Genomic DNA, 47,881 nt, shown 5'->3' on the forward strand with positions numbered 1-47,881 from the left:
CGACCGCCCCACAGGCCCTGCTGCCGCCCCCGCCACCGAGCGCCCGCATCCCGCTGCCCGGCGGTGGCGCCCTGACGAAGATCCCCGGCGAGGGCGATCTGCTCGCGCTGACCGTCGACGACGGCGTCAACAGCGAGGTGGTGCGGGCCTATACGCAGTTCGCCAAGGACACCGACATCCGGCTGACCTATTTCGTCAACGGGGTCTATGACTCGTGGACCGAGAATCTGGAGATGCTTCGGCCGTTGGTGGACAGCGGGCAGATTCAGCTCGGCAACCACACCTGGTCACACCCGGACTTGACCACCCTGACGAAAGAGCAAGTCGCCGAACAGCTCTCACGCAACGATGCGTTTCTGAAGAACACGTACGGGATCGGCGCCAAGCCGTATTGGCGGCCGCCGTACGCCAAGCGCAACGCGGCCGTCGACGCGGTGGCCGCCGACCTCGGTTACAAGGTCCCGACCTTGTGGTCGGGATCGCTGTCGGACTCGACGTTGATCACCGAGGAGTACATCGTGCAGATGGCCGATCAGTACTTCACGCCGCAGTCCATCGTGATCGGACACCTCAATCATCTGCCGGTGACGCATGTCTATCCGCAACTCGTGGACATCATCCGCGACCGGAACCTCCGCACCGTCACGCTCAACGACGTGTTCCTCAAGACGCCGTAACGGGCCGCTAGTCAACTGATTTCGGCGGCACACCGGCCTCACTGGCCAGCAACGCCGTCAGAGTCTCGCGTAACTCCCCCAGCCGTCGCTCGCCCAGCACTTCGGCCCATCGCTGCTCCAAAGCCAGTGCGTTAGAGCGCATTACCTGCAGCGCCCGGCGGCCGCGCGCGGTCAGCTCGATGATGCGGGCACGCGCGTCCACCGGGTCGGGCCCTCGGGTGACGTAGCCATGCCGCTCCAGGGCCGCTATCGCCTGGGCCACCGCCTGGCGACTCACCCTGAGGCGATCGGCCAGATCGGATGCGTGCAATCCGCCCGCCGCCAACGGCACCAGGGCGACCGATTGCGCGGGACGGATCCCGTCGAGACCCGCCGCGGCGAACGCCGCACGCAAGTGCGGCGCCCCGCCGGCGGCGACCAGGTTCACCAGCGCCGGCACGGTGGGCTCCCACCCGGAACCCGGTTCCTGTGCCATGTCGACAGTCTGCCACCCGAACCCGGATTGACAAGTTACTTGTCAAAACTGCGCATCGGTGCCACGCTGTGCTCATGCGATGGGGATGGATCCGGGTGGCCAGCGTCTGCCTGCCGCCCGTTCTGGTTGTCGTGCTCGGCGGATGTCTAGGCGGCGGTCATGCGCTGGGAAACCCTGGCGCGCAATCGATCCCGGTGGGGCGATCCACGCAAAGCATCTCCGCGGGCGGAGCGAACCGGACCTTTCACCTGTACCGGCCGGAGGGGCTGTTCGAGGCCGTGCCGGTGGTGGTGATGCTGCACGGCGGCTTCGGCAACGGTGCGCAGGCCGAGCGTTCCTACCACTGGGACGCCGAGGCGGACAACGGACACTTCCTGGTCGCCTACCCCGACCGACTCAACCGGGCCTGGAACGCCGGCACCTGCTGCGGCGAGCCCGGACACCTCAACACCGACGACGTCGGATTCATCACCGCCATGGTCGGCGCCATCGAGCAGGAGATCCCGGTCGATCGCGCGCGGATCTATGTCACGGGCATGTCGAACGGTGCCATGATGGCGCTTCGCCTGGGCTGCCAGTCCGACACCTTCGCGGCGATCGCACCGGTGGCCGGCACCCTGCTGACCGACTGCTCCGCGGCGCGGCCGGCATCCGTGCTGCAGATCCACGGCACCGCCGACGACCGCGTGCCGTATAACGGCGGCCCCGGAAAGGCGTTCGCGATCAACGGATCCCCACGCGTCGACGGCCCGTCGGTGGAATCCGTCAATGCCACCTGGCGCGCCATCGACGGATGCGGGGCGCCGACCTCGACCACCGCCGGCGGCGTGACCACGCAAACGGCGGGCTGCGCCGACGAGCGCACCGTGCAGCTGATCTCGGTGGCGGGGGCCGGCCATCAATGGCCGGGCGGCGAGCCGAGTCCCCTGGCGGAAAAGGTCGCCGGGATCCCGGCGCCGTCGACGGCGCTCGACGCCACGGACACCATCTGGCAATTCTTCAGCCAGAAACATCGGTAGCGACAATCGATCTCTAAAAATTTAGAGATTACTCTTCCGCTGGCGACCCGTTGATTGTTACCGTTCCGTAATGCGTCGGGCCGGGGGAGTTTTCGCAGCACTACTGATAATTGTTTCCGCATTCGTCGGTGTCGGAAATGCGCGGGCCGACGGCGGCGACGAACCGCAGTACGCCGACTTTTATCTACCGCCGGATCCCCTACCGCCGGGCCAGCCCGGCGACCTGATCCGCACCGAGCCGTCGCGGCTGGTGCTGGAGCCGTCCGGCCAGCTGGGCGCGATCATGGCCACCGGCACTCGGATCATGTACCGCAGCACCGATACCCGCGGCAACCCCATCGCGGTCACCGGCACCTACTTCGAGCCCTATAACGACTGGCCCGGCGGTGGGCCGCGGCCGTTGATCAGTTACGCACCCGGGACCCAGGGCCAGGGCAATCAGTGCGCCCCGTCGCGAATGTTCAACCAGGGCATCCACTATTCGGGCGGCTGGGACATCATGTTCAACTACGAGGAGCTGTTCGTCGCCACCATGGTCGCCCGTGGCTTCGCCATCGTGATGACCGATTACCAGGGCCTGGGCACCCCGTCGATGCACACCTATGTGGGCAGGGTAGCCGAGGGCCAGGCCGTGCTCGATGCCGCCCGCGCCGCCATGAAGCTACCCGGAACGTCGTTGGATCCGCATGGGCCGGTGGCCTTTTGGGGCTATTCGCAGGGCGGCGGCGCAACCGCTTCGGCGGCCGAGCTGGCGTCGGCCTACGCCCCCGACCTCCATATCGTGGGCACCTACGCCGGGGCGCCGCCGGCCAACCTCAAGGAGCTGTTCCCCTACGCCGACGGCAGCGCCCTGGTCGGTGTCGTCGGGTACGCGCTGAACAGCGTGATGGCGGCCTACCCGGAGTTCGCCGACACCATCCGCTCCAAGATGACCCCGCGCGGGCTGGCGATGCTCGAATCGGTGTCACGCCAGTGCGTGGGACAGACGTTGCTGGACTTCATGTTTCGTCATATCCAGCCCTATTTCACCGAGGACATCAATCAACTGGTCAACGAAGAGCCGTTCAGCACCATGTTCGAAGATCAGCGGATCGGGCGCTACAAACCCAACGCGCCGGTGATGATCGACAGCAATCGCTACGATCCGCTGGTGCCGTGGACCGCAGCCAACCAGCTCGGCCGCGATTGGTGCGCCCAGGGCGCCGACGTCGAATTCCGCACCAACGAAGAGCCGCCCTTCCTCAACAAGCTCGTCATCAACCATGCGTTGCCGATGCTGGTCGACGGCGAACCCGCCATGCAATGGATCGCCGCCCGCTTCAACGGCGAGCCCACCGCACCGAACTGCGGCCAGTTCTAAACTGGGGTGTATCGCTGCACGTAGAAAGCACAACGCGGCGGAGCGGCGCCGCCAGCTCGCCGACGCCGCGATCGAACTGCTGGGCGGCAACGGGGTGCACGGCGTCAGTCACCCGAAGGTCGACGAGCATGCCGGTGTGCCGGCCGGCACCACGTCGTTCTACTTTCGGACCCGCAAGGCGCTGATGCACGCGATGGCGACGCGGCTGGCCGAACTCGACCTCGCCGACTTCTCGATGATGGCCGAGCTCGCCGAGGATCACGCCACCCAGTTCACCGGCACCGCGGGCCTGGCGCGCATCGTGATGTACGTCAACAGCGAGCCCTGGTTGACCCGCGCCAAGGCGCGCTACGAACTCGCGCTGCTCGCCGGCCGCGACACCGAGCTGGCCGCGGCCCTCAGCGACTCCGCCGCCCGCCTCTACGCGCTGGCGCGTGACGTCGTCACCCAGTGGCATCCCGCCGACAGCGCGCCCGATCCGGCGCTGGTCGACGACCAGGCGATCGCCACGCTCGCGTTCATCAACGGCATCATGCTGACCTTCGTCGCGGGCCAGCCGGCCGTGGACGATGCCGAGCACCTGGATCGGCTGATCCAAGGCGTCATCACCGGCGTCGCCAGTGTTCGCGGGAGTTGACGGAAGTCGGTCGGTGGCCGGGAGTTTCGACCTCACCGCGCGTCGAACATCGCGCCGATGAGCCGGTGCAGTACCTGACCGATTTCTCGACGGGCCCGTTGCGGGTCGTCGGCGGTGGCGATCACCATGGCCGCCTCGTCGAGCGCGCCGATCAGCACGTGGGCCAACGGCCGCACCGGCTGCTCGGCCAGTTCGCCGGCCCGGATGGCCTCGCTGAGCATCTGCTCGGTCATGCCGAGGCTGTATCGCTGCGCGACATCACGGAATTCGGCCCAGCCGAGCACGCTCGGCGCATCCAACAGGATCAGCTGGCGCACCTCGGGATCGCCGGAAACGTCGAGCCACGCGTCCACCGCGGCGCGGACCGCCTCCGTGGGCGTGGTGGCCCCGGATTCGGCCACCACGACGGCCATCCGCCCCATCACATCCTGCTCGACGACCTCGATGACCTCGCGGAATAACGCTGCCTTGTCGGCGAATTGGTGATACATCGCGCCCCGGGTGACGCCGGCGGCGGTGGCGATCTCCGGCGTGCCCACGTCGGCGTAGCCCCGCAGCCCCCACAGCTTGCGGGCAGCCGCGATCAGCGCGTCGCGGGTCGCCGCGGAGCGCTCTTCCTGGGTCCGTCTCTTGCTTTCCATACAACCTGTTGGTAACTTACGAACAGGCAGCCTGTTTGTAAGTGTATCTCTGAAGTAGGAGTTTGCTATGTCGACGATCGACATTAGTGCCGGAACCATCCATTACGAAGCAACCGGACCCGAGGACGGCAGGCCGGTGGTCTTCGTGCACGGATACATGATGGGCGGGCAATTGTGGCGCCAGGTCAGCGAGCGCCTTGCCGCCCGTGGTCTGCGCTGCATCGCCCCGACCTGGCCGTTGGGCGCGCATCCGGAGCCGCTGCGCCGCGGCGCCGACCGGACCATCACCGGTGTTGCCGGCATGGTCGCCGAAGTGCTCGCCGCGCTCGACCTGCGGGATGTGGTGCTGGTCGGCAACGACACCGGCGGCGTCGTCACGCAGCTGGTGGCCGTGCATCATCGCGAGCGGCTGGGCGCGCTGGTGCTCACGAGTTGCGATGCGTTCGAACACTTTCCACCTCCGATCCTCAAGCCGGTGATCCTGGCGGCCAGGTCGAAGGCGACGTTCCGGGCCGTGGCCCAGGCCATGCGGGTGCCGGCGGCACGCAAGCGCGCGTTCGATGGGTTGGCGCATCGCAACATCGATGAGCTCACCGAGCTCTGGGTGCGCCCGGCGCTGTCGCTGCCGGCGGTCGCCGAGGATCTGCGACAGTTCACCCTGTCGATGCGGACCGAGGTGACGACGACGGCCGCGGCCCGGCTGTACGACTTCGACAAGCCGACGCTCATCGCGTGGTCGGGCGACGACGTGTTCTTCGAGCAGGACGACGGGGCGCGGCTGGCAGCGACCATTCCCAACGCCCGCCTCGAAGTCATCGCGGGGGCCAGGACCTTTTCCATGATCGATCAGCCCGACCGGCTCGCCGACCTGCTGTCGACGATCGCGGTGCGCGCCTGACCGGCGTGATGCCGCCGCGGCGGCGGCGTTCGCTCGCGGTAGCGTCGTGGCCATGTCAGACGCGACGTCTCCCCTGTTCGGCAGGCGAATCCTGGTCACCGGCGGCGCCACCGGTATCGGCGCGGCCGCCGTCTCCGTCCTGACGGAGGCGGGGGCCAGGGTCGCCGCGACCTATCACCAGACGCCACCGCCGGACGGCCTCACGGCCGAGTGGTTGCGGTGCGACGTGCGCGAGGCCGAGGCCGTCACGGCGATGGTCGGCGCGGCGGCGCAGCGCCTCGGGGGGCTCGACGTGCTGGTGAACGCCGCCGGGCTGTGGCAGGCGGGGATTCCCGGCTACATCGGCGCCGACGACATCTCATTCCTGTTGGACACCAACATCAAGGCGACCATCCTCACCAACCAGGCCGCCTACGCGGTGATGAAGGACCAAGACCCCAAGGGGGGACGCATCATCAACTTCGGGTCATCCGAAGCCGTGATGGGCAGCCCGATATCGGCCGTCTACGCCGCGACGAAGGGCGCGGTCCAGGCCTGGACGCGGTCGGCCGCCAAGGCCTGGGCCGCCGACCACATCACGGTCAATGCCCTGGCGCCCGCGGTGCAGACGGCGGGCGCCGATCGGCTGCGCGATTTTCTCGGTCCGGACGCCGCGGCCCTGATCGACCAGCAGATGCAGATGATGATCCCGCTCGGCGGCACGCTGGGTGAGCCCGCCCGCGACGTCGGCCCGATGCTCGTTTTCCTGGCCGGCCCCGGCTCGGGCTTCATCACCGGCCAACTGCTGGCCGTCGACGGCGGCCTGATGATGGTGGGTGGTTAGGCAGTCGGCCGGCGATCGCCTCGATTGCCAACGGCGTTGAGCGATATCAGTTTTGGTCGTTGTCTGCGGGCGCGGCCGGTTCACTGCGGCGACGCCGCCGGCCGGAGACGCCCATCGACCGCGATTGTGCGACTTCGAGGCGATATTCGCGCGCTCGATTCCTGAGCAGGATCAGCGACCTGTGCAACTCAAAGAGCATGGGTTCCATGATGGCCGCTGAATGCGAACGGAATGGCTATACACGCGGTCTTCGATCGGGAATCCTGGGCGAAATGGGTATGACAATTTCCACAACGCGAGGTGGTGCGGGTTATGCGTCCGCCGGTGCTGAGGCTTGGCGGCGCTGCGCCGCCCGCTACTATAAGACGGACCGTCTCGTCTCGTAGTACGGGCGGAGTGAGGGTGAATCCGACCGATGGCTGACGACACGATTCAGGCGCTGCTGCGCAACCGCCTGTCCGATCCCGGAGTCGCGGTGAAATACCGTGACGTGCAATGGACTTGGCGTCAGTATCTGGCGGGCGCCGCGGCGCGGGCGGCCGCCCTGCTGGCCGCGGCCGACCCACAGCGGCCGATGCACATCGGCGCCCTGCTGGGAAACACCCCCGAGATGGTCAGCCAGATGGCCGCGGCCGGGCTCGGCGGCTACGTCCTGTGCGGGCTGAACACCACCCGGCGCGGTGAGGCGCTGGCCGCCGACGTCCGGCGCGCGGACTGCCAGTTCGTCGTCACCGACGCCGAACACCGGCCGCTGCTGGACGGCTTGGACCTCGGCGCCACGCAGGTCCTCGACTCCTCGACTCCACAGTGGCGCGAATTCCTCGACGCCGCCGGTGAAATGAAGCCGCATCGCGAGGTCACCGCGATGGACGCCTTCATGATGATCTTCACCTCGGGGACGAGCGGAAATCCCAAGGCGGTGCAGGTATCACACCTCATGGCGACGTTCGCCGGACTGAACCTGGTCCAGCGCTTCGGCCTCACCGAACGGGACACCTGCTACGTCTCGATGCCGCTGTTTCACTCCAACGCGGTCGTCGCCGGGTGGGCGCCCGCGGTGTGCTCCGGTGCCGCCATGGTGCCGGCGAAGTTCTCGGCACGCAGTTTCCTCGACGACATCCGCCGCCACGGCGCGACCTACATGAACTACGTGGGCAAGCCGCTCGCCTACATCCTCGCCACCGCGGAACGCGACGACGACGCCGACAATCCCCTGCGGGTGGCCTTCGGCAACGAGGCCAACGACAAGGACATCGACGAATTCGCCCGCCGCTTCGGTGTGCAGGTCGAGGACGGCTTCGGCTCCACCGAGAACGCCGTCATCGTGATACGCGAACAGGGCACGCCCAAGGGTTCGATCGGCAAAGGCATGGACGGGATCGCGATCTACAACAGCGACACCGTCACCGAGTGCGCCGTCGCCCGGTTCGATGCCGACGGGGCGCTGCTCAACGCCGACGAAGCGATCGGCGAGTTGGTCAACACGGCGGGTTCGGGCTTCTTCACCGGCTACTACAACGACCCGGACGCCAACGCCGAACGCATGCGCCACGGCATGTACTGGTCCGGCGACCTGGCGTACCGCGACGCCGACGGATGGATCTACCTGGCCGGGCGCACCGCGGACTGGATGCGCGTGGACGGCGAGAACCTGGCCGCGGCGCCGATCGAGCGGATTCTGTTGCGCCACAGTGCGATCAGCCGCATCGCGGTCTATGCCGTCGCCGACGGTCACGTCGGTGATCAGGTGATGGCCGCGATCGTCCTGAACGACGGCCACACCCTCGGGCCCGCCGAATTCGAGGCGTTCCTGGACGCGCAGCCCGACCTGTCCCCCAAGGCGCGCCCACGCTACGTCCGCATCGCCCCCGACCTGCCCAGCACCGCAACGCACAAGGTGCTCAAGCGCCAGTTGATCGCTCAGGGAACGGACGTCGGGCCGGGAGAGGTGCTGTGGCAGCGCGAGCCACGGGGCACGGCGTACACGGCTACCCCGGGTTCCTCGGTGCCCGGCGGCGGATCTGCCCCTTCGACCATCGCACCCGTTTGACCGGGTCTCGGGTTGTGCCGGCGGCGATCTCGTCGCGCAACTGGGAGATGTTCGAGATCTCCGCGTACAGCCCGCGGATCGCGTAGTCCAGCACCGCGAACGAGTAGCGCTGCTCGGGGTCCTCGGTGATGCCGAGCTCGACCGAGCGCTGCCGCGACCACAACGCCTCGTCCAGCCGGGCCCGGGTCGCCTCCAAATGCCGGTCCAGCGTGTCGAGGACGTGCTCGGGGTCCTGCCCGCGGGCCAGCCAGGTCTTCAGGATGACCGGGTGTTTGATCACCACCTGGTCCTGGCCCGGGAAAAGCTGAACCCAGCGGCGCAGCGCCTCGAGGCCGGCGTCGGTGGCCTCGTACAAGGTGATCGCGCGCTTGCCGGATTGCGCGCCGATCTCGCCGACCATGCCCCGCTGCAGCAGACGGGTCAATTCGCGCCGCACGTGACTGACCGACGGGGACCAATAGAAGTGGCCGACCGACAGTTCCGCGCGCATCTTGATCTCGCCGGCGGTCAGTTGCTCGTCGTTGGCCGCCAGCACCCCCAGCACCAGGTAGGCGGTGACCGGCAGGCCGTTGGCGGTCCTGGGGCTCACGAGCCGTCCGTCTGGGCGCCGGTGAAGTACGGCAGCGTCACGTCGGGCCCGGTGGCGTGGAACTCCACCCGCACCCGCAGGCCGACGTCCAGGGCTTCCGGTGGTACGCCGACGACGTTGGTCAACATCTGGTAGCCCTCGTCCAGGGTGACGATGGCCGGCGCGTACGGCGGCTCGAATTCCGCTGTGACCGGCCGGTATACGACCGTCCAGCTGTAGATCTCGCCACGCCCGCTGCCCCGCTGCCAGCTGAGGTCCTCCGAAAGGCACTGGCGGCAATGTTCGGTCGGCGGGAAGTTCGCCGATCCGCAAGCCGCGCAACGCTGGTAGCGCAGCTCGTGGGACCGGCATCGCTCCCAGAACGGCCCGCTGACGTGGCTGCTCGCGTGCGGGACGGGTCCGGTCTGAGGCCGCAACGGGTCGGAGGTCATCGTGGTTCGTCTCCCAGGATCAGCACCGTCGTGAACAGGGCCCCGGCTCCCCCGTTGCTGCACAACGCGATATGGGCGTCGGGGACCTGAAGATCGCCGGCTTGTCCGCGCAGCTGTTGGACCGCGCGGATGGCCCGCTGCATCATCTGCGGATTGGCGCCCGCGTGGCTGAACGACATGGTCCCCCCGTCGGTGGTGATCGGATGGCTGCCGTCGATGGCGATGTGACCGTCGGCCACGAACGGGCCGCCCTCGCCATCACCGCAGAAGCCGAAAGCCTCGAGTTGACGGATGATTTCGAAGGAGAACGGGTCGTAGAGTTCCAGCACGTCGACGTCGTCGCGGCGCAGCCCCGCATGGTTGAACGCACAGTCGGCGGCGCGCCGGCCCACTACGCCGTTGACGTGATCCCCACGCCGCCCGGCGAGGTCGAATGCGGGCGGGTGCTGGTAGGACGGGCCGTGGAAGTCCGCGCCGCTGCCGAGCACGTAGATGGGTTGGCCCGCAGCGTCGACCGCATCGATGTTGGCCACGACCAGCGCACACCCTCCCTCGGAGGTGGTGGCGCAGTCCAGCAAATGGAACGGGTCGGCGATGGGCCGGGACGCGGTGATGTCCTGCGGGGCGAACGGCCCACGTTCGTAGTAGACGGCTTCGGGGTTGCGTGAGCCGTTGTTGCGGATGGTCGCCGCCACCATCGAAAGTTGTTCGCGCGTCGTGCCATAGGCATGCATGTGGCGCCGCGCGATGAGCGCGAACTCGGCGGTGGTGAACATGCCCCAGGGGGCGACGAATTCGTTCTCGGGCCGGGTCCATGGCGCGGTGGCCTCGTGGTCGCGGTACTCGCCGGCCTGGGCGGCGACCAGCACCACCACGTCGGCCATGCCGTGCTCGATGGCGGTCACCGCCTCGGTGATCATGCCGACCCCGAACGCCAGGCCCTGCCAGGCCGGCCCGATCCTCAGGTCGTAGATCAGCGAGGTCGAGTGTGGGCTGGCGCTGATGCCGTCGACGTCGTCGAGGGTCAGGCCGGCGTCGTCGAGCGCGCCCCGGATCGCCTTGATCGCCAGGCCGCGCGAGGTTTCGCCGTCCAGACGGCGCCCCTGCCGCGTGTTGTGCACGCCGACGATAGCGGCGGTGCGTTTCGGCGTCGTCACTGATGATCCATTCCGTTGCAGCCCTTCAGTTTTCGTCAGCGACGACACCCAGGTAGGTGCCGCGGACCTCGTATTGCCGCCCGTCGCGGGTGATGGTGCCGATCGTCTTGCCGTGTGGATCGGCGTTCCCGGTGTAAGCGGCCGCATCCAGTTCGACGACGTCGATGCGCACGTCGATCGGCCGCGCCGTCTGCGGGTCGGTGATCTCGACGACCATCGCGACGGCGTGTTCGTCGTCGTCCCATTCGACGCTGGTGATGCGGTGCCGCGCGGTCAGCTCCATCACCACCGAGTCCTGGCGCACCAGGAAGCGCACCGGCGCGCACAGCTCGCCGGCGCGGGGCGGCACGCATAGGCTGACCGGCATGTCACAGGCCCGCCGGCCGGGCGCTGATGGTTCCCGATTGCCGCAGCGCGGCCAGCTCCTCCCGGCTGTGCCCCAGAATGTCGGTCAGCACCTCGTCGGTGTGCTGGCCGTACAGCGGTGGCACCCGCCGGATCCAGCGCCGCGGCCTGCCGAGGAACGCGAAAGGCATTCCGGTGCAAAGGAATGTGCCCGCAACGGGGTGGTCGACCGTCTCCCAGAAACCGCGGGCCCGCAGCTGCGGATCGGTCAGCAGCGCCGCGGCCGGGGTGACGCGCGCGGCGGCCACTCCGGCGGCGCGCAGCGCCTCGACGGCATCGGTCACCGATTGTCCCGCGGCCCAGGCGGCGATGAGTTTGTCGATGTCGTCGGCGCGCTCGGCCCAGCCGGATTCCTCCAGCCCGGGCTGGCCGAGGAGGCCGGCCAGCGACGAGCGGGGGGCGGCGTCCATGGCGGCGAGCGCGACCCACTCGTCGTCACCGCGGCAGCGGTAGACGCCCTGGGGGCAGGCGTCCTGGCCGCGGTTTCCATTGCGGCGCATCGCGATCCCATTCCGGGAATATTCGACCAGCATTTCGGCCGCGACGTTCAGCGCGGCCTCGACCATGGTTGACTCCACCTGCATTCCGGCGTCGCGGCGGTCGCGGATTGCCAGCGCGGCGACGGCGGCGAAAGCGGCGTGCAGGCCGGCGATCGGATCGCACACACCGCGCGGGATCACCGGCGGGCCGTCGTCGTGTCCGGTCATCCACGCCATGCCGGTGGCCTGTTCCATGGTCTGCGCGAAGCCGACCCGGTCGCGCCACGGGCCGTCGAGGCCGAACGCGGGCATCCGGACCATGATCGCCCGCGGGTTGGCCGTGCGTACCGCGTCGAATTCCAGGCCGAAGTTCGCCATCACCCGAGGTGAGAAGTTCTCGATGACGAGATCGCTCGCGGCGATGAGTTCGAGGGCGAGCCCTCGTCCGGCCTCGGTGCCGAGTTCGATGCTGACGCCGCGCTTGTTGTTGTTGCTGCACAAGAAGACTGGGCCCCATTCCCACCATTGGTCCCAGTCGGGTGGACGGCCGGCGGAGAACCGCATGCCGTCGGGGCGTCGCACCCCCTCGATCTTGATCACGTCGGCGCCCAGGGCGCCCAGCAGTTGGGTGGCGACCGGTCCGGCCCAGAAGGCGGTGAAGTCGGTGACCCGGATGTCGTACAGCGGCAGTGCCTCGGCGTCGTCGCCGTGCGCCGATTCGGGGCGGGCGGGCCACCGCACGCGCCCGGTGTCGGCGCCGAGTTGCGGCGGTTCCGCGGGCGCCCCCGTGGTCATCGCGTCGCTGCGATACGGCACCCGCGGGGCCAACACCCCGGACGGCGATTCGACGAAGACGCCGCGTTGTACGAAGTGGTCGATCTCGGGCAGCATCTCGGGAGTCGCAATGGGGGCGACCGGAATCCGGAATGCCACCGCGAGATCGACGATCTCCTGGGTGGTTCGGCTCCCAGTCCAATCGGTCACCATGGCGAGGAATTCGTCGCGGCGCTCGACGCGGCCGGCGAACGAGGCCAGTTCGGCGTCGTCGACCAAATCGGGGCGTTCGATCATCACCAGGAAGTCCTGGAACTGCTGCGCGGTGATGGTGCAGAAGCCGACCATGCCGTCGGCCGTCGCAACGATCGAGGGTAGCTCCAGGCTGCGTTCGTGCAGCAGCGAATCGGCGCCCAGCACGCTGGCCGACATGGCGGACAGACCGCCCATGGCGATCGCCATGGCCTCGTACGTCGAGACGTCGATGATCTCGCCGCGGCCGCTGCGCGCGGCGTGCCGCGTTGTGGCCGCGGCCACCGCCGCCGCGAAGGTGCCCGCCAGCCACTCGCCGAGCCGGCCGCCGGCCTGCACCGGCTCATCGTCCGGCCAGCCGCGACCGGCGATCGATCCGCACAACGCCTGCAGAATGAATTCGTTGGCGGCGACCTGGTTTTCGACGTAGGGCCCGCTGGTGCCGAACGGCGTGATGGCCGCGACCACGGCCGACGCGGCGGTATGGGCGGTGATGGCCTCGAGCGTCCAGCCGTCGGTGAGGTCGGTGAGCACGAGGTCGGCGCCGGCCAGCAGCGAGCTGACCTCGGCCTGGCCGTGGTCGACCACTGACTTCTTACCCGCGGCCAGGTAGCCGAACAGCGCCCCGGGCGGTCCGCCGGCCGACCCGCCGCGCAGCGAATCACCCTGTGGTGATTCGATTTTCACGACGTCGGCGCCGGCGTCGGCGAACATCTTGCCGCAATAGGACGCCGCCAGGCCGTTGGACAACTCCAGCACGCGCCAGTCCGCGAACGGCGGCTCGGCTGCCACGCTCAGTTGCCCAGGGTGGTGGCGCCACGCCGGGCGGATCGCCCGGAAATATCTGATACCTCGACCGTCACCGGCGCCTGCGCCGAGGCCTGTGCCTGCAGGGCGAACTGCGTCATCCGCGTCCACGCGTCCCGGTCACGCTGGCTGGCCTGGCGGCCGACATGGGTGACCACGTCGACGTCGGTGGCCTGCGCGCGCAGGTAGCCTGCCCGCGCGTGTTCCTTCGGGATGTACTGGAACGGGTCGAATGAGTATGCGGCCATGGCGTTTTGATGGGTGATCTTGTCGATCACCGCGTCGTCGAGGTGGCCCATGGTGGCGATGATGTCCTCGGGCGCGAACGGCCAGTTGCTGTCGGAGTGTGGGAAGTCGGACTCCCAGCACAGCATGTCCTCGTTGAACCAATTCATGTTCTGCACACCGACTTTGTCGCTGATGAAGCAGGTGTAGAAGTGCCGCTTGAACACGTCGGTCGGCCCGTCGTAGCCGGGCGGGAATGACGCCAGCGTCCAACCCGAGTGCCGGTTGTAGACGTGCTCGGCCCGCCAGAGGAAGTAGGGGATCCAGCCGACGTCGCCCTCGGTCAGGGAGAATTTCAGCTGTGGGAAGTCCGCCCAGAACTCCGCCCAGATCAGCTCGGTGAAGGTGAACATGCTCATCATCGATGAGGCGGTCATCTGCACGCTGGGCGGCGCGTCGGTCGACACCTGCGGCGAGCGCGACGCGGAGCCCACGTGGGTGCACAGCACCGTATTGCTTTCGCAGACGGCCTCGAACAACGGGTACCAGTACCTGGTGTGAATGCTGGGCATTTGCAACGCCTCTGGGTTCTCCGAGAACGTGACGGCGTGACAACCCTTGGCGGCGAGCCGTTTGACCTCCTTGGCGGCCTCGGCCACGTCGAACAGCGGCAGGATGCCGCACGGGATGAATCGGCCCGGGTACGCCCCGCACCATTCGTCGACGTGCCAGTCGTTGTAGGCCTTGATCATCACCAGGTTGGTGTCTCGGTCGGGACCCTGGTTGAGGACCTGGCCGGAGAAGCCGGTGAAGTTCGGGAAGTTCAACCCCGCCAGCTGGCCGCCGGCGTTCATGTCCCGCACCCGCTCGTCGACGTTGAAGCAGCCCGGCCGCATCTCGTCGTAGCGTGAGGCGTCGATGTTGTACATCTCGCGCGGCTTTCCCGCGACGGCGTTCAGTCCCATGTTGCGTCCGCGGATCTCGCCGTAGTACCACTGCTGGATGCCGTCGGGTTCGATGACCACCCGCGGGGCGCGGTCCTTGTAGGCGGCGGGGACGTGCGCGTCGAACATGTCGGCCGGCTCGGCGATGTGATCGTCCACGCTGATCAGGATCAGATCGTCCTTGTTCATGCCGCGCTCCTGGTTCGGTTGATAGTGACTAGTAGATAATGGCGCATGTCACAGTGTCAACCGGGCTCTGGGACATGGATGACGGCTTCATCGGGCTTAATCCACGATGTGGCAACGACGCTATCGCGAGCCCCGGGGTAGCTCCGGTCACCTCCGACCGGCGTGCAGATATCGACTATTAGTCTGAGGTGCGGCGGCAAGCCCGGGTGCCGAGCGTGGGATGGCGCGGTGCCAATCGGCGTCCCGTGCCACCATGGGGCATGACCGGGCCCGGAAGGTAACGGAAGTTGAGCACCAATAAAGCTGCGCGTCCGACCACCGCCGACGTGGCCCGACTGGCCAGCGTGTCCACCGCCACGGTCAGTTACGTCCTCAACAACGCGCGGGGCCGCCGCATCTCCGCGGAGACCCGCGACGCGGTGTACCGCGCGGCCAAACTGCTCGGGTACCGGCCCAATCTGGCCGCCCGCAACCTCGCGCGCGGCAAAAGCGGAGTGGTGCTCTACGTGGTGCCGCACGTGGCCGTGGGCGAGATGCCGATGCAGGCCGGCAGCCGGATGACAACCGCGCTGGCCCGCGAGGGTTTTCTTCAGGTGCAGGTGTTCGAGACAGACGACGACCAGCACGTGGTCGACGCGATCGAGAATCTGGATCCCGTCGCGGTCACCAGCCTGTTCCCGCTGAGCACGGCCGCGCGGCAGGCGGTGACGAGCGCGGGAATTCCCCACATCGAGATCGGCACACTGCCCGCGCTCAAAGATCCGCATCTGTCCGTGGGCGAGATGCGGGTCGATCACCTGGTCGAGCGGGGCCATCGCCGGATCGCGTTCGCCTACACCGGGATTGCGCGATGGCGCCCGCTGGGCGACTACTGGTTCGAGGGTGTGTCCCGGGCGGCGCAGTTGCGCGGCCTTCCCGACGTGCGGGCCGACGAGGTCACCCTGGACAACGCCGCCGACGTGGTCACCGGCTGGGTGGGTGACGGGGTGACCGCGGTGTGCGCACAAAGCGACGAGATCGCCTGCCTCGTCCTGTACGGGATTCATCAGGCGGGGCTGCGCTGTCCCGGCGACCTCGCGGTGATGGGCGTCGACGCCAGCCCGATGGGCGTGGTGAGCACGCCGCCGTTGACCACGGTGCAATTCGATCCCTGCGCGGTCGCCGACGCCGCGCTTGCCGCGGTCTTCGAGCGGCTGGGGCACCCCGCGCCGGCGTCTCCCGAGCTGACCGACATCGCCCACCTGGTGGTGCGGTCGTCGACCTAGGTCAGGCGGGCTCGTAACGCAGCAGCGTGACCTCGTGTTCGGGGTAGTCGCAGAAGACCGGCTTCACCCGCATCCCGACCTTCAGGCCGGCCGGGTCGACGTTGACCATCTCCGTGGAAAACCTTGGGCCCTCGTCCCATTCGACGATGGCGAGCAGCTGGGGCACGGCGTCGGCGAAATGCGGACTGACCGGCCGATGGGCCACCGTGTATGAGTAGAGGGTCCCCATCCCGGAGATTTCGCGCCATTCCAGGTCGTCGGCCAGGGTGCGCGGCGCGCGCACCCGCGGGTAGAACACGTAGGCCTGTGACGACGGCGAGTACTGGATGACGATGCGATGCTGCGCGAGCGCATCCCAAAACGGTGCGCTGGTCGGCGTTTTGACGGGCATCGGTCGTTCGAAGGTGGCCACGGTCAGTCTCCCTCCAGGATGAGCGTCGTCTGCTCGGACAGGATGCCCCCGTTGCCGGACACGAAGGCCCGGTTGCAGTCGGCGATCTGCGCGGCGCCCGCGCGGCCCATGATCTGGCGGGTGGCGTCGCAGACGTGATGCATTCCGCCGGCCAAACCCGCTTGCCCGAAGCCCAATTGGCCGCCGGCGGTGTTGAGCGGGAAGTCGCCGCGGAAGGTCAGGTCGTGGTTGGCGACGAAGTCCATGCCCTTGCCCTTCTCGCAGAAGCCGGCGTCCTCCAGCGAGAGCAGCACGGTGATGGTGTAGCAGTCATAGATCGAGACCATGTCCATCTGGTCACGGGTCAGGTCGGTCATCGCGAAGGCGGTGTCGGCGGCAGCGGCGATCGGGGTGTTGAGCAGATCCTCGGCGTACGTCGGGGTCTTGAACGGCACGTGTTCGCCGAATCCCTTGATCCACACCGGACGATTGCGCGACCGCTTGGCGAGGTCCGCACTGGCGACGACGACCGCCGCGCCCCCGACGCAGGGCATGACGATCTCCAGCATGTGCAGCGGGTCGGCGATCACCGGGCTGGCCAGCACGTCGTCGACGGTGAGCGGCTTGTCCTTCCAGATCGCACCGTCGGTGTGGTTGGCGTTGACCCGGGTGTCGGCGACGAGCTTGGCCATGGCCCGCTCGTCGTAGCCGTACACCGCTGCGTAGCGCTGGGCCACCTGGCCGTACGGGCCGTTCTGGCCGAGGTTGCCGTAGGGAATTTCGAATTCGGCTTGCGGAGAGCCGTATTGGTTGCTCGACGAACCGAAGTACAGCGCGTCGCCGTAGGCCTTGGGCTTCTTCGGCGACATCGGGGTGATGTAGCGGGCGGGCAGCGCACACAGCACCGCGTCGCAGATGCCGAGTTCGACGGCGGCGGCGGCCCGCCACACCATGGCGGCGGCGCTGGCCCCGCCGAGGTCGACGTGCTCGGCGAATCTCGCTCCCACGCCCAGGTATTCGGCGATCGTGGAGGGCACGAAGATCTCCGACTCGGCCAGGTGTGACGCGACGATCCCGTTGACGACGTCGAAGGGCAGGCCCGCGTCGTCCAGCGCGGCGGCGCCGAGTTCGGCCCACTGCTCGATGGCGAACGGCGCGGGTGACGCCTTGGTCATGCGCTCGGGCGGCAGTTCGACGTATCCGACGATCGCGGCTTCTCCGCGTAGTCCCATGCTGTGTCCTTATTTCCGGGGTAGGCCGAGAATCATCTGCGCGATGATGTTGAGCTGGATCTCCCTGGTCCCCCCGCCGATCAACTCGGCCGGGAGATGCAGATAGGGCTCCACGACCGCGGCATCGGGGTCGTCGACCATCGCCACCTGCCCGGTCAACTGCAGCGTGGCCTGGAAGGTGCGCCGCAGCAACACATTCATCGCGACCTTCGCGATGCTGGATGCCGGACCCGACGACTGCCCGTCGAGCAGCCGGATGGTTTCGCGTACCCCGAGCGCCCTGATCGCGTTGGTATAGGCGTCGAGCTCGCCGAGCTCGCGCAGGGCGTCGTCGCGGTCGGGTCCGGGCGCAGCGGCGAGCCTGCGCAATGCGATGGCCCGGTCGAACTTGACGTATCCGCTGATGGCCGAACGCTCTTCGGCCATCGTCGCGATCGCGAGGCTCCACCCGTCGGTCGGGCCGCCCAGCAGCATCTCGTCGGGAACGAAGACATCGTTGAGGAACACCTCGTTGAAGTGCGCCTGCCCGGTAGCCGTCTTGATCGGCTGGATTTCGATGCCGGGCGATCGCATGTCGAGAATGAAGTAGCCGATGCCGCGGTGCTTGCTGGCTTCGGGGTCGGTGCGGGCCAGCAGAGCACCGAGGTCGGCGTACTGCGCCAACGACGTCCAGATCTTGTGGCCGTTGATCCGCCAGCCGCCGTCGACCTTGGTCGCCCGGGTGGTCAGCGACGCGAGGTCGGAGCCGGCGCCCGGCTCGCTGAACAGCTGGCACCAGTGAATCTCGCCACGTTGGGTCGGCGGAATCATCTTTTCCTGCAGGTCTTTTGGTGCTGCGGCCATTACCGAGGGCAGGATCCACTCGGCGATGTTCAGCGATGGCCGGACCAGCCCGGGCCGCTTGGCGAACTCCTCGTCGATGATGAGCTGCTTCAACGGGTCCGCCCCGACGCCCCAGGGGGCCGGCCAGTGCGGCGCCATCAGACCGGCGTCGGCGATCAACGTGCGCTGCGGCCCGGAGGCCTGGTCCGCGTAGTCGCCGTGCGGTGCGGGTGTGTCGTTGCGCAACTGCAGGGCGGCATCCAGCGTCTCGGCGACCCAGGCACGAAATTGCGATTCCGCGTCGCCGAGATTGACTGACATGTCGCGTGTCTGCGTGCACGCGAGCTCTCCCAGCCGCCGCGCCCAGCGATTCGCCGGGCCTATCGATCCCGCCAGGCTGATGGCCCGCCGCCAGTACAGGTGCACGTCGTGTTCCCAGGTGAAACCGATGGCGCCGAGCATCGTCAGGGCGTCGAGCACCAGGTCCGGGATCGGCGACACCGCGATGGTCGCCGCCCCCGCCGCCGCGAGGCGGTGCTGGTCGAGCGATTCGTCGACGGCGCGGACCGCGTCCCAGGCCGCCGCGGTGGCCAATTCGCTGTTGACCAACAGCATCGCGGCGTTGTGTTGCAACGCCTGGAAGGTTCCGATCACCTTGCCGAACTGTTCCCGGATGCGTAGGTGCGCGGTGACCGCCTCGACGCACCACTGCGCGATGCCGGCCATCGTGCTGGCCACCAGACCCACGGCGACGCACCGCGCGCGATCGGAGTCGATGCCGCTGAGGACCTCCGACTCGGTCGCGCTGTAGTCGTCGAGTCGGAGGATTCCGGCGTCGGCGACAAGGTCGGTGCCTGCTACGGGTTCGACTGTGGCCGAGGGGTTTTCGGGGTCCACCAGCAGCCAGACGACGTCACCGTCCCCGGTATGGGCCCCGAGCAGGATCGTGCGCGCCGCGCACGCTCCTTGGGTGACCTGCGAGGCGCCGGTGACCAGCCACCGTCCGCCGTCGAAGCGCGCGGAAAGGCTGTCGCCGGGGAGCACGGTCGCCGCGGTGGCGCCCGACGCCAGGTCGCGCAGGAATGACTCCGCGAGCGGCGTTCGTTCGGCGAGCAGCGCGACGGCTCCGGCGGTCACCGTCGGCAGCAGCGGCCCGGGCAGCAGCGACTTGCCCGCCGATTCCAGGACGCAGGCCGCATCGATCGGCCCGCCGCCCTGGCCCCCGAGCTCTTCGGGCAGATGCACGGCGTGGAAACCGTTGGCGACCAAAGCATCCCACCAGCCTGGCGCGCGGCCGGCCGCGAGGTCGTCGAAGGCCTCCCGCGTCGCGGCAATGGGAGCATTGCGGGCGGCGAACTGCGCCACGGCGTCGCTGAGCTCCTGCTGCTCCGGACTCAGTCCCAGGGTCACGAGGACGGCCGAGAGATAACTGGCGTGGGCCGCACGGACTGCATATCCTTTCGCCTCCGATGGCGGCGACCCGCCGCGCCCGGCCGTTGCCGCGCTCGCGATCGCCGCGTACAAGACGGACCGTCTCGTCTTGTGGAAGACTACCGGCGCGAGTCAGGATATGTAAAGCGCGCCCGATCCCCGGCGAGCGGCTTTCGATCCGAATTCGCAGAAGCGAGGACCACCCGATGCCAACCGATCTGAGCGGGGTGAACGCGCCGGCCGGCTCGCCCAGGAGGCGCAGCGAGAAGTCCCGCACGGCGATCGTCACCGCCACGCGCGAACTGCTGCTCGAGCGCGGGTTCGATGGGCTGACCATCGAGGCGGTCGCCGCGCGCGCCGGGGTGGGCAAGCAGACCATCTACCGCTGGTGGCCCACCCGCCCCGCGCTGGTCGCCGATGTGATGCTCGAAGACGCCGACAGGCTGCTCGCGTCGGTCAACCACACCGGCAATCTCGCCGCCGACCTGGTCGGCTGGGTGGGCAAGCTGTTCGCCAGCCTGACGACGCCGCGGGGTTCGGCCATGCTGCGCACCCTGACGGTCGCCTGCATGGAGCATGAGGACACCGCAGTCAAACTGCGCGCCGGATTCAGTGCGCCCCTACACGACAGCGTGCGGGCCCGCCTGCTGGCCGACGGCATCAACGAGGCCACCGCCGAATCGGCGGCGGACGCCATCGTCGGCGGGGTGGTGTACCCGATCCTGTCGGGCGCGCAGCCCTACTCGCGCCGGCGAGCCGAACGGACCACCCGGCTCATCGTGGCGGCCCTGACCGAAAGCTGAGCGGTTCAGCCGACCGTGAGCGCGGCCAGACCCTGACTCACCCGGTCGGGCAAGGAGCCCCCGTGGCTCAGCCAATCGTCGAGAGCGATGCGCACCGCCGCCATCGCCAGCGCGCCGATCAGTCGCGGGCGTGGGTCCTGCGCCGTCAGTCCGGGTATCCGCGGTGCGATGAGGTTGGCGATGGCCCGCTCGTAGCGCACATAGACGTGCAGTGTCCACGCGTCCAGGGTCTCGGATGACCTTGTCAGCGTGGCCAATTCACGGATCTGCGGCTCGATCTCGGCGGACCCGCGGCCGAGTTCACCGAACGCGCCGATCACCGCCTCGATGGCGGTCAGCTGCGGCGGCTGGGCGGCCAGCGCCGCGGTGATCCGGTCCAGCCAGTGGGCGTTCATGCCTTCGGCGACGGCGTCTTCCTTGGAGTTGAAGTAGCGGAAGAACGTCGCGCGGCCGATGTCGGCGGTGTCGGCGATGCGGTCGACGGTGGCCCCGGCCAGGCCGCGGCTCGCGACCAGCTGGGCCGCGGCCGTGGCGATGCGCTGACGCGTCGCCGCCCGCCGGCGCTCGGCCAGCGACCGCGTCGCGGACGCTGTACCAGACATGTCCCCACCCCGTTTCCTGCGAATCGCCACACAACCGTAAGACATAGTCTTAGCATGAGACGATGTCTCAGATATCCGATTTGGTCGGCCGGCCGGCCCCGGAAGCGCGCGCCGCGTGGCAGTTCGTCCAGCAGATGCTGAGTGACGTCACCACGATCGTGATCGAGGACGCCGAGTCGGAGCGGGAGCTGGCCGAGGGTCTGCGCGTGCTCGCCCGGGTGTCGTCGCTGTGCGCGCAGATGACCGTCGAGTCCGACCCCGAGCGGCCGTCGTTCTTCGATATGTGCTCGGAGAACCGGATGATCGGGGGTCCCAACCCCGACGGCAACTACTACCTGGCGATGATCCGCGGCGACCGCCGCTACCGGATCACCGGATCCCGCGGCACCAGCGCCTACCTCGGGTTCCAGATCCTGGCCGGCACCGGACTGACCCCACGACGAATGGCCGGTTACGTCAGCGACGTCGACCTCGCGCTCAACTCAGGCGAATTCGCGTTGGTGCTCTCGGCCGACGAACCGTCCGATCTGGCCGGTGCCCAATGGGTGCAGACCCCCGACGACGCCTCGTCGGTGGTCGTGCGCGAATACATCGGCGACCGGGCGAGCGAGGAACTGGCCACCCTGCGCATCGAGGCGCTGGATCCCGGTCCCGTGACGACGCTGACCGACGACGAGCTTGCCGACCAGTTCACCGCGCTGGCGTGGTCGCTGATGAAGCTCGCGACGCTGCACCGCACCATCAAGCCCGAACTGCTGCAGACGCCGAACACCTTGCTGACGGCCCACGCCGCCGATCTGGGTGCGGCCGACACCACGCCCGACAACCTCTACATGATGGGGACCTTCCGGCTCGAGCCCGGCCAGGCGCTGGTCCTCGACATCGCGCCGCCCGACACCCGCTACTGGAACGTCACGCTGGAAAGCATCTGGCACGAATGCCTGGAGCCGCGTCGCCGGCACAGTTCGGTGACGAATCGCGGCGTCCAGCCCGATGCCGACGGGCGGGTGCGGATCGCAATCTCCGCGCAAGACTTCGGGTTTGGCCATTGGCTCGACACCGGTGGCCGGCATCGCGGCTTCGTCGTCCTGCGCTGGCTGGACAATCCGCGCCCGCCCGAGGTCACCGTGTCGGTGCGCGAAGCCCGGGAGCGGAGATGACGTTGCGGGACCGATTCGCCCCCGAACGGCTCATCGCCGCCGCCTGCGAGGAAGTCGGCAGCGACGACTTCGGCGACGAGGGCTGGCGGCCCGGGCTGCACCGGGTCACCGACGGGCTGATCAACGACGCCCGGCTATCCGATATCGGCGTCGAGATCGCGCAGGTCGACCTCATGCGGGCGTTGAAGAACCGGCTCGGTGTAATCGCTTGGCGCAAACAACATCCCGAGATCTCCGCCGAGGAGATCAAGGCGCCGATCTTCATCGTCGGCCAGCCGCGCACCGGCACCACGATCCTCTATGACCTGCTCGCCCAGGACCCCGAGCTGCGCGCACCCCTGACCTGGGAGGTCGACGAGCCCTGTCCGGTGCCGCGGCCTGAGACTTACCGCAGCGATCCCCGGATTGCCCAAACCCAGGCCGGCATCGACCTTTCCGAGCAGATCATGCCCGGCTTTCTGGCCTTTCATCCGATGGGCGCACTGGTCGGCCAGGAGTGCGTGCGCATCACCGCGGCCGAGTTCGTCAGCATGATCTTCTCGGTGCAGTATCGACTGCCGAGTTACTACCGGTGGCTGCTGTATGAGGCCGACCACGCGGGCGCCTACCGCTTCCACCGAATCTTTTTGCAGCACTTGCAATCCGGTGTTCCGGGCCAGTGGTTGTTGAAATCGCCGGCACACCTGTGGCAGCTGGACGCGCTGCTGGCCGAATACCCCGACGCGCTGATCGTGCAGACCCACCGCGATCCACTCAACGTCATCTCGTCGATCGCCGCGCTGACCCACCACCTGCGCCGGATGTGCAGCGACGAATCCAGCATCATTGAGTGCGCTGCCCAGTCATATGAGGAGATCGTCGTCGGCCTGGAGCGAGAGATGGCCCTGCGGGCCAGCGGCGCGGTGCCCGCGGGCCGGGTGATCGACGTCCAATTCGCCGATTTCATGCAGGATCCGTGGACCACGATCAAAGACATCTACGAGCGATTGGACCGCGAGCTGCGGCCCGACGCCGAGCAGAAGATGCGCAACTTCCTGGCCTCTCACCCCTCGGATGGCGGGCGCGGCCGGTACACCTGGTCGGATACCGGGCTGGACGCCGTCGAGGTGCGCGAGCGGGTGAGCGCCTACCAGGAGCGCTACGGGGTGCCCACCGAACAGCTGCGCTGAAGTCGGTCACGTCGAACGCCGCTGCGGCGCTTGGTGTCTGCGTGCGGGTAGGCTCGCCGAGAGGCGACGGGAGCGGCGATGGACGATTGCCTGAAGCTCACCACCTATTTGGCCGAGCGTAGGCGGACCGGGGACGGCTTTGTCTCCGATGTCCTGCTCGGTCTGTACGCACAGCACCGCATCGCGTGCGGCGTCCTGCTGCGCGGCATCGGCGGGTTCGGCACCGGTCACTATCTGCGCACCGACGAGTCGCTGACGTTGTCGGAGGATCCGCCGGTGGCGATCATCGCGGTCGACACGCGAACCAAGATCGAGGCCCTGCTCGACCCGGTGCTGTCCGTCAAGCAACGCGGCCTGGTCACCCTGGAGCGCGCTCGGCTGCTCCACGAGCGCATCGGCACGCCGCAGTTGCCCGAGGATCTGCGCGACGCGGTCAAGTTGACGATCTACGTCGGCCGCAAGCAACGCGTCAACGGCACACCCGCCTACATCGCGCTCTGCGATCTGATGCACCGGCGCGGCCTCGCCGGCGCCACGGTGCTGCTCGGGGTGGACGGCGTAGCGCACGGAGAACGCCAGCGCGCCAACTTCTTTGGTCGCAATGCCGACGTCCCGATGATGATCGTCGTCGTCGGATCCGGTGAGCGGATCGGTCACGTGTTACCGGAGCTCGGCGAGCTGCTGCGCAGGCCCCTGTTCACCCTCGAACGGGTTCGGGTGTGCAAGCGCGACGGCCAGTTCCTGGAGCGGCCGCACGCCCTGCCCGGTGTCGACGAGCGCGGCCTGCCGCTGTTCCAGCAGCTGACGATCTACACCTCCGAGTCGGCGCACCACGGCGGTGTGCCGATCCACCGCGCGATCGCCCAGCGGCTGCGCCAGGCCAAGACCGCCGACGGCGCGACGGTGCTGCGCGGCGTCTGGGGTTTTCACGGCGATCACCCGCCGCACGGTGACGGCTTGTTCTCGCTGACCCGTCGGGTACCCGTCGTCACCATCGTGATCGACACCCCGGCCAACATCGCCGAATCGTTCGCCGTCATCGACGAATTGACCCAAGACGAGGGCCTGGTGACCAGTGAGATGGTGCCCGCCCTGGTGTCCGACGAAGGGGACGGCGACGCCGGGCCACCACGCATGGCCCAGCACCGGTACTAGCTCAGCCGGCGACCGAGGCGTCGTAGATCGACTGGATCGCCTTGTCCAGGGTGGCGTTGAACTGCTCGTCGGACTGGTCGGCGGTCAGGCCCTCGGTCAGGGCCCGGCTGAAGCTGGCGATCAACCCGGTGTTCTTCGCCAGCAGGTCGTTGGCCTCCTCGCGGGAGTAGCCGCCGGACAGCGCGACCACCCGCATTACCTTCGGGTGCTCGATCAGGGAACGGTAAAAGTTGACCTCGGTGGGCAGGCTCAGCTTGAGCATGACGCGCTGGCCCTCGGGGACGGCGTCGAGCTGCTTGGTGATCTCGTCGCGCAGGATGCCTTCGGCCTCCGCCTTGTCCGAAATCGAGATGGTGACCTCGGGCTCGATGATGGGCACCAGACCGTGCGAGAGCACCTGGTGGCCCAGCTCGAACTGCTGGGCGACCACTGCCGCGATGCCCTTGGGGTTGGCGCCCCCGATCACCGACCGCTCCTTGGTGCCGAAGACACCCAGGCCGGCGGCCCGGTCCAGCAGCTCGTCGAGGCCCGGAATCGGCTTCATCAGCTGAACGTCATCCGACGCGTCCGCCAGACCCTTGTCGATCTTGAGGATCGGCACCACGCCCTTGGTCTCCCACAGGTAGGTGGTCGACGGCTTGCCCGCGATCTCGCGGTCCATGGTCTGCTCGAACAGGATCGCCGCCAGCACGCGGTCGCCGGTGAACGCCGGGGACGTGATGATCCGCGAGCGCATCTGGTGAATGAGGTCGAACATCTCCTTCTCGGAGGAGTACGCGTTGTCCTCGATGCCGTACAGGCGCAGCGCCTTGGGTGTTGAACCGCCGCTCTGGTCGAGGGCCGCGATGAATCCCTTGCCCGACGTCATCCGTTCCGCTTGCTGCTGGTTCGACATTGAACTCTCCCAGTTCCTCGTGGCCCTCACGGGCACCGCACGCCCGGCCCGTGCCCGCGCGCTCAAGTCTGAATCGTGCCGATCATATTCGGCCACTTCGAGCCCGGGCAGGCAGGTCGTCGGACTGCGATTTTGGTCTCAGCCGCGGCCTGGCTACCCGGCGCCGGCCTTGGTGCGCCATAGCGCCATGCGGTCCAGCAGCCGGTCACGCAAGACGAGCGTGTGGAAGAGTACCGCCGTCATATGGGCGGTAAACGCGAGGAAGAGCAGCAGCGCGAAGGCGGTGTGGCACCGCCGGAGCACCGCGAAGATGACGATGTTGTGCGGCGCGATGCCGGGCAGCGCGAGCGGCCCGAGCAGGGTGATCGGGAACCGCGCCGCCGACAGCATGGCCCACCCCGTCAGGCGCTGCACCAGCAGCAGCCCGTAGAGCAGGTATTCCGACCACGTCGCGATGCGGCGTTCGGGTTTGCTCATGGTGGCCAGGAAGGCCGGCGGCCGGTGCGTGAGCCGGTTCGCCAGCCGGACCAGGGCGAAGGCGAGGATGAGCAGCCCCAGCGGCCGATGGATGGCCAGCAGCAGCGGGTAGTAGCTCAGCGCGGCGACCATCGTCACGCCGACCAGCAGCTGCGCGATGACCATCGGCGCCATCAGCCAATGCAGAACGCGGGACGGCAGGGTGAACCGCGCCGCGGGCGTCATTGCAGGACCGCTTCGACATCGACCGCGCTGGCCGTTTTTTCCTCCTCGGCGCGACGGGTGAATGAACGGGCGTACACCGCCGACCGCGCCGCGAGCAGCGGGTCGTCGGAGGCAGCGATCCCGTCGGGCAGCACCAGGGGATCGAAGTTGATGTCGCGCGCGTTGCCGGCCTCCTCCGTCTGGACCGCGGAGATGGTGATGATGCCGGCGTCGATGGTCCGCCGCCCCGCCGGCCAGGGTTGGGTGGCGTCGTGGGTCGGATCGCCCGACTCGCCGACGGTGAGCACCAGCCGCCAGCTCAGTGGCGTGTGCGCCAGCGTGCGAATCACGGCGTCGAACAGGTAGTCCCTGGCCACCGGCGATGCGGTCACGTCGGCACCTTGCTGCGGGATCGCCGACCAGCGCACCGGCACCGTCGCACCGGCACCGTTGGTGAACCGGAAGGCGTTCAGCCCGTGAAACGCGCTGTCGGCGAACCCCGCGCTCGGCGGTGCCTGCTTGATGAGGCGCATGGCCGCGGCGGTCTCGGGATGGCGCTGTAGGAACGCCGCCATCTGCTGCGGGTCGGGCTTGCCGGTGCCCGGCAGCGGCTTGGAGGCGAGCAAGCGGTCGTAGAACCCCTGGGGCGTGCTGTCCGGAAAGACCGGGATGTTGATCATCGCGGTGCGCCACTGCCGGCCGACGGGCCCGTCGAACAGCAGGCCGAGGCCGCGCACGGTGTCCAGCTTGTCGGGCTGGTCGGGCAGCCCACCGGACAGCGAGAACCGGCCTATCAGCGGAACGCTCCCGCGCCGGAAGACAGCGGCCCGGCAGATCGCCGCGGCCGCTCCACTGCTGACGAACGTTCCGGTGGCGCTCAACCCCTTGGCGTGGTTGCGCCGGAAGCCGTCATGACGGCCGTAGACGTGCTCGAAGCGATCGGTGAACCGGGGCGGGGTCAGCGCGCCCGGCCGCAGCCAGCCACCGGCGTAGGCGAAGCCGCACACGTCGACCGCGGCGACTCCGGCCACCGCGCCCATACCGAGTAGCGCGCGCCGCCGATTCAGCGCGCCGAATTGCGACGGCGGCGGTGCGGGCTCCGCGGGGTCGTCAGGCCTCGGGTCACCGTCTTGTCCGACGCCGCGTTCACCGGGCTCCACGGCCCACCGCCCTTCCCGTGTGTGCAGGCCACGCCGTGCGGGCTGAGAACGAAACCGGTGGAAGCAATTCACGCACGGGCCGATGCCCCGTGCAACTGCTGCGCCGGCCGTCACGCACATCCGGACTTACGTCGCGGCGCCCGAAATCGTTCAGCATTTTGAGCGTGCTACGGCGCGTGTCCTACCATTGGCTAAACACTTGTAGCTGTATCTGCATTCAGTAGTGCGGATTGACGGGGTGCGTCTCCTCCGTAGGCAAGCGTGTTCCCGCGGGGTTGAATCAACAGCCCCCGGTATGACAGTTGCTATTTTCGAGCTAGCTGTGTCCCACACGGGACCGAATGTGAGTGAAAGACCATGGGCGAACAATCCGGCGACTTCGTTGATCCGACCGCTTTCGAAGTGGGCAAACACCAGGTAGATCAGGCGGTCGTGCTGACCGTCTCCGGCGAAGTCGACATGCTCAGCTCGCCGCTGCTGGCCGACGCCATTCAGACCGCGCTGGCCACCAAGCCCGCGGCGCTGATCGTTGATCTGTCCAAGGTCGGTTTCCTGGCCTCGGCCGGGATGACCGTCCTGGTGACCGCGCAGTCGGAGATCGAGCCGCCGACGCAGTTCGCCGTTGTTGCCAACGGCTCGGCCACCAGCCGGCCGATCAAACTCATGGGAATCGACAGCGTGCTCTCGCTCTACAGCAGCCTCGACGGCGCTCTGAGCGGTCTCGCTGGTGAGTGAGCCCCGACAGGGTGAGGACGCAACTGGGGACGATGGGACGCTCTGATCAGCCGCAGAACGTGTCGAACATCGATGATCGATCCCGCTTCGTGCGGACGCGCGTGACCGCCGACGCCCGCAGCGCCGCCCGCACCCGCGCCGAGTTCGGGGTGTGGCTCGGACGGCATTTCTCGCTTGACGACGACCGCTTCAACGATCTGCTGCTGGCGGTGAACGAGGCGATCGCCAACGCCGCGGAATTCGCCTACGTCGACGCCGCGGAGCGCGGGACGGTCGACGTGCGAGCGGCCTACGACCGCGATTCGGGCACTCTGGCGGTAATCGTCGATGACCGCGGCCGGTGGCGCCAGCAGAAGCCCGTCCAGTACCAGCAGCAGATGCGCGGCCGCGGCATCCCGCTGATGGAGGCGTTGGCCGACGACGTCGCCATCGACCGCACGGCGCAGGGCACCCGCGTCACGTTGACCTGGAGCGGCGTGACCGGTCCCGGCTGTAGCGCCTGATCAGCCCGACGCCAGCACCTGCTGGATGCGTTCCTCGCGCGGCAGCACCGGGCCGTCGTCGAGCGATTCGTCGATGCCGAGTTCGGTGAGCCCGGCGCCGGTCAGCAGCGAGGTGCCGTAGGCGGCCAGCACGAGTTTCTGATCGTCGCTGTGGCCGTCCTCGACCAGCATCGCACCGATGAGGCAGATGACGGCCATCTTGAAGGCGTTGAACGCCCGGTACCAAGGCCGGTTCGTGACCGTGATGCCGCTGGCCGACTCGTACTGTGCGAGCAGGGCGTCGATGGACAGGGCGGCGGGGTGGCTGTTGATCCCGACCGGCTGCATCCACAGCATTTCCAGCCAGCCGATGTCGGTCAGCGGGTCGCCGACCGTCGTCATCTCCCAATCGAAGACCGCGCTGACCTCGCCGCCGGTGAAGGCGAAGTTGCCGGGTTTCGCGTCGCCGTGCACCAGCGTGACCTTCGGACACGGCGCCGGCCGGCGGGCGACCAGTTCGCGGTGTAGCCGCTCCAGGGCGGGCAGGGGTCCGCGCTTGACCCGGTTCATCTCCGCGGCCCAGTGCCCGAGTTCGCGGTCGAGGTGGCCGACGCCGTCGTCGAGGGTGTCCAGCCCGGTGCGGCCGAGGTCGACGGCGTGGATGGCGGCCAATTGTTCGACCAGGCTCTGACACATCCGCACCACCGTCTGCTCGGTGGCGTCGGCCGGCGGTTCCATCTCGTACACCCGACCGCCGACCCGCTCCATCACGAAGAAGGGCCTGCCGAGGACGTCGCCGGTCGGTTCGAGCCACAGCGCCCGCGGGACGCGCACCGGCGTATCGGCCAGGGCGCGCAGGATCGTGAACTGGCGCGCGAGGTCGTAGGGCTCCAGCAGCGCCGGTGGTCGCGGGCGCAGCCTCAGCACCACGTCTTGGCGATCGTCACGACCGCCGCGCCGGGCGACCACGCCCAGCGTCATCATCTCGGCCGAGTGTCCGAAGCTCACCCGGTCGATGCCCTCGAGGCGCACCTCGTCAGCGCCCGGCAGCTGTGTGCGCAGCCAGCCGCTCAACCGTTGTTCCAGCTCGACGCCCAGCGTCATTGGCCGACTCCGTCGCCGTCCGCGGGCAGCCGATCGACCGGGGTCTTGTCCTGGGTGAACGCGGACATGTCCATCGCCGTCCAGTTGGGGTAGCGGCGATAGCCCTGCCCACCAAGCAGCAATTCAAAGATGCCCCAACCGATCTGGCCGTCACGCGCGAAACGCATCAGCTGGTCGAGGGCCATCGACTTATTCTCCGTCTCGGCAAGCTGCTCGGGATCGCAACTGTCCCAAGCGAAATGGATGAAGTAGGCGCCGCCACCCAGGTCCTCGTACTGGCAGTGCGCCATCGGCAGGCCGTAGTAGGCGTTGACCTCCAGATGGGGCGCCTCGGCGGTCACCCGATGGACCTGGCCGTCCTCGTCGGTGAAGACGAGCACCGCGCGGGTGGGCCGCTTGCGGTCGCCGTCGAATTCGACCTCGTGTTCGATCTTGACGAATCGTTTCGACAGGGTGCCGTCGGCGTACGTGATGCCGCCGTCGACGTAATTGACTGTGCCGTCCGAGGATTCGATGATCCAGGCCTCGATGGCATGGTCGTCGAAACCAGCGTCGAGCCACAACCAGAAGTCGATCTTATCGGAGATCCGCACCCCGAAGGTGCGGTCGCGACCGCCGTGGAAGCCGTCGACGCTGATGCGCTCGCCGTCGATTTGCACCCATCCGCTCCATCGTCCCGGCTCTTTCATGTGGTACATGTCCGCGAGCAATTCGCCGTCCTTGCCATGCACCTTCATGGGCAACAGCTCCCACATCGGGGCGGTGGGCTCGTAGTAGAGCTCCCACTCGATTCCGGAGTTGTTGGGCTCGATGTCCAGTCGCCACTTCTTCAGCGGCTCGACGCAGGTCCAGCGCATCGGCCCGGCGCTCAGGTCGCCGCGGTCGTCACCGCTGACCGGGCGTCCGGACAACAGGTCCCAGTGTCGGCCGTCGGCGAGGCTGACCTTGACGTAGCCCAGCCCGCTCGCGGTGTTCGGGTTATTGCCGTAACCGCTGGCCAGCAGCATGGTCCCGTCCGGCGACGCGGCGAAGAAGTAGCACCGGTCCGACCACGTCGGGTCGGTGCTGTGCACCTGGTCGAACGTCGTCGGCAGCTGATGGGTGAAGGATTCGTCCGCGGCGGAATACCCCATCGATCGCCCTTTCTCACTGGCAAAGTATCTGTGCTGCAGGAGGATTCATCAGCGTGGCGGGCCGCGCCGAATTCTGCCCGCGTCCGATAACAAAGCAGCACAACGCATCCCGTAATATCGCCGCCATGGAACCGAGCCGGCGATGGGGCGACGACCGCGCGATCCTCGACGACGAGGAGGCCCGCAGCCGGATCCTGGACGCCGCCGGCCGCTGCATCGTCCGGCGCGGCAACACGCAGTTCCGGATGGGCGAGGTGGCCGACGAAGCGGGGGTGTCACGGTCGACGGTGTACCGGTACTTCCCCGCCCGCGACGATGTCCTGCTGGGCCTGATGATGACGCGTGTGGACCGCGCGCTTTCCGAGTGTGTGCGCTCGCTGCCCACCCCGGACGACCCGGTGCGGTCGCTGCCCGAGATGGTGCTGGCCCGGGTGGAGTCGGTGGACGGCAACGCGCTGAACGAAGCGCTGTTCGCGGCCGAGAGCACCGCGGTGGCCTCGGCGCTCGAGAAGGGTTCGGAACCCATCGTGGAGCTGCTGCTGCGGCATTACGGTCCGCTGCTGGACCGGTGGAAGGCGGCGGGGCTGCTCTACCCCGACGTCGATTTCCGGTCGATCGTCCAGTGGCTGCACACCACGACCCTGTTCTTACTGGCGCCGTCGTGGCGTTATCGCCCCGCCGCGGACAAACGAGAATTCGTCGAGCAGTTCGTGGTGAGGGCCCTGGTGCCACAGATCAGACAATAATCGTATATTGTCTGATGTCCAGACGTTCAGTTGGTTTTGCCCGAGGCCACCGGTGTTGAAGCAGAGCACCGCGGCCGGTCTGCGAATCAGGATGGATGGACATGAAAATTCCTGTGGGACAAGCGTTCTCTATCCTCGGCCTGGCCGCTCACCTGGGCCGCGGCGCGAGCCGGGTGGCCACCGATGTCGTGGTGGGCGGCCGGTTCGGCCTACCGCGGACGGTCGAAGACATCGACCCAGCGGCCCTGTCCCAGGTCATGGGCACCACCGTTCGGTCGATTCGTGTCCTGAGCAAGGACGCGGGCACGTCCTCCCGCGGCCGCCTGGTGCTGACCGGCAAGAATGTCCCCGACTCGGTGTTCGTCAAGGTCGCGGCGCAGACCGCCGCCACCCGGCTGATGGGCGAGCTCGGGCGCCTCGGACAGACCGAGGTCCGGTTCTATCGTGAGCTGGCGCCGCAGGTCGTCGGCGTCCCCTATTGTTACGGCGCGGCTTTCGACGCGTTGACCGGCCGCTACCTGCTGGTCCTGGAGGACCTGCCGGCCGAGTCGTGCGAGTTCCCGGACACGCTGCACCCCCTGTCTGCCGACCAGGCCAGCCTGATCATCGAGCTGCTGGCCGAGCTGCACGCCACCTTCTGGGGCCGGCTGCCGCGAGACGGACGCGGCCCGATGGGCTGGCTGTACACCCCCTCCGGTGACGTCACGTCGCTGTTGACCGGTTCGTTGATGCACACCTCGATCAAGCGGCTCGCCGAGCGCACCACGATCCCGGTGGACAGCGGCGCGTTCATCGCGGACAACTACCGTGCCGTCGCCGCACTCATCGACACTCCCCCGCATACCGTCATGCACGGGGACGCGCACCCGGGGAACATGTACTTCCACGGCGGCAAGGCCGGGCTGCTGGACTGGCAGGCGGTGCGCCGGGGGCACCCCTCCCGCGAATTGGCCTACACGCTGATCACCAGCCTGACGCCGGAAGACCGGCGGGCCAACCAGCGCGAACTCCTCGACGACTACCGGCGGGCGCTGGTCGCCTCCGGCGGCCCCGACCTGGGCCGCGACGACCTGTGGCTGCGGTTCCGCCAGGGCGCCCTGTACGCGTACGTCGCCCCGCTGATCACCACCGGAATGGGCGGAATGCAGCTCGAAGACATCGCGATGGAAGGCCTGCGCCGCGGCGTCGCCGCGCTCGACGATCTGGAAACCGTCGCCGCCCTGAAGCGCTCCCTGTAGGCCCGACGTAGGGCCCGACCCAATTCGGTTGAGGCTATTGCCTTCGCCGCGCCAAGAGTTACGCTACCTAGCGTAGCGAAATGCTGCGCGCCTCACGGCTCAGCCCTCCAGAGACAGCCCACGGCGGCGAAGAGGAGCCTCATGTTCGACCTCAAGATCATCGGTGGAACCGTCGTCGACGGCACGGGCGCGGAACGTTACCCGGCCGACATCGGCATCAAGGACGGCAAGATCGTCGACGTCGTGCGGCGGACCGCCGACGGCCCCGCGATGGGCGGCGAGGCAGCCGAAACCATCGATGCCACAGGGCATGTGGTGGCTCCCGGCTTCGTCGACATCCACACCCACTACGACGGGCAGGTCAGCTGGGACAGCCTGCTGGAACCGTCCAGCGGCCACGGCGTGACCACGATCGTGACCGGCAACTGCGGCGTCGGCTTCGCGCCCGTGCGGCCCGGTAGCGAGCAGTGGCTGATCGAGCTGATGGAGGGCGTCGAGGACATCCCCGGCACCGCGCTGACCGAAGGCATCACCTGGGGCTGGGAGACCTACCCCGAGTACCTCGACGCGGTCGGCAAGCAGAAGTTCGCCGTCGACGTGGCCAGCCAGGTCGCGCACGGCGCCGTCCGCGCCTACGCGATGGGCGAGCGCGGCGCCCGCAACGAACCGGCCACGCCCGAGGACATCGCGGCGATGGGCCGGTTGGTGCGTGAGGCGATCGAGGCGGGCGCGCTCGGCTTCTCCACGTCGCGCACGATGGGTCACCGCGCGATGGACGGCGAACCGGTCCCCGGCACCTTCGCGGCCGAGGAAGAGCTGTTCGGCCTCGGCCGCGCCATGGCGGCCGGCGGTCGGGCCGTGTTCGAGCTGGCACCGCAGGGGGCGGCCGGCGAGGACATCATCGGTCCCAAAAAGGAACTGGACTGGATGCGACGACTCAGCGCCGAGATCGATCGGCCGGTGTCCTTCGCGCTGATCCAGGTGGACGCCGATCCGAAACTGTGGCGCGAGATGCTGGACCTGTCCGCCGACGCGCACGCGGCGGGCGCCCGCCTCCATCCGCAGATCGCGGCGCGGCCATTCGGCATGATGATCGGCTTCCAGGGGCATCACGGATTCAGCCACCGGCCCACCTACCGCCGGCTGGCGGCCGAGTGCGGCCGCGACGAGCTCGCGCAGCGACTGGCCGACCCCGCGGTGAAAGCCGCCATCCTGTCCGAGGACGACCTGCCCGTCGACCCCAGCCTGTTGTTCGACGGGATGTTCGCCTTGGTGCAGCACTCGCTGGGCAGGCTCTTTGCGCTCGGCAATCCGCCCGACTACGAGCCGACCCCCGACCGCACCGTCGCGGCCATCGCGAAGGCCCGCGGTGAGGACCCGCTGTCCACGCTGTACGACCTGATGCTGGAGTCGAACGCGACCAACATGCTGATGCTGCCGTTGTTCAACTACGCCGACGGCAACCACGACGCGATCCGCGAGATGATGCTGCACCCGGCGGGTGTGCTCGGACTCTCCGACGGTGGCGCCCATTGCGGGATGATCTGTGATGCGTCCTACCCGACGTTCCTGCTCACCCACTGGGCGCGGGACCGGCGCCGGGGCGAGAAGCTGTCGCTGGAGTATGTGATCCGCAAGCAATCCCGCGACACCGCTCACCTGTTCGGCCTCACCGACCGCGGCACCATCGAGCCCGGCAAGAAGGCCGACATCAACGTCATCGACATGGATGCCCTCACCCTGCACCCGGCGGCAATGGCGTTCGACCTGCCCGCCGGTGGGAACCGAATCCTGCAGGGCGCCAGCGGTTATGCGGCGACCATCGTCAGCGGCACGGTGACCCGCCGCAAGGACGTCGACACCGGTGCGCGCCCCGGACGGCTGGTCCGCGGAGCGCGCTGAGAACTGCGCTCGATGACAACGGCGGCCGGTAATCCGGCGCGGACCCGCGACGAGGATGCCATCGGCACCCCGCCGGAGAACCCGACGCTGGTGCCGGCCGAGCGCTACTACTCCCCCGCCTTCGCCGCGCTCGAAACGCAGCGGATGTGGCCGCGGGTGTGGCAACTGGCCTGCATGGTCGACCACGTCGCCGCACCCGGCGACTACTTCGAATACCGCTGCGGCCCTTACGGTGTGCTGATCGTCCGGGATGACGACGGGGTGCTCCGCGCATTCCAAAACGTCTGCCGGCATCGCGGCAACTCGCTGTGCACCGGGTCGGGTTCGGGCCTGAGCGAACTCAAGTGTGGCTATCACGGGTGGACCTGGGACCTGGCCGGGGCGCTGAAACGGGTGCCCAACCGCAAGGGTTTCGGCTCGCTGCGGATGTCCGACTTTCCACTGATACCCGCTCGCGTCGACACCTGGGCCGGGCTCGTCTTCGTCAATCTCGACCCGGGCGCGGTGTCATTGACCGAGTACCTGGAGGCGGTTCCCGACGACATCGCCTGGTGCCACCTGGAGGATTTCCGCTGCTACGCCACCTTGACCGTCGAGGTCGACGCCAACTGGAAAACGATCGCCGACGGGTACAGCGAGACGTACCACATTCAGACCCTGCATCCCGAACTGCTGCGCTGCGTCGACGATATCCATGCACCGCAACGGATTTGGGGCCACACCGGTAAGTCGGATCAGCCCTATGGTGTGCAAAGCCCGCGCTTCGACGGCGCGCTGAGTGACGAAGAGGTCTGGAACGCCTACGTCTACACACAGGGGGCGCTGATGGGCGCGGCCGAGGGCACGCCCTTCCCCGCCGACGAACGCCGGCCCGGCCAGACCGTTGCCGACCTGATCGCGGACCGCACCCGGGCCTTCGCCGCGAGCCGCGGTGTCGATCTCAACTGGGCTGATACCGACCGGATGACCCGATTGCATCAGTACAACGTGTTTCCCAACATGACACTGTTGACCAACGCCGACCACCTGACCGTCATGTGCTCGCGGCCCGCCCCCGACCCCTCCCCCGACAAGGGCGAGCTGATCATGTTCTTGATGACGCGAATGCGGCCGGGCGCGCCGCGCGCCAAGCCGACGGACGTGCGTATGGCCGCCGATGCGGCCGACCCCGGCGTGGTGCTCACCCAAGACGTCGCGGTGCTTCCCGGCTTGCAGCGCGGGATGCATCAACCCGGCTTCACACACCTGGTGTTGTCCAGCGAGGAACGACGCGTGATCAACATGCATCGCAACCTGGAACGCTACCTCGAGTTGCCCACGACCCAGCAAATGAGCGGCGGTGCGTCGAAGTGATACCTCGCAACAGAATTCGTGTCCGCAGCGCGAAGGTGGCGCCGAGCGATCTACAATCCCGCTTGTGATGACCCCGTCTTACCCCTGGGGGGACGATCGAGGGCAACTCGCGCGGCGGCTCCGGCTGCCCTATGAAACGCTCCGCCGACGGCGGGCGCTACGTCTGTGCCACAACTTCGAACGGGTGGGTGTTCGAACGGCACCGGAGCGGTTGCGGCAAATGCTGGAGGGTGCGCCGCTGGCCGCCCACGAACTGATGAACGTGAACTTCGCGCTGATCGCGATCCGGCTCGACCGCGAATTGCGTGCCGCCCGCTACAAGCGGCTCAAGCAGCGCGGCGCCCGATCGCTGATGTTCGCGGGCCTGATCATGGTGGTGCTCAACTTCCTGGTGTGCATGGCCTACCTGCTGCTGAACCTGACGGAGCAGTCGGCGCCCTTATAGGTCGTCAGCGCGGCGCGACGATGCCGTTGTCGTACGCGTAGACGATCGCGGCGGCGCGGTCACGCAAATCGAGCTTGCCGAAGATGCGGCCGATGTGGCTCTTGACCGTGACGCCCGAGATGCACAGTTGGCTGGCGATCTCCGCGTTCGACAGGCCCTGGCCGATCAGCGTCAGCACGTCGAGTTCGCGGGTGGTCAGCTCGCCGATCGCGGTGCCGCGCGGCCCGGGCGCGGCCTTGCGGTACGTGGTGAGCACGCGCGACGTCACCGCCGGATCGAGATAGCTGTCGCCCCTGGCGACCGCCCGGACCGCGCGGATCAGTTCTTCGGCCGACGAATCCTTGAGCACGAAGCCGGCCGCGCCGGCGCGCAGCGCTCCCGACAACAGCTCGTCCTCGTTGAAGGTGGTCAGCGCGAGCACCGGCGGCCGGCCGCCCAGCCTGCGCGTCGCCTCGATGCCGTCGACGCGGCGCATCCGCAGATCCATCACGATCACGTCGGGCCGGTGCTCGGCCACCGCCGCGGGCACCTCGTCACCGTCGGCGCATTCCGCGACGACGACGAAACCGTCCTTGCGGCGCAGGATCCGGCGCAGGCCCGACCGCACCAGGTCCTGATCGTCAACGAGCAGCACGCTGATCTCGGGCGTCGAATTATCTGGGATCACGCCTTGCACCACCACGGGCGCCAGGCCGTATCGCCTTCCTGCAGCGGGATTTCGGCGCACACCGACCAGCCGTCGCGGGTGGGGCCCACGTCGATGGCCCCGCCCAGCAGCTCGACGCGCTGGCGCATGCCGCGCAAGCCGCGCCCTTCGGGTGATCGCGCGGCCATCACCGCCGCGGGAAGCAGATTGGTGATGGCGAGCCGCGCCGAGACGGGCGAAATATCCAACACCACACCGGCTTTCGATTCCGGCGCATGCTTGGCGATGTTGGCCAGCGACTCCTGGGTGATGCGGTACAGCGCGAGGCCGACCGCGGGCGACACGTGATCGGTGGGGCCCTCAACGCACAGGCCGACGGCCAGACCGGCCCGCTGGAAACCCTCGACGAGCACCGCGATGTCGTCGATGCCGGGTTCGGGCGCGGTCTGCGCGGGTTTGGCGGCCTTGGTGGGCCAATTGTCGAGCAACCCGACGGTGCGGCGGATGTCGGCCATCGCCTGACGGCCCAGCCGCTCGGCCTGCTCCAAAGCCTCGACCGCGTCGTCGACGTCGCGGTCCTGCTGCAGCGCGCGGCGCGCGCCGGTGACATGCAGCAGGGTGATGCTCAGCGAATGGGCGATCACGTCGTGCACCTCGCGCGCGATGCGCCGCCGCTCATCGGCGGCGGCGTGCTCGGCCAGCTTCTCCTGCGCCGCAATCTGTTCGGCGAGCAGCAGCCGCTGGGTGCGCATCAGGTAGCCGAGCAACCACCCCGCCCCGACGAAACCCAGATACAGCACCACCGCGTCCAGGCGATGTAGGGCCGACGCGGTGAGCAACATGGCGACGGCCGACATGGCTGCCAGGAAGCCGCCGAGAACCGACCCCAGCGTCGCGACCACCAAGACCATCAGCACCAAAAGCGCCGGTCCGAAATCGGCGCGAATCGGGGTCGACGTGCCAAACAGCGTCAGCGCGGAGGACACCAACCAGGTCGCCCACAACGGCCCCGGGGTCATCTTCATGTTGAAGACGACAAACGCAACCGAGGGCGCCAGGGCTATGGCGAATGCGGTCAGCGACACCGGCAGGTCGGCCGCGGGCCGCTGCAGCGTCCCGATCACGCCGCCGAGCACGAGGGCGGCATCCACGGAGATCAGCGCCGCCCAGGTGATACCGACGGGAATCAGTTCGCTGCGTCGGCGAAGCTGTTCCCGCAGGTAATCCGCTGCGGCGTGCAACATCGTCCAATCCTAGAAGAGCGCGGCGCCCCGTCACATCCTTCCGGGGTCGGTACCGGTCTCCGCCCGTGGTAGGAGGCAAAGACTGCACTTCGGCACGACGCGCAGCGCATGGCTGTTTTCCTAACGTTTCAGTCATGACATGGACACTGCTGCACAACCGCATGGCCTTCATGGCCGAGGTGATCAAAGCCGCCGAAACGGACCCCGAGGCGGCACTTGCTTTGATCGACAAGTCATCCGAGGTGTCCGAGCTCTTCGGCGACGAGGAGGGCTTGCTGCTTTCGCTCGGCCAGCGCTGGATCACCATGCTGGTGGCCAAGCTGGATCAGGCCGCTCACGAGGGCGCGTCGGCCGAACAGGTGCGCTCCGACCTGGAAGCCGCCGAGCCCGGCCTGCACGCGTTGGTGAAGATCGGCACCCGCCGCTCGCTGCGGGTGCGCTCGCTCACCCGCGGTGAGCACGTGGCCGTGGGCCTGTTTGGCGGGTCCACCGGTGATCGGCAGACCGTTGCATGACCGACTGGGAAGCCTTGCCCGGCTGACCGGTCGGTACGCGACCCTCATCGTCGGCCTCTGGGTGCTGGTGGCGGGAGTCGCGAATGTGGCTGTCCCGCAACTGGAGCGGGTCGTCGACTCCCATGCCCGGTCGTTCATGCCGCCCGGGGCGCCCAGTGCGGTGGCGGCGGCACGGGCCGCCGAGTTGTTCAACCAGACGCCCAGCAATAACTTCGTTTACGTTGTGCTGGAACGCGATCGGCGGCTGACGCCGCAGGATCGCCGGTTCTACGATGCGCTCACAGCAGCGCTCGGTTCGGATCCGCGTCATGTGTATGCGGTGACCGACCTGTGGTCGCAGCCCGCCACCGCCGCCGGTGCGCAGAGTTCGGACGGCAAGGCCGTCAGCGTGATGGTCCGGCTGGCCGGCATGCTCGGCACCGCGCAGGCGCGGGACTCGGTGGACGCCGTGCGCGGGACCGTCCACAAGCTCGCACCGCCGGCCGGCTTGCAGGTCCATGTCACCGGCCCCGGCGCCACCATCGTCGACGAATTCTCCGCGATCGACCGCCAGATGCTCGGAATCACCGCCGCCACCATCGGTCTCATTTTGCTGCTGTTGCTGGTGGTCTACCGATCGCCGGTCGCGGCGGCGATCCCGCTGATTTCGGTCGGCCTCGCCCTGGCTCTGGCCCGCGCAGTCGTCGCCGCCCTCGGCCAGGCCAACGTCGTCGAGGTGTCGCTGTTCTCGGTGGCGCTGATGGCGGCCATGACGCTCGGGGCCGGCACCGACTACGCGATCTTCCTGGTCGGCCGCTACCACGAGGGCCGGCGCCGCGGTGTCGAACCCGCCCAGGCGCTGACACAGGCCTACCGCTCCATCGCCCCCGTGGTCATCGGATCGGCGCTCACCGTCTCGGTGGCGCTGGCCTGCCTGGTGTTCGCGAAGGTGGGGTCCTTCCGCAGCGCCGGATTGCCCTGCGCCATCGGCATTCTCGCGACCATGGTGGCCGCGCTGACCCTGACCCCTGCGCTGATGAGCCTGGCGATCCGCCGCGGATATCTGGAACCGCGGCGGTCCGCGACCGCGCGTCGCTGGCGGCGCGTCGGGACCACGGTGGCGCGCTGGCCCGGGCCGATCCTGATCACCGCGCTCGCGCTGACCCTGCTGATCGCGCTGCCGTTGCTCAGCATGCGGGTCGGCTTCAACGAACCCGCGGCCACGCCGTCGTCCACCGACTCCAACCGTGGCTTTGCCAGCGCCGACCGGCATTTCGCGGCCAACGCGCTGCTACCCGACGTCGTCGCCGTCCAGGCCGACCATGACCTGCGCAACCCGGCCGGCCTGATCGCCATCGAGCGCATCACCCGCCACATCATGGCCGTCCCGGGCGTGCGGGCGGTACAGTCCGCCAGCCGGCCCGACGGCAAGGTGCCCGAACAGGCGACGTTGAGCTACCAGGCCGGTGTGCTGGGCCGTCAGTTCGGCGACACCATGGATTCGCTGACCCAGCGCCTCAAGCGGGTCTCCGAGCTGGACGGCGCGCTGGCCCGAACCCAGCTTGCGGTCGACGGGCTGGGCAACGGATTGCGCGGTGGCAGTGCCGGATTGACGGACATGTCCGGCGCCGCGGAAGACATGCGGGCCGGGATGGACGGGCTGCAGCGCAATGTCACGACGGTGTCGGGCTACCTCGACCCGTTGCGTGACTTCGTCGGGCGGACCCCCGACTGCGCCGCCAACCCGATCTGCTCCACAGTGGACCGCGTGCTGCAGCCCGTCGACAGCCTGGTGCAGACATCCACTCGCCTGGGCGCGGGTGCGGCGAAGCTCACCACCGGCTCGAGCACGGCCGCCACCGCGATGGCCACCCTGCCGCAGAGCGTCACGTCGATGAAAGACGCTCTGGGGCAGGCGCGTTCGGCGACGCATGACCTGCTGAGCCTGTCCGACACGCTCGCGCCTCAGATGCGCCAGCTGACCGATTACATGAACGAGATCGCCACCCAGTTCCAGGGCAGCGCCGCGGCGGACTTCTATATGCCGCAGCGGGCGCTGACGGACCCGCGGTACATCGTCGCACTGGGCCACCTGATCTCCGAGAACGGCCGCGCCGCCTACCTGTTGGTGTATGGCGACGGTTCGGAGTGGGGTGCCGACGGCGCCAAGCGGGCGGACCAAGTACACACCGCCATCAAGGAGGCCACCAAGGAAGGCACCCTCACCCCGACCGAGGTCGACCTGGCCGGGGTGGGGCCGGTGACCGCCGATCTGCAGCGCTTCGTCGCTAGCGACACGGAGCTGTTGGTGGGTGCCGCGCTGGTCCTCATCTTTCTGATCGTCACCGCCATGTTGCGCAGCCCCGTCGCGGGACTGGTCGTCGTCGGGACCGTCGTCACCTCATACGCGTCGGCGATCGGTGCCAGCGTGCTGATTTGGCAACACCTGCTTCATCACGACCTGCACTGGGCCGTCGCGCCGATCGCCTTCATCGCACTGATCGCCGTCGGCGCGGACTACAACCTGCTGCTGGCGTTGCGCATCAAGCAGGAAGCGGCGGCGGGTCTGAAGACCGGCATCATCCGGGCATTCGGCGCGACCGGCGGGGTGGTCACCGTCGCCGGAGTCATCTTCGGGTTGACCATGCTCGCGCTGCTCAGCAGCAGCGTGCTCAGCATCGCCCAGATCGGCACGACGATCGCAGTCGGGCTATTGCTGGACACCCTGGTGGTACGGGCCTTCATCGTGCCGTCCATCGTGGCGCTGCTGGGCCGGTGGTTCTGGTGGCCCAGCACACTCCCCCGCCGCGCCGCCACGCCGACAGTGAAAACGCCGGAGCCGCAACTGATTACTGCTGCGGCGGTATGACCGACGACGGCAAGCCGACCAGCACGCCCTCGACGTCGCCGTCGACGCTGACCAGCAGGCCACGCCCCGGCGGCAGCGTCTGGGCCCGGACATTGCGGTTGATCCGGTTCTGCGGATCGTTGTCTCGGGGGTTCCGTCGTTGTCGAGGTCCAGCACGGCGTGGTCGACGAGGCCGTCGCCGTCGAGATCCGCGAGGGCGTCGTCGCGCAGACCGTCGTGGTCGAAATCCATCCCGATCGACTCGAAGCGACCGTCGTGGTCCAGATCCAGATCGGGTTGTCCATGCCAAAAGGCGGCCGCGCCGTTATCGCCAGCCAAGCAGTAGTCCATGCGTATTCGGACGCGTGGCTGTCGCTAGTCGTTCCCCCGAGATTGCCACCACGCCAACAACTCCGCGGTCGCCTCTTCCTTGTCCAGCGGACCGCGCTCCAACCGGAGCTCCTTCAAAAACCGCCATGCCTCGCCGACTTGCGGGCCGGCCGGGATGCCGAGCAGCTCCATGATTTGGTTGCCGTCCAAATCGGGGCGCACCCGCGCCAGATCTTCCTGGGCGGCCAGCTCGGCGATCCGCGCCTCGAGCCGGTCATAGCTGGCCTGCAACCGCGCGGCCCGGCGCTTGTTGCGGGTCGTGCAGTCGGCTCGCACCAGCTTGTGCAGCCGTGGCAGCAGGGGCCCGGCGTCGGTGACGTAGCGGCGCACCGCCGAGTCGGTCCACTTGCCATCGCCGTAGCCGTGGAACCGCAGATGCAGATAGACCAGCTGCGAGATGTCCTCGACCATCTGCTTGGAATACTTCAACGCCCGCAACCGCTTTCGGACCATCTTGGCGCCGACGACCTCGTGGTGATGAAAGCTCACACCGCCGTTGGCCTCGTGGCGCCGCGTGGCGGGCTTGCCGATGTCGTGCAGCAGCGCGGCCCACCGCAGCACCAGGTCCGGGCCGTCGTCCTCCAGGGCGATCGCCTGGCGCAGCACGGTCAGCGAGTGCTGGTAGACGTCCTTGTGCTGGTGGTGTTCGTCGATGGCCATCTGCATGCCGCCGACCTCCGGCAGCACCACGTCACCCATGCCCGTTTGCACCAGCAGATCGATGCCGGCCGTCGGGTCGTCGCCGAGCACCAGCTTGTCCAGCTCGGTGGCCACCCGTTCGGCGCTGATCCGGGACAGCTGCGGGGCCATCCGGTCGATCGCCTCGCGCACCCGGGGCGCGACACCGAAGCCGAGCTGCGCCGCGAACCGCGCCGCACGCAGCATCCGCAACGGGTCGTCACCGAAGGACACCTCAGGTGCGGCGGGGGTGTCGAGGATCCGCGCGCGCAGGGCCGCCAAACCGCCCAGCGGATCGAGAAATTCGCCCGGCCCCTGGGGCGTGATGCGCACGGCCATCGCGTTGGCCGTGAAGTCGCGGCGCACCAGATCGTCTTCGAGGCGATCGCCGAAGCGCACTTCGGGATTCCGCGAGACCTGGTCGTAGGTGTCGGCGCGAAAGGTGGTGATCTCCAGGCGATTGTCACCCTTGCCGACGCCGACGGTGCCGAATTCGATCCCGGTGTCCCACAGGTTGTCGGCCCACCGTCGCAGAATTTGTTGCACCTGCTCGGGGCGTGCGTCGGTGGTGAAATCCAGGTCGGGACTCAACCTGCCCAACAATGCATCCCGCACCGAGCCGCCGACGAGGTAGAGCTCGTGGCCCGCGGCTTCGAATGCGGAGCCGAGCTCGGCGAGCATGGGCGCATGCCGATTCAGGGCGACCGCGGCGGCGGTCAGCAGGTCGGCATCCTGGGCGGCGTCTGGCACGTTCGATCAGCCTAGTCGGCCCGGGACGGAAAGCCCCTGTGAGGAGGCTCGCACGCCATCGAAGGTGAATTGACCCAGCGGCGAGCGCCAGTACCGTTAGCCGCGACAAGAAGGGTGAACGGCGGGACGGCGCGGTGCATCTCCGATACATAAGCAAGGGCGCACTGATCATGTTCGCGGGTGGGGACCCGTGGAAGATCAACGACACGCTGCAGAGCGGGCGGCCGGCCCAGATCTCGAACCTTGCGACAGCATTCCACAACGCCGGGCAATCCACGACGGAAGCGGAAGCGGCATTCCAGCTGGCGCGGAGTCGCTTCGATAAGGCTTGGACGCACGAGAACGGCGAGAATCCGATCAACGACTCGGCCGAGGTTCGACGGGCCACGACCTCGCTCGGGTTACAAGCCGCGCAATCGCCCAAAATCGGAGCCGATCTAGAAAACGTCGCGGCCGCACTTGCCGAGGCCCAACGATTAGGAAAGGGCGAGATTTCAGCGCTCGAAGGCGCGCTTCAGGGTCTCGACGATCAAATCGGTGAGGCTGTGGAGCTGGAGAAAAACCCCCAGCTCACAGAATCCGAAAGGCAACTGCTCGATCACTACATCGACGGCCTCGAGAAGCATGCGATCGACGACACCAAGGCATCGGTAAGCAATCTGACGCGAATCCGCGATCAATATTCTCAGCAGCTGCACGCTTCGATGGCCAACCTGCGTAAGCAGGACGGGTACGACCCCTTAATCCAGGCATTTGACGGCGATGTTCCGGAATCGCCCTCGCAGGACCAACGTCGTCATAACCAGATTGAGGCCTTCAAACAGGTCTTTGGCCGTGAACCATCTTCGGCCGCAGACTGGGAAACCGCTGCAGCCCTGGACCCGCACACCTATGATCCGAAGTTCAACGGCGCCAAGTCTGAGGTTCGAGTGGTCAGGATTCGCCCCGTGCCCGGGCAGGGAGTAGTCCGTGTGTCGCAGTGGATCGAGCAGCGCGATGTAAGAAGCTTTCCGCCTTGGAAGCGAGATCTCGGGAACAACCGCGGGGCCAATCCCAATTTCGACCCAGAGGACACCAAGGTAACCACATACATCGACTACGAAAATGGCATCGTCGTCTTGAGGCAGAATCCTTCCGTCGAAGAAAACTCGACAGGCGGGCCAGGCCCTGTGAAGGTCGGCATTCCCAAAGGCAGCGTGACGCAGCTTTCCGATGGATCGGTCCGGATCAAGTACGACGCCGGCAATCCTTTCGCGCCAGGCATCTCCGCCGATCCCAAGGGACCCCTTATGGACCACACGGTGACGGTCAACGGTGACCTGGTGTTCACCCCGGAGCCGGAAGGTGTGCAGGTGAATGGCACGCGCAGCAATTACCCCTCCTTGGAGGTGTATCAAGACCGGCCAGCTGGCGCGACGCACACGGTGCTTATCGACCCGGCGCGATCCGGCAGTTCAGACGGACCCCTGTTGAATTTGCCCCGGCACCATGACGTAGGCCCGCTCGGCGGTAAGGCGTTCGCGCCGTTCGACACCGGCCGATGGAATCCAAAGTACGATGTGCCGACTCCTCTACCTGCCACCACCTTTGGCCCAGTCACCGACATCCCTTCTGTGCCCCCTTTGCCCACAGGTAGTGCAGTTCCGGCCTGATCACAAAGTGAGGACGACTAGTTATGCGGTCTTCGGCTCACAAGCCATTCTTTGATGCTGAGGCGTGGCGTATAGCGACCGTATCTGCACCATTTGTCGTGCAAGGTGTCTTGGCGTTGCTGATGCTCACTTTATGGCTGTTGGGCGAGGGGCCGTTCAAAACGCATAGTGCGTACGCGGGCGAACGCGCCTGGATGGTGACTGCGTCGCTGATCGCCTCGGCGGTGTCGTTGTCGATCAGCGGCGCACTGGCGTGGACGCCGTCCTCGCGACGTCGCGGTATCTCGCTCAGCCTCGCCAGCTGTTCCGCCCTTGTACTCGTCGGCGGCGTCTCTTACGCCTACCTGACCATGCGATGAAAGGGGTGTACCGGTGGACGGAACGCCTTCTGCCCCAATGAATGGCCGTTACGGGCCACTCAGTTTTCTCGTCGCCCTGGCGCACATCCTCGTGATTGACTTTGCCACTTGGCTTTTCATGCCCTGGCTGATCTTGGTTCTTCTTGCGGCACCCGTATTACTTGCGTATGCGGGAATTGGCGCCTTCGTTGCGCGGACCACCGGCAAGCCCGGCCAGATTGGCCGCGGGATGCTTTGGGGCAGCGTCTCGGCGCCGTTGTCAGTATTAATCTTCGTTCCGGTCTGGCTCATCGCCCAGGCGATCGGTCCCATCTAACCCAAGACCTGCCCACTTTGGCGGACTGGAGCAACGGCACGGCTTGCCCACCTCGCCGCGTCCTCCCGCACTCAGCCGCGGCGAGTATCTCCGGGAGAATATGCCGTGCCAGCTACTATCGCTTGGGTGTCGGACGGCGAACAAGACAAACCACGTCGGCGCCGGGGGCGTCGGCGCGGCCGTCGCACCCCAACTTCGTCCGAGAACGAAACCGCCGGTCAAGTGAGCGGTGATTCGACGGCCACCAAGTCGCGGCGATCCCGCGCGTCCCGGCGCGGACCGGATCAGTTGCGTACCGTCCACGAAACCTCGGCCGGGGGGCTGGTCATCGACGGGCTCGACGGACCACGCGAGTCTCAGGTCGCCGCGTTGATCGGACGCATCGACCGGCGGGGCCGAATGCTGTGGTCGCTGCCCAAGGGGCACATCGAACTCGGAGAGACCGCCGAGCAGACCGCGATAAGAGAAGTGGCCGAAGAGACCGGAATCCGGGGCAGCGTGCTGGCCGCGCTGGGCCGCATCGACTACTGGTTCGTCACCGACGGCCGTCGCGTGCACAAGACCGTGCACCACTATTTAATGCGCTTCTCCGGCGGCGAGCTGTGCGACGAGGATCTCGAGGTCGCCGAGGTGGCCTGGGTACCGATGGGCGAACTGCCGTCCCGGCTGGCCTACGCCGACGAGCGCCGCCTGGCCCGGGTGGCCGATGAGCTGATCGACAAGCTGCAGAGCGATGGTCCGGCCGCGCTTCCGCCGCTGCCGCCTAGCTCGCCGCGGCGCCGCCCGCAGACCCATTCGCGGACTCGGCATTCTGACAAACCGGCCGCGGGCCGGAAGAACGGCCACGGACCGGGGCCGTGAGCGTTCCGCGTCTGCGTTGGGCCGGCTCGGTGCGTCTCGCCGCCGTGCTCGCCATCGTGGCCGGTATCGCGGTGCTTACCGCGCCGGTGATGCCGCCGGCGGCCGCGGGCGAGCCTGGGGTGACGCCGTTCGTGCGGGTCCGCATCGATCAAGTCACCCCGGATGTGGTCACCACGACCAGTCCGCCCGCCGTGACCGTCAGCGGCATGGTGACCAACATCGGCGACCGCCCGGTCCGCGACGTCATGGTCCGGCTCGAGCACGCCGGTGCGGTCACCGCCTCCGCCGGGTTGCGCACCACCCTGGACGGCGACACCGACGGCTATCAGCCCGCCGCGGATTTTCTCACCGTCGCGCCCGAACTGCAGCGCGGGCAAGAGGTCGGGTTCACCCTGTCGGCCCCGCTGCGCGCGTTGACCAAGCCGTCGCTGGGCGTGGAGAAGCCCGGTATCTATCCCGTTTTGGTCAACGTCAACGGCACGCCCGACTACGGCGCGCCCGCCCGGCTCGACAACGCGCGCTTCCTGCTGCCCGCGGTTGGGGTGCCGCCCGACCACGCCGACGACGTGGGCTCGGCCGTTGCGCCCGATACGTCCAAACCGGTGTTGATGACCATGCTGTGGCCGCTGGCCGACCGGCCCCGGCTGGCCCCCGGCGTACCCGGCGGAACCATTCCGGTGCGGCTGGTTGACGACGACCTGGCCACCTCGTTGGCCAGCGGCGGCCGCCTCGACATCCTGCTGGCCTCGGCCGAAGTCGCCACCAGTCACGACGTCGACCCGGACGGCGCCGTCGGCCGCGCGCTGTGTCTGGCGATCGACCCGGATCTGCTGGTCACGGTCAACGCGATGACGGCCGGCTACGTCGTGTCCGACTCTCCCGACGGCCCCGCGCAGCTGCCCGGCAC

The 47,881-nt window shown here is 67.9% G+C and carries 45 protein-coding genes and 3 pseudogenes; 26 read left to right on the forward strand and 22 right to left on the reverse strand.

Going from position 1 to position 47,881, the window contains the following annotated elements; all coding sequences use genetic code 11:
* A partial coding sequence (locus tag ACYQ8K_RS22525; protein WP_459972454.1) for a polysaccharide deacetylase family protein occupies positions 1-677 on the forward strand: 677 nt, incomplete at its 5' end.
* Positions 678-684: 7 nt separating this feature from the next.
* On the opposite strand, the gene ACYQ8K_RS22530 is transcribed toward ACYQ8K_RS22525, so the two are convergent.
* Positions 685-1,152 (reverse strand): MarR family winged helix-turn-helix transcriptional regulator, encoded by a 468-nt coding sequence (locus tag ACYQ8K_RS22530; RefSeq protein WP_459972456.1) that lies wholly within the window; start codon positions 1,150-1,152, stop codon positions 685-687.
* 74 nt (positions 1,153-1,226) lie between these two features.
* On the opposite strand from ACYQ8K_RS22530, the gene ACYQ8K_RS22535 reads away from it, so the two are divergent.
* The 3 genes from ACYQ8K_RS22535 to ACYQ8K_RS22545 all read left to right on the forward strand — a co-directional run bounded on the left by ACYQ8K_RS22535 (position 1,227) and on the right by ACYQ8K_RS22545 (position 4,168).
* Complete coding sequence (locus tag ACYQ8K_RS22535) at positions 1,227-2,171, forward strand: CE1 family esterase (RefSeq protein ID WP_459972458.1); 945 nt, start codon at positions 1,227-1,229, stop codon at positions 2,169-2,171.
* A gap of 70 nt (positions 2,172-2,241) precedes the next feature.
* On the forward strand, positions 2,242-3,531 hold the full coding sequence (locus ACYQ8K_RS22540) for a lipase family protein (RefSeq protein WP_459972460.1): 1,290 nt from the start codon (positions 2,242-2,244) through the stop codon (positions 3,529-3,531).
* A 1-nt stretch (position 3,532) separates the two neighbouring features.
* Positions 3,533-4,168: a TetR/AcrR family transcriptional regulator gene (locus tag ACYQ8K_RS22545; protein ID WP_459972529.1), complete on the forward strand. Its 636-nt coding sequence runs from the start codon at positions 3,533-3,535 to the stop codon at positions 4,166-4,168.
* A gap of 32 nt (positions 4,169-4,200) precedes the next feature.
* Here the strand turns inward: ACYQ8K_RS22545 and ACYQ8K_RS22550 are convergent, their stop codons facing one another.
* Complete coding sequence (locus ACYQ8K_RS22550) at positions 4,201-4,809, reverse strand: TetR/AcrR family transcriptional regulator (protein WP_459972462.1); 609 nt, start codon at positions 4,807-4,809, stop codon at positions 4,201-4,203.
* A 67-nt stretch (positions 4,810-4,876) separates the two neighbouring features.
* Here ACYQ8K_RS22550 and ACYQ8K_RS22555 point away from each other — a divergent pair, with 67 nt between their 5' ends.
* The 3 genes from ACYQ8K_RS22555 (at position 4,877) to fadD1 (ending at position 8,580) form a co-directional block, all read left to right on the forward strand.
* A complete protein-coding gene (locus tag ACYQ8K_RS22555) occupies positions 4,877-5,707 on the forward strand; it encodes an alpha/beta fold hydrolase (protein ID WP_459972465.1) in 831 nt (276 codons plus the stop codon).
* A gap of 52 nt (positions 5,708-5,759) precedes the next feature.
* Positions 5,760-6,530: an SDR family NAD(P)-dependent oxidoreductase gene (locus tag ACYQ8K_RS22560; protein WP_459972467.1), complete on the forward strand. Its 771-nt coding sequence runs from the start codon at positions 5,760-5,762 to the stop codon at positions 6,528-6,530.
* A 415-nt stretch (positions 6,531-6,945) separates the two neighbouring features.
* Positions 6,946-8,580, forward strand: a complete 1,635-nt coding sequence (gene fadD1 / locus ACYQ8K_RS22565) for a fatty-acid--CoA ligase FadD1 (protein ID WP_459972469.1) — start codon at positions 6,946-6,948, stop codon at positions 8,578-8,580.
* On the opposite strand, the gene ACYQ8K_RS22570 is transcribed toward fadD1, so the two are convergent.
* From ACYQ8K_RS22570 to ACYQ8K_RS22595, 6 genes are read right to left on the reverse strand one after another with little or no spacing between them, the layout of a single operon-like run.
* A complete protein-coding gene (locus ACYQ8K_RS22570) occupies positions 8,519-9,169 on the reverse strand; it encodes a MarR family transcriptional regulator (RefSeq protein WP_459972470.1) in 651 nt (216 codons plus the stop codon). The two genes, fadD1 and ACYQ8K_RS22570, sit on opposite strands and share 62 nt — an antisense overlap.
* Positions 9,166-9,600: a Zn-ribbon domain-containing OB-fold protein gene (locus ACYQ8K_RS22575; protein WP_459972471.1), complete on the reverse strand. Its 435-nt coding sequence runs from the start codon at positions 9,598-9,600 to the stop codon at positions 9,166-9,168. Before ACYQ8K_RS22575 ends, ACYQ8K_RS22570 begins: the two co-directional genes overlap by 4 nt.
* Positions 9,597-10,757: a thiolase family protein gene (locus ACYQ8K_RS22580; RefSeq protein ID WP_459972473.1), complete on the reverse strand. Its 1,161-nt coding sequence runs from the start codon at positions 10,755-10,757 to the stop codon at positions 9,597-9,599. The genes ACYQ8K_RS22575 and ACYQ8K_RS22580 overlap by 4 nt, the downstream gene beginning before the upstream one ends.
* 25 nt (positions 10,758-10,782) lie before the next feature.
* Positions 10,783-11,124, reverse strand: coding sequence for a hypothetical protein (locus ACYQ8K_RS22585; RefSeq protein ID WP_459972474.1), 342 nt, complete (start codon positions 11,122-11,124; stop codon positions 10,783-10,785).
* A 1-nt stretch (position 11,125) separates the two neighbouring features.
* Complete coding sequence (locus ACYQ8K_RS22590) at positions 11,126-13,459, reverse strand: CaiB/BaiF CoA-transferase family protein (protein WP_459972476.1); 2,334 nt, start codon at positions 13,457-13,459, stop codon at positions 11,126-11,128.
* Positions 13,460-13,461: 2 nt separating this feature from the next.
* Complete coding sequence (locus tag ACYQ8K_RS22595) at positions 13,462-14,832, reverse strand: amidohydrolase family protein (protein WP_459972477.1); 1,371 nt, start codon at positions 14,830-14,832, stop codon at positions 13,462-13,464.
* Positions 14,833-15,119: 287 nt separating this feature from the next.
* On the opposite strand from ACYQ8K_RS22595, the gene ACYQ8K_RS22600 reads away from it, so the two are divergent.
* Positions 15,120-16,097 carry a LacI family DNA-binding transcriptional regulator gene (locus ACYQ8K_RS22600; protein WP_459972479.1) on the forward strand — a complete coding sequence of 326 codons (978 nt, stop codon included), beginning with the start codon at positions 15,120-15,122 and terminating at the stop codon, positions 16,095-16,097.
* A gap of 1 nt (position 16,098) precedes the next feature.
* Here ACYQ8K_RS22600 and ACYQ8K_RS22605 read toward each other — a convergent pair whose 3' ends face one another.
* From ACYQ8K_RS22605 to ACYQ8K_RS22615, 3 genes are read right to left on the reverse strand one after another with little or no spacing between them, the layout of a single operon-like run.
* Entirely contained in the window at positions 16,099-16,509 is a 411-nt protein-coding gene (locus tag ACYQ8K_RS22605) for a Zn-ribbon domain-containing OB-fold protein (protein ID WP_459972480.1), read from the reverse strand.
* A 2-nt stretch (positions 16,510-16,511) separates the two neighbouring features.
* Positions 16,512-17,720: a thiolase family protein gene (locus tag ACYQ8K_RS22610; protein WP_459972482.1), complete on the reverse strand. Its 1,209-nt coding sequence runs from the start codon at positions 17,718-17,720 to the stop codon at positions 16,512-16,514.
* 9 nt (positions 17,721-17,729) lie between these two features.
* A complete protein-coding gene (locus tag ACYQ8K_RS22615; protein WP_459972484.1) occupies positions 17,730-19,952 on the reverse strand; it encodes an acyl-CoA dehydrogenase in 2,223 nt (740 codons plus the stop codon).
* A gap of 227 nt (positions 19,953-20,179) precedes the next feature.
* Here ACYQ8K_RS22615 and ACYQ8K_RS22620 point away from each other — a divergent pair, with 227 nt between their 5' ends.
* Positions 20,180-20,776 (forward strand): TetR/AcrR family transcriptional regulator, encoded by a 597-nt coding sequence (locus tag ACYQ8K_RS22620; protein WP_459972486.1) that lies wholly within the window; start codon positions 20,180-20,182, stop codon positions 20,774-20,776.
* Between the two features lie 5 nt (positions 20,777-20,781).
* On the opposite strand, the gene ACYQ8K_RS22625 is transcribed toward ACYQ8K_RS22620, so the two are convergent.
* Positions 20,782-21,378 (reverse strand): TetR family transcriptional regulator, encoded by a 597-nt coding sequence (locus ACYQ8K_RS22625; protein ID WP_459972488.1) that lies wholly within the window; start codon positions 21,376-21,378, stop codon positions 20,782-20,784.
* Positions 21,379-21,440: 62 nt separating this feature from the next.
* Here ACYQ8K_RS22625 and ACYQ8K_RS22630 point away from each other — a divergent pair, with 62 nt between their 5' ends.
* From ACYQ8K_RS22630 to ACYQ8K_RS22640, 3 genes are all read left to right on the forward strand, one after another.
* Positions 21,441-22,538 carry a DUF1214 domain-containing protein gene (locus tag ACYQ8K_RS22630; RefSeq protein ID WP_459972490.1) on the forward strand — a complete coding sequence of 366 codons (1,098 nt, stop codon included), beginning with the start codon at positions 21,441-21,443 and terminating at the stop codon, positions 22,536-22,538.
* The gene (locus ACYQ8K_RS22635) at positions 22,535-23,707 is read left to right on the forward strand and encodes a sulfotransferase family protein (protein WP_459972492.1); all 1,173 of its coding nucleotides are present in this window, start codon (positions 22,535-22,537) and stop codon (positions 23,705-23,707) included. The genes ACYQ8K_RS22630 and ACYQ8K_RS22635 overlap by 4 nt, the downstream gene beginning before the upstream one ends.
* A 78-nt stretch (positions 23,708-23,785) precedes the next feature.
* Positions 23,786-24,862 carry a DUF190 domain-containing protein gene (locus tag ACYQ8K_RS22640; RefSeq protein ID WP_459972494.1) on the forward strand — a complete coding sequence of 359 codons (1,077 nt, stop codon included), beginning with the start codon at positions 23,786-23,788 and terminating at the stop codon, positions 24,860-24,862.
* Position 24,863: 1 nt separating this feature from the next.
* On the opposite strand, the gene ACYQ8K_RS22645 is transcribed toward ACYQ8K_RS22640, so the two are convergent.
* The 3 genes from ACYQ8K_RS22645 to ACYQ8K_RS22655 form a co-directional block, all read right to left on the reverse strand.
* On the reverse strand, positions 24,864-25,757 hold the full coding sequence (locus ACYQ8K_RS22645) for a fructose bisphosphate aldolase (protein ID WP_459972496.1): 894 nt from the start codon (positions 25,755-25,757) through the stop codon (positions 24,864-24,866).
* A gap of 153 nt (positions 25,758-25,910) precedes the next feature.
* Positions 25,911-26,459, reverse strand: a complete 549-nt coding sequence (locus ACYQ8K_RS22650; RefSeq protein WP_459972498.1) for a cytochrome b — start codon at positions 26,457-26,459, stop codon at positions 25,911-25,913.
* Positions 26,456-27,598: a catalase family peroxidase gene (locus tag ACYQ8K_RS22655; RefSeq protein WP_459972500.1), complete on the reverse strand. Its 1,143-nt coding sequence runs from the start codon at positions 27,596-27,598 to the stop codon at positions 26,456-26,458. The genes ACYQ8K_RS22650 and ACYQ8K_RS22655 overlap by 4 nt, the downstream gene beginning before the upstream one ends.
* Positions 27,599-27,955: 357 nt before the next feature.
* On the opposite strand from ACYQ8K_RS22655, the gene ACYQ8K_RS22660 reads away from it, so the two are divergent.
* A complete protein-coding gene (locus ACYQ8K_RS22660) occupies positions 27,956-28,333 on the forward strand; it encodes an STAS domain-containing protein (RefSeq protein ID WP_085291004.1) in 378 nt (125 codons plus the stop codon).
* Between the two features lie 59 nt (positions 28,334-28,392).
* The gene (locus ACYQ8K_RS22665) at positions 28,393-28,836 is read left to right on the forward strand and encodes an ATP-binding protein (protein ID WP_459972531.1); all 444 of its coding nucleotides are present in this window, start codon (positions 28,393-28,395) and stop codon (positions 28,834-28,836) included.
* Here the strand turns inward: ACYQ8K_RS22665 and ACYQ8K_RS22670 are convergent, their stop codons facing one another.
* Both ACYQ8K_RS22670 and ACYQ8K_RS22675 read right to left on the reverse strand, forming a co-directional pair.
* Positions 28,837-29,919 carry a phosphotransferase family protein gene (locus ACYQ8K_RS22670; protein WP_459972503.1) on the reverse strand — a complete coding sequence of 361 codons (1,083 nt, stop codon included), beginning with the start codon at positions 29,917-29,919 and terminating at the stop codon, positions 28,837-28,839. It lies immediately after the preceding gene.
* On the reverse strand, positions 29,916-31,052 hold the full coding sequence (locus ACYQ8K_RS22675) for a hypothetical protein (RefSeq protein ID WP_459972504.1): 1,137 nt from the start codon (positions 31,050-31,052) through the stop codon (positions 29,916-29,918). Before ACYQ8K_RS22675 ends, ACYQ8K_RS22670 begins: the two co-directional genes overlap by 4 nt.
* A gap of 125 nt (positions 31,053-31,177) precedes the next feature.
* Between ACYQ8K_RS22675 and ACYQ8K_RS22680 the strand changes: the two genes are divergently transcribed.
* From ACYQ8K_RS22680 to ACYQ8K_RS22700, 5 genes are all read left to right on the forward strand, one after another.
* Positions 31,178-31,798, forward strand: a complete 621-nt coding sequence (locus tag ACYQ8K_RS22680) for a TetR/AcrR family transcriptional regulator (protein ID WP_459972506.1) — start codon at positions 31,178-31,180, stop codon at positions 31,796-31,798.
* Positions 31,799-31,899: 101 nt separating this feature from the next.
* Positions 31,900-33,036, forward strand: a complete 1,137-nt coding sequence (locus ACYQ8K_RS22685; protein WP_459972508.1) for a phosphotransferase — start codon at positions 31,900-31,902, stop codon at positions 33,034-33,036.
* A 141-nt stretch (positions 33,037-33,177) separates the two neighbouring features.
* Positions 33,178-34,938, forward strand: a complete 1,761-nt coding sequence (locus ACYQ8K_RS22690) for an N-acyl-D-amino-acid deacylase family protein (protein ID WP_459972509.1) — start codon at positions 33,178-33,180, stop codon at positions 34,936-34,938.
* A gap of 12 nt (positions 34,939-34,950) precedes the next feature.
* Positions 34,951-36,291 (forward strand): aromatic ring-hydroxylating oxygenase subunit alpha, encoded by a 1,341-nt coding sequence (locus ACYQ8K_RS22695; RefSeq protein ID WP_459972511.1) that lies wholly within the window; start codon positions 34,951-34,953, stop codon positions 36,289-36,291.
* 184 nt (positions 36,292-36,475) lie between these two features.
* Positions 36,476-36,736, forward strand: coding sequence for a hypothetical protein (locus ACYQ8K_RS22700; protein WP_459972513.1), 261 nt, complete (start codon positions 36,476-36,478; stop codon positions 36,734-36,736).
* A gap of 4 nt (positions 36,737-36,740) precedes the next feature.
* Here the strand turns inward: ACYQ8K_RS22700 and ACYQ8K_RS22705 are convergent, their stop codons facing one another.
* Together ACYQ8K_RS22705 and ACYQ8K_RS22710 are read right to left on the reverse strand one after the other, a co-directional pair.
* Positions 36,741-37,400 (reverse strand): response regulator transcription factor, encoded by a 660-nt coding sequence (locus ACYQ8K_RS22705; protein ID WP_459972533.1) that lies wholly within the window; start codon positions 37,398-37,400, stop codon positions 36,741-36,743.
* Complete coding sequence (locus tag ACYQ8K_RS22710) at positions 37,400-38,626, reverse strand: sensor histidine kinase (protein ID WP_459972515.1); 1,227 nt, start codon at positions 38,624-38,626, stop codon at positions 37,400-37,402. The genes ACYQ8K_RS22705 and ACYQ8K_RS22710 overlap by 1 nt, the downstream gene beginning before the upstream one ends.
* A gap of 134 nt (positions 38,627-38,760) precedes the next feature.
* Between ACYQ8K_RS22710 and ACYQ8K_RS22715 the strand changes: the two genes are divergently transcribed.
* Complete coding sequence (locus tag ACYQ8K_RS22715) at positions 38,761-39,141, forward strand: hypothetical protein (protein WP_459972517.1); 381 nt, start codon at positions 38,761-38,763, stop codon at positions 39,139-39,141.
* Entirely contained in the window at positions 39,134-41,989 is a 2,856-nt protein-coding gene (locus tag ACYQ8K_RS22720) for an MMPL/RND family transporter (RefSeq protein WP_459972519.1), read from the forward strand. Before ACYQ8K_RS22715 ends, ACYQ8K_RS22720 begins: the two co-directional genes overlap by 8 nt.
* On the opposite strand, the pseudogene ACYQ8K_RS22725 reads toward ACYQ8K_RS22720, so the two are convergent.
* The 3 genes and pseudogenes from ACYQ8K_RS22725 to ACYQ8K_RS22735 all read right to left on the reverse strand — a co-directional run.
* Positions 41,970-42,113, reverse strand: a pseudogene (locus ACYQ8K_RS22725) (hypothetical protein); the annotation flags it as partial. The gene ACYQ8K_RS22720 and the pseudogene ACYQ8K_RS22725 overlap by 20 nt on opposite strands.
* A pseudogene (locus tag ACYQ8K_RS22730) lies at positions 42,089-42,319 on the reverse strand (pullulanase); the annotation flags it as partial. The pseudogenes ACYQ8K_RS22730 and ACYQ8K_RS22725, both read right to left, overlap by 25 nt.
* A gap of 24 nt (positions 42,320-42,343) precedes the next feature.
* A complete protein-coding gene (locus ACYQ8K_RS22735) occupies positions 42,344-43,786 on the reverse strand; it encodes a CCA tRNA nucleotidyltransferase (RefSeq protein ID WP_459972521.1) in 1,443 nt (480 codons plus the stop codon).
* A 170-nt stretch (positions 43,787-43,956) separates the two neighbouring features.
* On the opposite strand from ACYQ8K_RS22735, the gene ACYQ8K_RS22740 reads away from it, so the two are divergent.
* The 5 genes and pseudogenes from ACYQ8K_RS22740 to ACYQ8K_RS22760 form a co-directional block, all read left to right on the forward strand.
* Entirely contained in the window at positions 43,957-45,438 is a 1,482-nt protein-coding gene (locus tag ACYQ8K_RS22740; protein WP_459972523.1) for a putative alpha/beta hydrolase, read from the forward strand.
* A gap of 110 nt (positions 45,439-45,548) precedes the next feature.
* Positions 45,549-45,797 carry a hypothetical protein gene (locus ACYQ8K_RS22745; RefSeq protein WP_459972525.1) on the forward strand — a complete coding sequence of 83 codons (249 nt, stop codon included), beginning with the start codon at positions 45,549-45,551 and terminating at the stop codon, positions 45,795-45,797.
* Between the two features lie 13 nt (positions 45,798-45,810).
* Positions 45,811-46,113, forward strand: a complete 303-nt coding sequence (locus tag ACYQ8K_RS22750) for a hypothetical protein (protein WP_459972527.1) — start codon at positions 45,811-45,813, stop codon at positions 46,111-46,113.
* A 126-nt stretch (positions 46,114-46,239) separates the two neighbouring features.
* Positions 46,240-46,974, forward strand: a complete 735-nt coding sequence (locus ACYQ8K_RS22755; protein WP_459972528.1) for an NUDIX hydrolase — start codon at positions 46,240-46,242, stop codon at positions 46,972-46,974.
* A pseudogene (locus tag ACYQ8K_RS22760) lies at positions 46,971-47,881 on the forward strand (hypothetical protein); the annotation flags it as partial. The gene ACYQ8K_RS22755 and the pseudogene ACYQ8K_RS22760, both read left to right, overlap by 4 nt.

This window comes from Mycobacterium sp. MUNTM1 (assembly GCF_054660795.1).

Excerpts from the sequence above, each read along its gene's own strand:
- ACYQ8K_RS22530 (WP_459972456.1), bottom strand. The coding sequence starts at position 1,152 with ATGGCACAGGAACCGGGTTCCGGGTGGGAGCCCACCGTGCCGGCGCTG.
- ACYQ8K_RS22535 (WP_459972458.1), top strand. The coding sequence starts at position 1,227 with ATGCGATGGGGATGGATCCGGGTGGCCAGCGTCTGCCTGCCGCCCGTT.
- ACYQ8K_RS22540 (WP_459972460.1), top strand. The coding sequence starts at position 2,242 with ATGCGTCGGGCCGGGGGAGTTTTCGCAGCACTACTGATAATTGTTTCC.
- ACYQ8K_RS22550 (WP_459972462.1), bottom strand. The coding sequence starts at position 4,809 with ATGGAAAGCAAGAGACGGACCCAGGAAGAGCGCTCCGCGGCGACCCGC.
- ACYQ8K_RS22555 (WP_459972465.1), top strand. The coding sequence starts at position 4,877 with ATGTCGACGATCGACATTAGTGCCGGAACCATCCATTACGAAGCAACC.
- ACYQ8K_RS22560 (WP_459972467.1), top strand. The coding sequence starts at position 5,760 with ATGTCAGACGCGACGTCTCCCCTGTTCGGCAGGCGAATCCTGGTCACC.
- fadD1 (WP_459972469.1), top strand. The coding sequence starts at position 6,946 with ATGGCTGACGACACGATTCAGGCGCTGCTGCGCAACCGCCTGTCCGAT.
- ACYQ8K_RS22575 (WP_459972471.1), bottom strand. The coding sequence starts at position 9,600 with ATGACCTCCGACCCGTTGCGGCCTCAGACCGGACCCGTCCCGCACGCG.
- ACYQ8K_RS22585 (WP_459972474.1), bottom strand. The coding sequence starts at position 11,124 with ATGCCGGTCAGCCTATGCGTGCCGCCCCGCGCCGGCGAGCTGTGCGCG.
- ACYQ8K_RS22595 (WP_459972477.1), bottom strand. The coding sequence starts at position 14,832 with ATGAACAAGGACGATCTGATCCTGATCAGCGTGGACGATCACATCGCC.
- ACYQ8K_RS22610 (WP_459972482.1), bottom strand. The coding sequence starts at position 17,720 with ATGGGACTACGCGGAGAAGCCGCGATCGTCGGATACGTCGAACTGCCG.
- ACYQ8K_RS22620 (WP_459972486.1), top strand. The coding sequence starts at position 20,180 with ATGCCAACCGATCTGAGCGGGGTGAACGCGCCGGCCGGCTCGCCCAGG.
- ACYQ8K_RS22625 (WP_459972488.1), bottom strand. The coding sequence starts at position 21,378 with ATGTCTGGTACAGCGTCCGCGACGCGGTCGCTGGCCGAGCGCCGGCGG.
- ACYQ8K_RS22630 (WP_459972490.1), top strand. The coding sequence starts at position 21,441 with ATGTCTCAGATATCCGATTTGGTCGGCCGGCCGGCCCCGGAAGCGCGC.
- ACYQ8K_RS22635 (WP_459972492.1), top strand. The coding sequence starts at position 22,535 with ATGACGTTGCGGGACCGATTCGCCCCCGAACGGCTCATCGCCGCCGCC.
- ACYQ8K_RS22640 (WP_459972494.1), top strand. The coding sequence starts at position 23,786 with ATGGACGATTGCCTGAAGCTCACCACCTATTTGGCCGAGCGTAGGCGG.
- ACYQ8K_RS22645 (WP_459972496.1), bottom strand. The coding sequence starts at position 25,757 with ATGTCGAACCAGCAGCAAGCGGAACGGATGACGTCGGGCAAGGGATTC.
- ACYQ8K_RS22650 (WP_459972498.1), bottom strand. The coding sequence starts at position 26,459 with ATGACGCCCGCGGCGCGGTTCACCCTGCCGTCCCGCGTTCTGCATTGG.
- ACYQ8K_RS22660 (WP_085291004.1), top strand. The coding sequence starts at position 27,956 with ATGGGCGAACAATCCGGCGACTTCGTTGATCCGACCGCTTTCGAAGTG.
- ACYQ8K_RS22670 (WP_459972503.1), bottom strand. The coding sequence starts at position 29,919 with ATGACGCTGGGCGTCGAGCTGGAACAACGGTTGAGCGGCTGGCTGCGC.
- ACYQ8K_RS22675 (WP_459972504.1), bottom strand. The coding sequence starts at position 31,052 with ATGGGGTATTCCGCCGCGGACGAATCCTTCACCCATCAGCTGCCGACG.
- ACYQ8K_RS22680 (WP_459972506.1), top strand. The coding sequence starts at position 31,178 with ATGGAACCGAGCCGGCGATGGGGCGACGACCGCGCGATCCTCGACGAC.
- ACYQ8K_RS22685 (WP_459972508.1), top strand. The coding sequence starts at position 31,900 with ATGAAAATTCCTGTGGGACAAGCGTTCTCTATCCTCGGCCTGGCCGCT.
- ACYQ8K_RS22690 (WP_459972509.1), top strand. The coding sequence starts at position 33,178 with ATGTTCGACCTCAAGATCATCGGTGGAACCGTCGTCGACGGCACGGGC.
- ACYQ8K_RS22695 (WP_459972511.1), top strand. The coding sequence starts at position 34,951 with ATGACAACGGCGGCCGGTAATCCGGCGCGGACCCGCGACGAGGATGCC.
- ACYQ8K_RS22710 (WP_459972515.1), bottom strand. The coding sequence starts at position 38,626 with ATGTTGCACGCCGCAGCGGATTACCTGCGGGAACAGCTTCGCCGACGC.
- ACYQ8K_RS22715 (WP_459972517.1), top strand. The coding sequence starts at position 38,761 with ATGACATGGACACTGCTGCACAACCGCATGGCCTTCATGGCCGAGGTG.
- ACYQ8K_RS22740 (WP_459972523.1), top strand. The coding sequence starts at position 43,957 with ATGTTCGCGGGTGGGGACCCGTGGAAGATCAACGACACGCTGCAGAGC.